Genomic DNA, 56,511 nt, shown 5'->3' on the forward strand with positions numbered 1-56,511 from the left:
GCGCGTGGCGTATCACCCAGGCGCGTTGTCATCCTCGTCAATCAGCCCCTTGACGATCAGATCCGCGGTTGAGCGCGAACATGCCATTGGCAGATCATATACCGTTGCGAGACGGGTCAGAGCCTTAACGTCGACGTCATGTGGCATGGGTGAGAGAGGGTCGACAAAGAAAATCAATGCATCCAGTTTCTCTTCGCAGATCATGGCGCCGATCTGTTGGTCGCCTCCGAGTGGTCCGCTTTTCAGGCAGGTCACATCCAGTTCTGGATAGGTTTGCTTGATGTGACTGCCGGTGGTCCCTGTCGAAAAGATTTGTACTCTGGACAGGCGGGCCAATTGCTGACCCACCCATTCAACGATTTCGTCCTTTCGCGCATCATGCGCTACAAGCGCGAAACGCGGCGCATCACCGGATGAACTGTTCAACGTAATCTTCTCCAAGACCGACTTCCGCAAAGTGTTTTCGGCACAGATCAATCTTGGTAAAGACATCTTCGTAGCCAGTGACCTTGCCCCACGGATCAACATAGCACATCACGCCATTGACCTGGAAATAGGTGACCATCTCTTCGACATCGTCGGGAACGACCAAAGTATGAGTCTCACCCGGCGGCTCAAAGACATATCCCCCCTCTTCCGCAACCCAATCATGTTCCAGATAATGCCAGCGCCCTTTCAGGACGAAGCCGTGGACTGGCTGTGGATGGCGGTGCCGCGAAAGAACACCAGCTTTGCGCACTTTGAGAAGGTTCATCCAATAACCTTGCGAGCGGTTCAGGCAGAGCGGTCGGAACCAGACGTTCTCTGCCTGCGGAACCCATAGCCTGTCGTCCTCACTCATGGCGTTCGGGATCACGATCTCGTCTTGCGCATCCTTGGGAAACGGCAACTGATATGGCATTCGGGCGGTGTCATCGTCATTCATTGATTTTCCTCACATAGCGAGATAGCCGCCATCGACCGGATAGATCGATCCGGTCACAAAGCTGGCGTTTTCACTCAAAAGCCATTGCACAAGCGCACCGACTTCTTCGGGTTTCCCCCAGCGTTTCATTGGCGTACGCGCCATGATCCCCGCTGTTCGTTCAGGGTCTTCCCGAAGGCCCTGGGTCATCTCTGTCTCGATCCAACCCGGCGCGATAGCATTGACCCGGATGCCGTCTTCGGCCCAGCGACCTGCCAGCGCCTTCGTCAACTGTGCCACGCCACCCTTGGAAGCAGAATAGGCCGGCACCAAAGGTCCACCAAAGGTGCTGAGCATAGAGGCTGTATTGACGATAGCCCCACGCGTTTCCGCCAATAATGGATGCGCGGCAAGACAGCAGCGCATAGTCCCGGTCAGATTCACATCGAGTACCTTGGCAAAGACATCGATGTCGTATTCATGGCCACGCAGAAGAATACCTGCGCAGTTCACCAAGGCATCTAGACCCGTGAGTTCGCCGAATACATCATTGATGGATATCTGGTCTGTGACATCCAAGAGCCGCACCTTTATCCCGTCCTGAGGCTCGAATGCATCCAATTCGGATTGGGAGGCGGATGCGGCAATGACGGACCAACCTGCGTCAACCAACGACCGTGCAACACCCGCACCAATCCCTCGCGTACCGCCCGTAACAAGGGCCTGTTTCATCCAAGTTCCTCCAATACACTGGTGAAGGAGCGCGCGCGCCTGCCAATATCATCCAATGTATAGTTCGGTTTGAACAGCGCGGAACCCAGCCCATATCCATCTGCACCCGCGGCATGATACGACGCCATCGTATTCGGCGTTATGCCCCCTACCGCAGCGACGACTGCGTCTGCAGGCAATACGGCGCGCATTGCTGCGATGGCAGCGGGTGGCACCATTTCCGCCGGAAAAAATTTCAGGACCGATGCTCCAATATCCAACGCCGTAAAGGCCTCGGATGGGGTCATGACGCCTGGACACCAATAGAGATCCCGCGCGACAGCCGCGCGCCCGACGTCCGGGTTCATATTGGGCGACACGATGATCCGCCCGCCTGCATCAGCAACTGCCGCGACCTGATCCACAGTCAACACTGTGCCAGCGCCGACGATGGTTTGAGCGCCATGTTTCACGGCGATCTGCCCTATCGATTCCAGCGGGTCCGGTGAGTTGAGTGGCACTTCGATTATCCGAAACCCGGCATCGTAGAGTACATCAGACACCGGGCGCGCATTTTCTGGTGCCAGCCCCCGCAAAATCGCAATCAGCGGGTTCTCGGCAAGAGCTGCGGTGAGGTCAATCATCCAACCAACCCCGCAGCGCGAGCAATCAGAAAATGCCCTTTCGCAACGATATCATCTGGCGCGCGACGGCTGTCGAAACCAGCAGTTCGAAGCGCTATTTCGTATCGGTCGGACAAGTCGCTGCGTCCAACAACAGTGATCGTGCCGACGTCTTTTACTTCGCCGGTTGCCGCAGCAACTTCGGTCCCGATCAACAAGCCCGACAAGTAGTCGGCCGTAGCAACCTTTGGGATTTTGCCCATAAGAGGAAGCGTCCGGACATGAAACAGGTTGTGCAGCAGGTTCGACTCACCACTGAGGCCTGCCTTGACGCCCATCACGAATGCGTCTTCGCTGAAGGCGTCCTCCTTCATCAAAGTGCCAAGGATCGTGTGTTCTTTCAGCGCCGAAAAGATCTCACCTGTCATGTAGGTCGAAAAATCCACGATCTTCCCGTCATCAACCTGAACCCATTTGCTGTGCGTTCCCGGCATCACGAACATGCCTTCGCTCAAGCCTAGCGAAGATGCCCCGATGATTTGGGTCTCCTCGCCGCGCATCACGTCGGGTCCTCCGGCATGTTCCGTCGAAGCACCTGTCACAAAATGAATACGCGCTCCGTTGGCCGCTTCGTGCGGGACCAACGCTCGCGCAAGACCGCCAGCACCCAGCGGCATTTCGGCATATTGCGTTTCTACCCAGCCATTGCGGCTGGTGATCATGCCAGATGCCAGGATCGGCAGGTCAGCCTTGGCGACCCAAGGGCCGATGAGACGATCAAGAACCGCCTCAAAGGTTTGTCCTGCAACCTGCATGATACCTTCAGGCGACGAGACTCCATCGATCACCTCGCCCTCCGCACCAATGAGAAATGCACGGAACGATGAAGTACCCCAATCTACGCCGATCAGCGCTGGTTCAGATGCGACCGAATTCATTCAGCAGATCCTCAACGGTTTTGCCTTGGGCCACCCATTTACGGGTTTCCTCCTCACGGTCAGCTTGCTCTTGAGCAAGGCGCACGGTTTCTTCGGCAATTTCCTGTGGAACCACAACGACGCCCATAAGATCAGCTACGATGAAATCTCCGGGGTTTACGACGACGCCCCCACAGGCAATGGGCACATTAATCGAAAGTTCTTCTTTACGTTCCGAGAACATCGTGTGCGTTCCGCGCGGCGTGATCGCGCGCGTCCAGATTGGCCAGTTGATGTCTTCCAACTCATCTGTGTCGCGCCCGGTGCCATCGACGATCATACCGCGAATGCCACGGTTCTTGGCCAGACCACCCATCAAACCGCCGCAGACCGACGTTTGACGATCTCCACCCGCGTCCACAACGATCACGTCCCCGGGTTGTCCCATTTCAAGCGCTCGCAATGGGTCGACCAGGTCGCCTTTTGAAAGCTGAACCGTCACGGCCTGGCCTGTCACCTTGGCGCGGAAGGCGGGTTTGATGGCGCTGTCCATCACGCCTGTTCGGTACTGCACATCCGCAAAAATGGCAGCGGCAGAGTACGCCTCCAACACCTTGTCGAATTTTTTGAGAAGTTCCGGGTTTCTTTCAAAATCATTGAAAACCCTGAGGTCCGTGCTGACGTCTGGCATTCTAGTCTCCTGTTATGCGGTAGATACGGCCAATGCGTCGGCATTGACGGTATAGTCGGGGTTTTGCCCTGTCAGGACCTTGGCCACCTGAGTGGCCGCGGTGACCCGCGCTGCGTGTATGGATTCCTCGGAATAGTAGGCCGCATGTGGTGTTACGAGGACGTTGGGCAGTGTGAACAACGGGTTGTCATCAGGCGCCCAGTTGGCGCGCTTTGCCGGCTCTTCTTCGGGGTCGTCGAGCCCTGCAGCGGCCAGATGGCCTTCGGTCAGCGCCCGGAACAGGGCTTTATTGTCGACCGTTGGTCCGCGTCCAGTGTTCACGAGTATCGCACCGGGTTTCATGACCGAAAATTCGGCATCCGACAAAAAGTGATGCGTGTTCGGCGTCATCGGCGCCTGCATCAGGATATAGTCGGACCTTGCCAGCAATTCAGGCTTGCTCACCAGCTCGACCCCAATCTTCGCGGCGACTTCTCTTGGCAAATACGGGTCGTAAGCGATGACCGTAACTCCGAAAGATTGCGCCCGCGCGACGATGGCTTGCCCGATTTTACCCAGCGAGACGACACCCATCGTCCGCCCGCGCAACCGATAGACCGGCTGCCCGCTTTGCCACTTCCAGACCCCTGCATGAGTGGCCCGATCATAGTCGGGCAACTTGCGCGCCAGGGTCAGCCAAAGGGCAATCGCGTGATCGGCGACTTCCTCAGTGCAATAGTTTTGCACGTTGGTAACGAGGATGCCTTTTTCCGTTGCCGTACCAACATCCACGATATCTACGCCTACGCCATAACGCGCGATGACCTCGCAGTTCCGCATCCGCGTAATCGTTTCTTTTCCGATCCGTGCATATTGGTTCATCATCGCTGCGCAATGCGGCGCGACATCGAACAGGTCTTCCTGGCGCTTGGCCTGAAGCGCAATCACCTCGGCTCCTGCGGCTTCCAGGATTTCCGTCTCAACGGCAACATCACCAAAGTCGTAATCGGTTATCACGACCTTGGGTTTGTCCGTTCTGGGGGGAAAGGCGGCGCGATCAGTCATAGGCACCCGCCGAATAGGTCAATTCGTACGAGTGGCTATAGAGCTCGAAAATGTTGCCAAACGGGTCTTCCATATAGACCATGCGATAAGGCTTTTCGCTTGGGTAATACTTGCGCACTTGGCTCATGCGCTGGCGCCCGCCCAGGTCTTCGATAACCTTGATGCGGCCTTCCAGATCCTCGTCCTGTACGCAGAAATGAAACAAGCCACGCCGCCAATATTCAAACGGTCGTTCTTCTTCGACGGTCTTCGGGAACTCAAACAATTCGATGCCAACACCGTCGCCCATTGACAAGTGCGCGATACGGAAGCTTCCCCAACCTTCCCCAAACACATCGTCGCACATCTGACCGATGGCGCTTTCGTCATGCAGGATTTCAGTTGGTTCCATCAGCACGTACAGGCCGAATGCCTTGGAATAAAACTCCACGGCTTTTTCCAGGTCGGGAACTGTGATGCCGATGTGAGAGAAAGTGAGAGCGGCCATAGCAGGCTCCTCCAGTTAGAAGTTAAAGAATATTGCGAACGATGCCGCCTTCGATCCGATGCGCAGAACCATTGGAGGCTGTGCTTGCAGAGATCGTGACGATCATGCGGGCGACTTCGTCTGGTTGGACAAAGCGTTGTATGAGCGATGTGGGCTCATCTGATTTGAAGTAATTGTCGACGATCGTGTCGAGCGGCTCACCCTTTTGATCGGCGAGGCCGTCAAAATAGGCTTCGACACCTTCGGTCCAGGTTGGACCAGGCAGGATCGAGTTAACCCGGACTTTTGTCCCCTTTGTCAATTCTGCCATGCCACGTGTCAGACCTAACATGGCAGTTTTAGTGACAGAATAATGCACCATCTGAGGTAGTGGTTTCACTGCCGCTTCGCTGGCCATGTTGATGATAGATCCCTTATCCTGGCCAAGCATGTCAGGCAGGAAAATCCGGCTCATCCGAACGGCGGACAGGACATTGATGTTGAAGTAATGCATCCAGTCGTCATCCGTGAGATCCTCGAACGGTTTGACCGAAAAGATGCCAACATTGTTCACCAGAACGTCCACCGCACCGCGCGCGCGGGCAAACTCTGCCAGAGTTTCCGCATCTGTGGTTTTGGTTAAGTCGGCCGCAATGCCTTCGACCTTGCCCAGAGATGACAGGTCGTCGACGCAGTCGGACACTTCCGCCTCGGTCAGGCCATGCACGATGACCCGCGCGCCTTCTTCCAGATAGACCCGGGCAGTGGCTTTGCCGATGCCGGAACCTGAACCAGTCACCAGGACCAGCTGATTTTTGAGCCCCAGATCCATCTCAGGCCTCCTTCTTAACGTTAGATGACTGCTGCGATGAAGGGCGGCCGAACATTCGACCCATCAAGCCCGAAATTTCCGCGCGCCACATGTCTATGCCAACGGCCAACAGAATGATCAGGCCCAACACGATGTTCTGAACCGAAGATGGCGCAGCGTTTAGGTTCAAACCATTCTGGACGATAACGATTGTCATCGCCCCCATCAGCGTGGCGAGGATGTTGCCGCGTCCGCCTGCAAGGCTGGCTCCGCCGACAACAGCAGCGGCAATGGCCTGCAGTTCTAGCGTCTGGCCATAGTTGGGCGAACCAGAGTTGAGGCGCGCTGACATCAGGATCGCACCAACCGCAGTCATAAAACCCGCGATGACAAATGTCGTCGTCTGAACTTTACGTACGTTAATACCCGTCAGAACGGCAGCGGCTGGGTTACCACCCACGGCATAGATCTCACGGCCGAGTTTCGTGAAGTTCATAGTGAACGCGGCAAGGACGTAGAAGAACACGAGGTAGAAGAAAGGCATCGGAACGCCGAACAGCTTGCCGTAAAAGATTGGCTCCAGCGCCGGATCCAGCGAGAAGATCGGAGACCCATTGTTGAAGGTCAGCGCAAGGCCCCTGAAGGCAATCAACGCCGCCAATGTTGTGATGAAAGACGGGATACGCCCGTAAGCTGTTATCAGCCCAATGAACAGACCAAGCAATCCGCCCATGAGAAGAATGAGTGGCAACGCCAGAACCAGTGGAATGCCAATAAATTTCAACATCTGCGCAAGGATCATGGTCAGCAAAGCCACCATAGACCCGGAACTCAGATCGATGCCCGCAGCGAAGATCACGATAGTAGACCCGATTGCGATCAAGGCCACGATACTTACCTGTAGGGACAGGTTTGAAAGGTTACCCGGGTTCAGGAAGCGTTCCGTCGTAAGTGCCACGATCAGTGCGACGATCACCATTGCTGCAAATGGTCCGATCAACTGGGTGTCAAAGATCCGCTTCATGCGAAAGCCTCCTTAGGCTTGGATTGAGGAGTGTCGGCGGACGCGCGCACAAGGTCGTCATGAGTAAGGTCGGATGCATCGACCGTGCGCACTATCGTTCCGTGCTGCACGACGGCAATCCGATCGCTCATCGCAAGCAACTCATCATGGTCTGAACTGATCAGAATGATCGATTTTCCCACCCGCGTGAGCCTGTTAATCAGCTTGTAAACAGCGATCTTAGCGCCGATATCGATCCCTTGCGTCGGTTCATCAAGGATCAGGATGTTAGAGGCTGAGAACAGCCAACGTGCAATCACGATCTTCTGCTGATTACCACCAGACAAGAAGTTGACCGTCTTTTCCTCGGCCTGGGTCGAGATTTCCAGATCGCGGATCAGGTCATGGGTGGCTTGCTCTTCCGCCTTGAGATTCAAGACACCGAACCGGCTTAGCCCGCCAAGGGACGCTGCGGTGACGTTCCCGCTTGCGCGGAAATTGAAGAACAACCCGTCAAACTTTCGGTTCTCTGGAACAAGAGCCAAACCCGCACGGATCGCATCAATTTCCCGGCGAAAGCGAACCGGTTTGCCGTTCAGTGATATCTGCCCGGCGGTTAGCTCGTCTGTCCCGAATAGGGCGCGGGCAATCTCTGTGCGGCCACTGCCCAATACGCCACCCAAGCCCAGAACTTCACCCCGGTGCAACGAAAACGATACATCTTTCACGCCCGAATTGGTGGCCAGACCCGCCGCCTCTAGCACGATATCCTTGGTCGCGTTCTGCTCCTTGGGATAATGCTCACCAATGTCCTCACCGACCATGGCGCTGACTATCTCAGAGACGTTGATCTTGGTCTCGCCACTTGCTCGCACAACGCAGCCGTTGCGCAAGATCGTCACTTCATCAACGATCCGTTCAACCTCATCCAGCCTGTGCGACACATAAAGAATAGCGGTGCCGCGCTCACGCATATTGCGCAGTAACTGGTGCAGGCGCTCAATTTCATCTTCACCCAATGCCGCCGTCGGCTCATCCAGGATGATCATGCGGGCGTCCATCGCGACGGCTTTCGCGATCTCGACCAGTTGTTGCTCGCCTACTGATAGCGAGCCGGTGATGGTTTCGGGTAAAACATCGACATCCATTTCCGCCAAGACCCGAGCGGCCTCGTCGTGGACCTTGGCCCAGTCGATCACACCAAAGCGGGACCGAGGCATATTGCCAAGGAAGATGTTTTCGCCAACCGACAAGGTGGGCACGATCGAGAATTCCTGAAAAACTGTTGCGACACCCAATTCACGTGCCGCTTGCGGGTCGCTGATCGTGACCGGCTTGCCATTGTGCAGGATTTGACCGCTATCGGGTTGCTGCACGCCGGACAGTGTCTTGATCATGGTCGACTTGCCACAGCCATTTTCTCCCAGTAGCCCATGAATGGAACCGGGCATAAGCCGGATGCAAACCTTGTCATTCGCCAAAACCCCGGGATAGGCCTTGGTGATATCGACAAACTCCCAAAGTGGCGTTGCGGGTGTCATTGCGATTGCCTCGATAAAAGCGAAACTCGGTTGAGTTGCACCCCGGCAGCACGCGCACGCGCCACCGGGAAGCGGGGAGAAAGCTCAGTACTCTTTGGACGGCTGCGGGAAGAGCTTTTCTGGCTCTTGCAGCACGCTGATCGCACCGTCTTTGTCTTCAATTGATGTGGGCGTTTCGATCCAGCCGCCGGGATAGGACCCGTTGAGTGCATCGATGGTTGCGTGCATGGCCGCCTTACCCATCAAGAAAGGTGAGGTGTTGACGGTTGCCGTGATGTTGCCAGCCGCGATTTCTTCAAGGCCGGACGTGTCGCCATCATTGCCCAAAAGGACGATGTCACTGCGGCCAAGCGCTTTCGCCGCAAAAGATGCCCCGATGATCATGTAGTCGTTCGCCGCAAAGATCATGTCGAGATCGGGGTTCGACTGCAGGATATCCATGCCAGCTGTGTTGCCGCCTTCAACGTTCCATTTACCGTCAATAGACACCACAACGTCGAAGTTTTCGTTGCCCTCGATACCGTCGAGGAAGCCGCCCACCCGCTCGGTCGAGTGATAGCCAGGCTGCCCTTCGATGATGCCTACTTTCAACGGTTGATCACCATAAGTCTCAATGGCCCAATCAGCGATAGCATGTGTACCGTTGCGCTGAGAGTACCCGACAACGCCATGAATTGGTGTCGGGAAGTTCGGGATGTCCGAGTTGATCATCAGAACTGCCATGCCCTTGTCGACGGCCTGCTTAAGCAGTGGTGCGGCTGCAAATTCATCGTGTGTACCAAAGATGATCGCATCCACATCCTGCGTCAGCACATCCTGGATCATACCCATTTGGCCGTTGATGTCCGCGCCGGACTGGGGCGCAAGCATAAAGACTTCGACCCCGGCCTCAGCAGCAACCGCTTTGATGCCTTCACCGATGGCGATGTAGTAGTTGAACTCGGTCGCGGGCGGCATATACGCGATCCGGAACGTTTCGTTCTTGGGTTCAATCGCATCGATTGGCGCCTGTGCCCCGTCCTCAAGTGGAACCGGTGCCGGGTAGTTTTCCGCCAGAGCGACCGTTGCCAGCGTGGCGAACCCCGCGGCAAGCGTCGTGGTCATGAGCGTTTTCAACATTGTTTTCTCCTCCAGAAATTCGTTGGTTATCCGTTGAATGGCGCGTCGATCACGCCACGAACGCCGGGTTTCACAGCAAAGAGGCCGCCGGATTCCGGTTCTTTTGTTAAAGCTGCTCCGTCACTCATCAGCCTTGAGGTCGTGATGAAGAGCGTATCGAGATCAGGGCCACCGAAAGCGCAACAGGTAGGCTTCCAGACCGGCACCTCGATCACGCGATCTATCGTGCCGTCGGGTGCGACGCGAATAACGCGATGGCCTTCCCATTCGGCGTTCCAAACACCGCCTTCGGCATCGACGCAGGACCCATCGGGCAAGCCAGGTTCATCCTTGAAAGAAACGTGCTGCCGACGGTTCGAAACGGCTCCACTGTCAGCATCGTAGTCGAACGCCACGATTTCGCGATCCGGGGTATCGGCAAAGAACATCGTGGCACCGTCCGGCGTGAAGCAAGTCGAATTGGCGCAAGACACCTCTTCTATGATCGTTTGTACGCTCAAATCCGTATCGACACAGATGACTGACGAATCGGCCTTACCTGAAACTTCGTTCATGCCTCCAACAATCAGTCGCCCCTGGCGATCGGTTCGCCCATCGTTCAGCCGTGTCTCCGGGTTGTTCGGCTCAAATCGCGTCACGAGGGTTTCCTCGCTCTTGGGTGAATCGAACAAGACAACTCGATCCGCATAAGCAACGATCAGACCGCCAGACGCGCGCGGCGCAAAGCAACACACGCGCTCCGGCATCTCATGAGATGCGGTTTCTGAGGTTGCAGGATCAAATGACCAAAGCGCACAGCCTTCAATGTCGGTCCACCAGACAAGACCATCGGCGGGATTCCAGAAAATCCCTTCCCCGTGCTGGTTCTTGCAATCGACGACCAACTCTACGTGCACTTTTGATCTCCTCAGCACTTTCTGATATCTGATATACCAGCTTGCCTAATCTGGTGTATCAGATATCTTACATCTGGCAACACCTTTTTTTGGAGATATCCTCAGATGGCGCTTGAGAGACCCAAGTCTTTGCGTGAACTCGCACTGGAACATTTGCGGAATAGTATTATCGATGGCTCCCTGAAAATGGGTCAGGTTTTGTCGGAGCGAAAAATCTCCGAAGAGCTGGGCGTATCGAAATCGCCAGTCCGCGAAGCACTCGCTCAATTACGTGACGAAGGGTTAGTCAGTATCGAGCCTCAAAAAGGTGCACGCGTGTTTTCGCTGTCTGAGCCGGAAGTGACTCAGATCTGCGATTTCAGACAGGCTATCGAAACTGCCGCCTTTGAACTTGCGTTGTTGCGGAACCCGGAAGGTCTTGCCGACGACATGCAGCGTGTCGTGAAGGACATGGAGAAGGAACGCAGGCGAGGTAATGAAAAGGGCTACCTTTCACTGGATACCGCATTTCATCAGTTGATTTTTGAACATGCCGGTAACGATTATCTGACGGCCAGCTATACACGCTACATCGGTAAGATTGCCGCATTGCGAACCCATTTGGCGAAGCTGCCACAGCATACTGAGCTCTCCTTCGACGAGCATTCGAAAATCGCTATTGCCGTTCGCGAAGGCGACATGGCCAAAATCAAATCTCTTCTCACAGCGCATATTGACCGCACCAGACAAGCCTACAAGAGCGCCGCCATCGTCCTCGAAGGAGCGACCGCATCCTAGCAGAAACGTAGCTTCGTTGTGACGGGGGCGGGCCAAAACGGCGCCGCCCCTTCCTTTTGGGCACCTCACGGTCTTTTCTTTTTCAGTTGACATCTGAGATATCAGATGCCAATCAAAAGGCAGGAGGAGACTTGTATGACGCCAATAATGAAGCCTGACTCACCGGGGCCACAGCCACTGATCCAGCTGGATCGGGTTGGCAAAAGCTTCGGGACGAACATTGTGTTGGACGGTGTCGACTTTGAATTGAGGCCCGGCGAAGTTCACGCGCTTTGTGGTGAAAACGGCGCCGGAAAATCCACCTGTCTCGGCCTGTTTTATGGGCTTCACCAACCTTCAGCTGGGCGTATCCTGTGCGACGGCAAGGAACAGCGGGTCGAAAGCCCGTCGCATGCGCAATCCCTGGGCATCGGCTGTGTTTTCCAAGAGCTCAGCCTCGCTGGCGCTCTCTCTGTTGCGGAAAACATCTACGCGGGCCGCGTACCCACCCGGTTCGGCGTAGTTGATTGGCCCGAACTGCGCCGCCGAGCGGAGGCGTTGCTGGCGGAATTCGGTCTGGATATCGACGTCTCAACACCCGTGGAAAACTTGCCGATCAGCTCCCGCCAGATTGTTGAAATCGCCAAGGCTCTGTCGTTGAATTCCCGCGTCCTTTTGCTGGATGAACCGACATCGGCATTGGCACCCGACGAAGTAGACGCATTATTCGAAGTCCTAAAGTCCCTGACAAAAAAAGGGATTGGCATCGTCTATGTCAGCCACCATATGGCCGAGATTTTCCAGATCTCGGATCGCATTACTGTTTTGCGAGATGGGCGCCACATCAGCACTTTACCGGTTTCGGAAACTTCTCAGGAACAAGTCGTTGCCGAGATGATCGGCGGCGCTCACCCCGGTGATGTCACGCGGTCAGGTAAGGTTAACGGCGAAGAGGTTTTGCATGTCCAAGAATTAACCCATCCAGGTGAATTCGAAGACATTTCTTTCTCCATTAAAGCCGGAGAGATTGTAGGGATGGCAGGGTTGATGGGCGCTCGCCGCAGCGAGATTGTTCGGTCGATTGTCGGGCTGATGCGTGGCGCGACCGGGGAGATCAGACTTCACGGCACGCCTGTTAACTTTGCGTCCTTGCGGCAAGCGATGCGTGCTGGGGTCGGGTTTGTTCCCGAAGAACGCAAGACTGAAGGCCTCTTTCTGGAACAATCACTCAGCGACAACCTGATCGCGGCCAGTCTTTCCGATCATGCGTCTGTTGGGTTCATGCTTTCGGGCTCGATCAAAGCAGCCAGCCAAACAGCCATTGACGCCTTCAGTGTCAAAACCAGCGGGATTAACGAACTTGTTGGTGATCTCTCAGGGGGCAATCAGCAAAAGATTATGTTGGCCAAGTGGCTCAAACGCGCGCCAGCTCTTCTGATCATTGAGGAGCCCACAAAAGGGGTCGATGTCGGAGCCAAATTCCAAATTCACACGGAACTTTTGCGTCGAGCAGCCGAGGGAATGGCCATCCTCGTCGTGTCATCCGATTTTCCCGAACTTGTCTCTCTCTCGACCCGCATCCTTGTCGTCCACGACGGTCGCCTCATGGGAGACATCGCAGCCGCTGAGGCAACCGAAACCACGCTTCTTCAAATGGCCGCCGGAAATTCCGTTCCAATTGTGGACGCACCCCAAACCAATCAATCAGGAGTCGCGACGTGACCATGACCGCTCAAGCCAACTTGCCCATGAAGCGTCCGCTGCTGCGCCGTGTCCTACAAGCCTTTGTCGACATTCGTGAACTGACGCTGATCGTTCTGATCGCCGCAATCATCATCGTAATGTCCAACGTTAATCCCTACTTCCTCAGCTTCTCAAACTTTCGAGCCGTGGCCGTGGGCATGGCCCCCACCGCGATCATCGTGATCGGTATGGCGATCCTACTTGCATCCGGTGGGTTCGATCTTTCCGTTGGATCGGTAATGGCTTTGTCTTCTACCGTCGTAGCCATGTTGCTTTTGACTGGCATGCCAATTCCGCTCGCTGTGGTATGCGGGTTAGTGCTGGGTGGAATTGTCGGTGTAGTGAACGGTTTGCTGGTGACCGGCCTCGGGATCAATCCGCTCATCGCGACCCTCGGCACGATGTCGATCGCGCGAGGCATCGCTCTTGTCCTGACCGAAGGTTTTTCTGTCTCAAGCCTGCCAGCATCATTTGCCTGGATCGGTAAGGCTGACATAGGCGGCTTTCCGGTCATCGTCTTGTTCACCATTCTGCTCGTCGTCCTGTTCGACCTGGCCGTCCGCCATACACGCTTTTTCCGTCAGGTCTACTTCATCGGCGCCAATGAAAAGGCCGCGATGTTGTCAGGCATCCATGTCACACGCGTGCGTATCATTCTGTACGCACTGACCGGTATTCTGGCTGCTTTGGCCGGAGTTTTGCTGGCCTCGCGCCTGATGAGCGGTACGCCCACAGCAGGCAACGGCATCGAACTTCAGGTTCTGGCCGCGGCAGTCATCGGTGGCGCATCCCTACGCGGCGGCGAAGGTACTATTCTTGGTGCTTTCCTCGGCGTCGTTTTCGTCGCGTTGATCAACAACACCATGACGATGCTGGCGGTATCGATCTACTGGCAGATGATCGTCATCGGCGGTGTGCTCGTTACAGCGGTCGCCTTGGACATGCTGATCCGAAGCAAACGGGGCTAATCCCGAAGCTTTCCAAAACTCAACAACAACCAAAGATCCAAAACAGGGAGACTACGATGACTGAATTGAACGTGAATCGGCGCAGGCTGCTGACAGCGGGCACCACCGCTGGATTGGCCGCAGCGTTCGGATTGCCCATGCTGTCCAAAGAAGCCATGGCGCAAGCGGCCGGCAAGGAGTATGTGTTCCTGTCCATCGTCACGCAGGTGCCGTTCTGGGTGGACTATCGAAATGCGATGGAAGACCTTGAGGAACTGATGGGCATCAAGGCCACATTCACCGGTCCGTTGGATTTCGACACGGCCGCACAAGCACGCCAATTGGATGAACTGATCGCTAGACGTCCCGCAGGCATCCTTATCTTCCCCGGTGATCCGGCCACTCTGGCCCCCGGTGTCGAGCGTGCGGTTGAGGCCGGTATTCCTGTCACATGTTGTATTGGCGATATTCCCGACAGCCCCCGGTCCACTTTCCTTGGTATCAACGGCGTTCAGGCAGGACGTGTCGGCGGCGAAATGCTCGCGCAAGCGATTGGCGGGAAAGGCAAGGTTATCCTCGGCACTTTCCCTGCCCCCTCCACATTGGAGCGGGTCGAAGGGTACAAACAGATCTTTGCCGAGAAATACCCTGATATCGAAGTGGTCGACGTTGTCAACGATAAGGCCGACCCGTCCTATGCGCCGACAGCCTATCTTCAGGCCATTCAGGCGAACCCGGATATTGTTGGCATTGGCGGCACGGACGGCGATAGCGGCAAAGGCGCTGCAATTGCCGTCAACGAGGCGGGACGCAAGGACATCAAGATCGTCGCGATGGACCGAAATGATGATATGCTTCCCTATATCGAAGACGGCACAATTCACGGCGCTGTGGCTCAGAAATCCTATCTGGAGATCTTTCTCGCCTTCCACATGATGCATTGGCAGAACACTGACGCGCTGAAGGTCTTGCCCGATTGGAAGGCGGCTGGCATCAATCCTTTGCCGGAGCGCGTTGAAACCGGGGTTATGCCGATCACTGCCGAAAACGTCGTCCAGTTCAAGCACACCTAAGGGATTGTCCCGGTGCATTCTATCGCGCCGGGAAACCGATAGGAGGGGGTACATGTCGGACAGATGGAGCGTTCTTCACCTGCAGCAAAACGATCTGCAGCTGACACTCCTGCCCGGCATCGGGGGCCGCTTATGGGATATAAACTTTCAAGGTCGCTCCCTCTTATTTCAAAACGCAGATCTCATCGGATTGGATGTCGATGACATACGGCTTGCTGATCTGCCCACACGCTCTCCACAATTTGGTTTTCCGCTCTGGGGCGGCGAGAAGACTTGGATCGCCCCAGATACTTCCTGGGTAAACGGCGCTCCGTTTCCCGTGTTGGACAGCGGCTCTTACCAGATCACTTCAAGAAGCAGCACGCATATCGACATGACCAGCGCAGTATGCCCGACCTCGCACTTGTCAGTATCGCGCCGCATCACACTAACCTGCGAGGAGAGCTGGGATATAGAACACATCGTGGTCAACCATGGGACCTCCTCGCGCCTGACCGGCATTTGGTCAGTCATGATGCTTAACACCCCCACCAAGGTCGGTGTCGAATTGGAAGACCCTGCATTTTATCCTGTTTTTGGCTCTTCCGAAGGGATGATAGCTACGCACGGCAAAGGCATTGTCGTGGATTTCAACAGACAGCAGGAATTCAAGGTCGGGCTACCGAACCCAAACGGACGTACAGTGGCGCGGTGCGGCGCTGATGGCCTTCTGCTGATGTGTTCAGTACCAGAACCTCAACAGGGCGATCAATTTGCACACGACTATCCGATTGAGGTCTTTAATTCGGGCGATTACGCCTATTGCGAAGCGGAGTGGCACTCCCCGGCACGCAATCTCGCACCGAATGAAACGCTGAATTTTCGGCAGACGTTCCGCGTCTTGGCGGAGGAAGATGCATCTCAAATGCCATTGGGACTCGCGAACAACAAGGAGTTCCTGTCATGCATGTCCTGATTACAGGCGCTGGTGGGCATCTCGGCCGCAAACTTTTTGACGCGCTAGAAAGCGACCCCGACTACACCGTTTCTGGCATCGACATTCGCCCCGTTGATCATCCCGACATTCACACCGCAGACCTGTCCGACGACAGCAGTTGGGTCAGTTTGCTTAAGGGCGTGGACGTTATCGTGCATCTAGCTGGTGACCGAGAGCCCTCCGCCACCTGGGCCTCCGCGATCAAACACAATATGGATGCAACGCTTTCTCTCTATCACCATGCGGCAGCCATGGGCGTCAGCCGAGTGGTTCTTGCCAGCTCCAACTGGGTTCACGGCGACAAAAGGTTCACGCATGAGGTGCTCAACAGCACGACACCACCAGGGCCAGTAAACGCCTACGGCATGTCAAAGCTATTCTGTGAACGGACAGGGGCATATTTCGCTGAGCATCACGGACTGTCGGTCATCTGCTTGCGCATCGGCTGGACACAATGGACTCACGACAACCAACCCGGCACACACATGGCGATGGGCCGGTGGGGTCAGGAAATGTGGTTGAGTGATCGGGACTTTCTAAGCGGAATGCGCGCCGCAATAGATGCCAAGGACATTTCCTTCGCAGCCCTGAACCTAATGTCTGATAACCCAGGCATGCGTTGGGATATCACCGAAACACGACAAGCGATTGGCTATTCTCCAGAGGATGGAAGCCCCGCGAAAACAACATTGGGCGTTGTCTTAAGATCGACGCTGAAACGGCTGTTTGCAGTCCGGCTCCCCAGCTATTTCACGACACGTTTTCCAGATTGGTAGAGTACAGGGCCCGGGTATTGTTGTCGCGTCGCGCAATCACACAAATCTCAGCGCCGTGTGAGCTGCCAACGCGAAGCGACCGGCCCATGCCTAGTTGGGTACAATAGGAAATTGGGTCAATGTTGTGACGGAAAGGTCAAACATCTCTGGCGTTTTATATGAAACCAGTGGCGGACCGAGGAGGATTCGAACCCCCGACCCCTTGATTCGTAGTTCAATGAATCCGGTATGTACTGACTATACTTGTGATTCCTTACCCTAACTCTTCAACAGCTTACAGGAAAATCCTGAAGACGAAGAGTGGAAACACACAACATGTAGCAGGCACACTTTCAGGCACACCCCTCTTCGTCTCCGATAGAACGACACCCTACAAAAAAACCAGTCCGCAAAAGAAAATGACCCTACCCAAAGCCCGGAACTGCCCAAATTGCGGCATAGAGTTCCAGCCCCGACGCCGCAATCAAAAGTACTGCCAACCCAACTGCCGTAAAGGAGCTTACCAACGGAAAGACCGGAAGAAGACCCCGGCAAATGCCAAGTCCAGCCCCACCAAGCGCAGAACGAACATGGAACTGTTTGAGTTCGCCAAGCGCCTAGCGGAAACAATGTACACAATGAAGCCCGCTGAGAGGCTGGGTTTTGTAAAGAGCCTTATCGATGAGGCTAGAAGTGGTAATCAAAAGATCAGAGAAGTCCTGACCAACCAGTTGCTTTTGTACGCTACAGTTGAGGATTGTCCGTGGCCGTACCACCGACGCTCAGGATCATTCCGGAACATCACTCAAGCAGTAAATGCCTACTGCAGAAAATTCTGGGGGGCAGGTGTGCTGGAAGTCATTCGAGACAATATACCAGAACCGGCGACGGGTGAGGTACCAATCGACGCAAGCGAAGTTTCAGTTAAGCCTGCTAACCATCGGGATCACCAAAACGTCGTCACCATATATTATAATAGCAACCCTATGCCCGGAGTGATCGAGACCAAGGAAGCACCGCTGGTACGTGTTCCAATCGAACTAGGAGACCTGAAGAGACACCTGAGAACTATCCCTGATTACATGCGAAGGCTGAATGAATTTTCACCCCCGTTGGCGGCTTAGGCAAGCCTTGGACGATGGCGGCAAAACTGGAGCGCTGAGGGGCCGTATGAGTTGCACGACATACCGTCTCTTCCGGTTCATGACAGTCTGATCGTTAGACAACGGGATCACGAGTTGGCATTAACGTTGCTGAAGGATGCGTATCAGGAACGATTTGGATTCATTCCCCAATTGAAGGCAGCTATAGAAAGCGGCATTGTTGTGGCAGCTACCCACAGTGCGTCCGGCCAATTGTTCACCATGTAACAAGCAACTCGCAGCCGGAAAAAGCTCGCACAAATGATCATAAGGGTATCCGCTGACAAATACCGCCTTTTTTACTTATCTCGGTCCAATTGTCCAGCAACAACGACTGCAGATCTTCATCTAATTGTTCGAACTTGATATAATAAATTTCATCATGAAATGATTTGAATTTTGAAATATCGCTCGGACACTTTGTCAATTTTCGAAGTTCATTTTCAGAGAATTCATTCGGATCGATACCCAAAGCGTTGAACCAATCAGATTCCCTTAAGTCAACATTTTCGAATGTCGCACCGTGAAATGTAGCGTAACGCAATCTCGTATCTTCGAAATTTAAGCTCGAAAGTTTAGAGTCCTCAAAGTATGAATTCACCAAAAACGAACCCGCAAAGTTTAAGGTGTAAAGTTGTAATTTTGAAAAATCCATCCCCGCCAAATCAATTCCCGATAAATCACTTTCGGAAAAATAATCTCTAAGCGGGTTGGATTTATATTTCTTAACTAGTTCAAGCACTTCGATATTAAGAGACCTCTTACTCTCCATATCGATGCTGACTTCCCGGCCAATGATGGGAATTTTTTTCGCAAGCCAATATAGTGCTTTTTCCCGTTCGGGTTGGTCAGAAATTGCCAGTATATCGTCGAGTACTGAAAGATGGGCCTTAGCTGACAAATACTGTTCGGATTCAATGTCGCTCGAGATGTTTTCAAGCACATGGTTAATTTGGTTATCCCTGATGGGCATCCAATAACTCGTCATTCCAAGCAGAGCGATGGCAACAAGTATTGCAATAAAATACTTGATCGGAAACCTAGCTAAATTGAACAGCAGAGAAACTGGCTTCTCATCTCTATCCGCCTCGCTAAATGGTATTTCAGAAGTTCTAAGGTATGGAATCCAATTAGTTTCTATGAAAACTGTATCGAAATAATCACTGTGACGTATGTCGTGGAACCGGTCTGTTACATGAACATCGCCGAATCCGAAGGTTCCTGTGGCACCGTACCCCCAAGTTAATGACTGCGCCAACACAGGCCAAACATCTTTCGTCCCGCATTCATTCAAAATTCCGATGCGGCTTTCTGCCGATCGGACTTGCTTTGAAACTCGAGCCCAATCGAAATTTGCCGGGACGACCGAACCACACATTATAAGGCGGTCAATCATGATGTCTGGGTTCTTTTTCAACACTTCGGTGATGGCGAACGTGCCAAAGCTGTGTGCAAATACTATTATCTTGCGATTTGGGTAGTTACTAATGACTGATCGAATTTGATTCTGAAGAACGTTGATTGGATTTGCACGAAGCAGTTTCATTGGAAGCAAAAAACGTATCACATCAAAGTAACCGTATTTGATTGGCAACACTTTGTAGTCTAACGCCTCAGTAATCATCGCTGCCACTCTAGACTGCCAGCGTGCAGCCGTCCGAATCCCATGAATCAAAATAACAACTGGTGTTTCGGGCGTCTCCGGCCCTTTTTCACTATACATATGCCAAGCTTCTCAAATTATATTTTTTCAATCAAGGCCTTAGAACGAGCAATATGATCAATACATAGTCACAATAACGATTGGCTGAGAAATTGGGCGCTGTCCTTTGAGTGTTCATGAATTCGTCGATCAATGGCGCGTTTGATCTGGTGACAGTGTTTCCTTCAAATCTTCGGTTCGTTTCTTAATGCCCCACCGATTGGAAAACTATCCACCTAAGCCAAGACGGTCAGCAAACAGCCGGGCTCTGCCGAGCTTACTTTCTTGTATTATTCGACATACCCGGTGGGCTGTATGACGTCATTCGAGTCCAGCTTCTTGCGAAGGAGGGCGTCAACTTGGTCTGCGCTTTGATTGTTTCTTTTAGCCTTTCCAGTTCCAAACCAAAATCGCCTGCTTCGTGTAACTTTTCAGCTGCTGATAATAGCGGTGGGCGGCATAAGGTCTGTAGGTGGCTACCTTATTGGGGGGGGTGCCATCCCCCTCTGCTAACAAGTCATCCCATACAATGTTCTATAAGAAGTATCTTAGGCATTACTAGGAAGCGTAAGCAGGACAACGAAGTTGCTACTAAGAACTCTCGTGGCGTTTGCAAAGTTAATTACTGCGCCTAACGGAGTTACGGCAGGCCACTGAATCGCCGTTTGCTACACTTGCAGTACCGATTGCCGGTAATGGCAGCTACGTGCAAATAAACTGACAAAGCCGTATCTCGCTTCCGACTTTGCTTCTTATGGGGCAGGCGTAACACGTCGTGATGCTGTTCAAAGCGGCCTTGTTCAAGTTGTCGCGCTCACTAGAGCATTATAGTGAACTGGTGCCACGGTCTCGATCATCTTTAGCAGGTGTTTAATGTTTGTCTGAGTCTCTCCAACCAATGCCGGGTCCAGTCCAGATAAAGTCGGATGCGACAGGTCATTGGTGTATTTGTACAATGAAGATTTAATCTGCTCGTCATAATTAAGATTCGTCAACTTCTTGAAAAATGATTTGCCTGTGGAATGTTGGTCCAAAAATGTTTCGAGTACTTTCCTCGCTATATTCGGAATTGGATAAGATTGAGCAATCGTTCCATCCGAAACAAATTCAGTTAATGATTTGAAGAGATAAATATACTCGTTGGGATGCTCCACCAGAATGCTGTCCAATGGCTTTAGCTCGCTTTCTCTTGCATCGGGGCTGGTTTGCGTACAATGCAGCATCCAGTAGGATTTATCCTTTTGGTTTCCGTAGGTAAGCCAACTAAGAAGTAGCTTTAAGAACTCGAAGTTATGCGTCAGTAGGAATACCTGTTTTGCATCCTTCACTGCGTTCTTCAGATATGAAAAAGCCTGATACACTGAGCTAGAGTCCAGACTTGAGATAGGATCATCAATTACGACAATTCCTTCTTTAATATCAAAATCTTGATCTTTCAATCCGACCGCAAAATACAGAAATGTGATGGCTGTTTTCTCACCTTCACTTAGCCTCTTTGCAGCGCGACCATAGCGCACAATTCGGTATCCCTCTCCTTCTGGCTCAAACTTCAAGTCATCGCGGCCAAGGAAAGAGGCCAGTTTCTTCGATAGGTCAGCAGCTGCTTGGTGCGAGTTTGATATTTTTGCTCGGTTAGTTTTGATCCGCTCTTCCAAATCGTTGATACCAAGCAAACTGTTTTTTGTATCGCCGTCATTGTAGATCTTGATCTTGTTTTCTAAATCTTTGCTTAGCTTTGATAGGTCTTCAACTTCCTGTTCGATGGTAGACAAAAAGTGCGTCTCGATCTTTGCAAAATTGTTGACCAACCTCGTCTGGTAGTCATTAGTCTCAGCATTGTGGCGTCTGATCAGGGAGTTAAGCGTTGATAGCGTTGCATCCCAGGTCGAGCTGTTCAGTACGGGAATTACTACATCGTAACTTTCGGTACGTCGGGTGAGCTTCTCCTGAAGCGCTTCCTCCATTGTTTTTAGATTCAACAAAACAACCTTTTGCTCTTCAGAAAGGTCCTTTGTGCCTTTGGAAAATTCATCACGAAGTTCAGGGTACAAGTTTTTTTCACTCAATCCTTGGATGCGCTCGACTTCGTCAGCAAGTGCGCGAACATCGGAAATTGTACTCTCAATCTCATCTTTGAGTTGGCTGTCCGATTTGTTGAAGTGGGCGGCCAAAGCTGCCTCACGCTCTTTAGGGACTTCTTGAAGACAGTACTCGCAGGTTCGATCTTCCTTTCGAGCGTGGAGGTCCCTCCCTCGCTCAATCCAAGCCGCCAATTCATGATTTGTCTGCAGTCGCTCTATTGCAGCGGAGGTGGCACTCTTGAGTCCGAGTTTTAGAACGCGGTTCCTCAGCATTTCAACCGCCTCAAATAGCGGTGGGCATCTTTGGCCGATCTGAATCTTGGGCGATGAAAATTCAGTCAGACTATCCATAGCAGGCTGCTTCATTGCGGCGGAAGCTGCGGCAAGTTCGTCCACGGACAGCTGCTTTCTACAGGTCAGGTCACCATAGGCTTTCTCAGCATTTCGTTTGTTGTATGTTCGTATGACTGCCCCATTAGCGGCTTCGGTAATTTTGGGGGCAACATCAGTAAACAGCTTACCTTTTTTCCTTCCAAGCCACGTTGCTTCATACTCTGCTTCTTCGAGTTTTTCGATAAGATCGTCACGCCGAGCCTCGTCAGCCCTAACAGTCTCAGCTAGTGTCTTATTCTCCTCACCAATCACGTAGATTGGATTGAGCGTGCCTTCGAGTTGCCCAATATTCGCATCCACATACTCAGCGTTGAACACTCTGATTTTTCGCGGATAGGCCGTTCCCTGCTGAAAATTGCCATCTGTCGGTCACGACCTTGTATTTGAGGTCGGGGAATCCTTCCGCTTTACCTTTGTTCAAGTCGGCAAAAAACCGAGAAAGCGTCGTCTTACCCGAGCCGTTGAGTCCATAGATCAAGTTAAACCGCTTGAAAGGTTCTATACCTGAGGGTTTTTTATAGTTGGAAAAGACACCAAGATTCTCAATCTTTTGGAAATGTTGGATCATCTAAAGGCCTAAATTTGTAAATTGTATCAATGGCTTCAACGGTGCTGTCGAACATGACCCAAGCCGAGCGGTCTGACAACCCAAAATTCTCGCTAAAATTGTACGCCGCCGCCCAAAAAATTGCAGAGGTTCTTTAAATGTTTGCAGCGAACTGGGTTCGCAGAGCTAAGTGCCAGCCGGTGTCCCTAGACTACCTCCTCGGGTACACATGGTGAAATTTTGCCTCCTGCTATTCTTAATGTGGGTGTGTCTCGAGATGGTTGATATTCAAACAACAATAACAACTCTCTAAACCCCCTGCTTTTTGAAGCCGTGTTTTCAAAGCCCCGCCCCCTTCGAAAATCTCTTAAAAACCTCGGGGCATCATGCTCGACGCCCAGCGCAGTAAGGCCCTCAACGCCAGCCGATAGACCATGCCCATGTGTCAGCCTCAGAGCGTGGCGGAAATGCCTGTCAATGGAGTCGAATTCGACTTTTGGCGGACACCCCGCCCCAACTTCTAAAACATCATTGGCAGACAAGGAGACCATCGCATGATGATTGGATATGCTCGCACCTCGACACTGGAACAGAAAGCATCCCTAGAGGCCCAGAGAGAGTCACTGAGGGGCGTTGGGTGCGAGAAGGTGTACGAGGAACAGATAAGCTCTGTGGCCCTCAGAGAGTCCCTCAACGCCGCTATGGAGTTCTGCCGAGAAGGTGACGTTCTGGTTGTGACCAAACTGGACAGACTAGCCCGGTCTGTGAAGCATCTCGGGGAGATTGTGGACGACCTAGAAGCAAGGAATGTCGGCCTTCGGGTGTTGAACTTAGGCTTGGACACCTCCAATGCCACGGGGAAGCTGATGCTCAATGTTCTTGGGTCTGTTGCCCAATTTGAACGGGAAATGATGCTGGAACGTCAACGGGAAGGCATCGCCAAGGCCAAGGCACAGGGCAAGTATAAAGGCCGGAAGCCGACGGCCCGTATGAAAAAGAATGCGGTGCTGGACCACTTGGCCCTAGGTCACAGCAAAAGGGAAACCGCAGCACTACTGGGGCTTTCCGAGCGGTCCGTTTATCGAATTGTCGGTGAATACCAAACTCAGGGTTTGTGTTCGGAGGATACCGGCCAATCAACAACTTAAGGGAGTGTTAGCTTGGTAGACGCACAGCCCTTACCTATTGCCTCACCTATGACGTGTTCAGGCTACAATCGAGCAGGATATGTTAGATACATACTAGGACTTACAAAACTTCTCTGCGATAACACTGCGAGAATAGATGGAAGAATTGAGATGCTCTCGGAAAAGCGAAAAGAGAAAAACAAAAGCAATCTGGGAAAGCGCCTTAAAGACGCAAGAACCGCCGCAGGGTTCACCCAGAAAGCAATGGCTGACGAACTTGGCATTGAATACTACACGATGGTCAGTCAAATGGAGTTGGGCTACATCAGCATCCCTGCGACGCTTTGGGGGCCGATTGCTGACGTTCTGAAGATGGACAAGTCGGAGTGGGTTTTGCTCTGCCTGAACGAGTACCAACCAGAACTCTATCGTGCATTGTTCGAAAATCGCAGTCGCCGTGAAGTCACCAAGTTCCTGACATTGCTGCGAAAAGGGCAACTAGAGAACACCCTGTCCGACTAACAATATACGTGGCCGAACAAATCGGCTTGACCATCATGTATGGAGTTACTAAACACTCCATCCGAAACTAGCGACGAGGATGAATGCCACCAGAATCAAACAAGATACAAGAGTATTGCCAACAGGAAGTATGGAGTTACTAAATACTTCTTCTGAAACAACCAGCAGGCATCACGCCGCAAATAGAAAGATCATCCGATGCAAATCTACAAAAGGCCCAATTCAACCTTCTATTACTACAGATTCATAGTGAACCATCGTGAGTATAGAGGCTCAACCAAACGTCGGGACAAAGCCGGGGCCAACCGCGTCATGATGGCCGAATACCATCGCATCATGGACATACGTCAGCATGGAGAGAAACCCGAGGTCACGCTTCGTGACGCGTTTCAACATTGTGTGGACAGCGTGAAAGACAAGGCCAAGGCAACCCATGACAGTTATCAGAACAGCATGAACAAGTTGCTGGGGCTGCGAGAGCGCTTCCAAGGCTTCTGGACTTTGGATCAAGGCAGGTTCATGTCCGACCTTTCTGATGACGATCTGGAAGATCACCTTCAAGCCCGATTGGACGAAGGATTTAGCCAGAACAGCATCAACATCGAAGTTCGGTTTATGAAGAGAGCATGGAACCTCTGCCGGAAGAAGCACAAGGTCAACCACGACATAACCTTCGTGTTGCCTAAAGGCTTCGTCAAATGTCGCTCCCTGTCAGAAGCAGAAGAACGAACGGTCATTGACTACTGCATTGCCAAACAGACCGAATTCCCCGACGCCTCGGCATGGTCGAAGGCCCACGACCTATTCATTTACCTGATTGACACAGGGGTTCGCCTTCGAGAGGCGACACTGGTCGATTGGGGAGCCATCGACATGCGGGAGCGCTATATCGACAACTACAACTTCAAAACCAAGAAAGAGGTCTTTGTTCCCATTTCTGACCGCCTGTTTGAGGTGTTGTCCTCGCTGCAAAACCAACCCCAGCCTTTCGTCAGCATGGACAGGGCCATCAAGAACCTAAGACGAGCCATCACCGAATGCTGCCCTTCAAGCCCCCGTGTTTTGGCTACCCAAGGCAAGGCAACGATCCACTCCTGCCGGGACACTTATGCTACGCGGATGCTGAACAACGGCATGAGGCTGGAAGAAGTCTCTCACCTTCTGGGTCATGCAACCATTGTCCAGACTCAGAAGTACGCCAAGTTCGCCAAGAAGGAAGTAGCTGATAAAGCACGGCAAATGCTCAACGCACGTAAAATCGCCTGATCAAAAAAGACATGGCACACTATCGGGAACAGTATGGAGTTACTATACAACCAATGGCACTCAAAGCACCACGTAAGTTACTGATTTTGTTGGATACCAATGGCGGACCGAGGAGGATTCGAACCCCCGACCCCTTGATTCGTAGTCAAGTACTCTATCCAGCTGAGCTATCGGTCCGCGTTGGTGAGGCGCTATGTAGACCTACCTCCGGGCACGTGCAAGTCGATTCTTGAAAAATGTTCTAAAAAGTCACGTCACCCTGCGGCAGGCGGATTTCAAAGGTTGTTCCCTCAGGTCCGGTCTCGGCCAGAACAAGGTCTCCACCATGTCCGCGCACCAGTTCTTGCGAGATTGCCAGACCAAGGCCCGACCCCCCTTTGCGCACCCCGCCCTGAAACGGCGTGAAAAGATTCTCGCGCGCTTTGGGCGGCAAGCCCGGGCCGTTATCCTTAATCTCGACGCACCAGTCATTCTCGTGAACACATCCTGCGATCGTGATCTTGCCCGGCTTGCCCGACGCCACCAACGCCTGACGGGCATTGCGCACAAGGTTCATCATCACGCGGAACATCTGTTCCGGGTCTGCGCGGGCGATCAGATCCTCCGGCACTTCGTTGACGATCTCGACGCAGGCATTGGCCACGGCCAGTCTTTCGCTGGCGGCTACATCCTCGGCCACGTCTCGCAGGGGCACCATGGTCAGGGTCGGCGCAGGTTCCTCGGCGCGGCCAAAGGCCAGCGTACTCTCGCACAGGGACACGGCCCGGGTGATCGAGTTCACCAACTTCGGGGCCATACGGCGCACCAGCGGGTCGTCACTGGCCTCGATCCGGTCAGTGAAAAGCTGTGCCGAAGTCAGGATGTTGCGCAGATCGTGGCTGACCTTGGCCACAGCTCCGCCCAGCTGTGCGAGACGTTCACGTTGCTTCAAAGCCTGCGTCAATTCGGTCTGCAGCTGTTGCAGGGCTTCTTCCGCCTCGCGCAGTTCGGTCACTTTGGAATTGGGAGAGATAATTCCCCGTGCGTCCTCGGGTGCACCCGCATAGCGCTGCATATAGCCCACAACTCCCTTGATGGGCTTCACCAGAACAACCCGAACGGCCAGAAACAGGAAAAACGCGGTGATGATCGAAATGACAAATGACAGGCCCAGGATACGCAGCCCATAATCCGTCATCGCCATGCGCAGGGGCTCGGTGTCTGTGGTGACCTCGATCAGCAACCCCGCCCCTTTGACAGGCTCACCGATCACGCGAATGACCTCATTTTCCGGCGTGAACAGACGCGTGACGGCATCTCTAATCAATATCCAAGGCCCCGCATCGCGCAGGTCGTAGGTTCTGGTGATCGGCTCGGGAATCGGGGAAGACAACATCAACTGCCGTACCTCATCCCGCCGCAGCACTACGTTATAGACCCCGGCATTGGCCAGCAGTTCGGCTTCAAGATCATCGGCCAGCATGTCATCGGCCAGCAGAGCCAATGACGCGATCTGGGCGCGCTCAAGCCGGTTCAGCAGGAAATCTTCGCGAAAACGCGCAATCGAGGGCACAAAGATCAGAACCTCGGCCAACATCACGAAGACCGTCGTCAGGATCAGAAATCGGCCCGACAGCGAGTTCACTAAGCTCTCCTTTTCCGGTCAGGGCATCCAGCGCTGGACGAACCGGACCACCCGTTTAACCATTTGATTCTCAAATAGCCTTGGCGAGAAATAGGCACCCGCCACCCTTTTGTTAAGCTCTCCGATCGTCGGATAAGGCGAAACCATTGCAGCGATCTGCCCCATCTTCAGGTTATTGGCCAAGACCAGCGACCACAAGTTGATCAATTCGCCCGCCTGATGCCCAACGATTGTGGTCCCGACTGGGCGGCCTTTTACGACCATGACCTTAATGAAGCCGTTCGTCTTGCGTTCCGAAATGGCGCGGTCGTTATGGTGATAGTCAAAGCGTACGATCTCGAGTTTGTCGCCGTGCTGGTCGCGCGCCTGCGCCTCGGTCAGGCCAATCTGCGCCAGTTCGGGATCGGTATAGGTGGCCCAAGGGATATGTGCTGTTTTCGCCTTTGACGGCAGTCCAAACAGGGCCGATCGGATGATAATCCCGGCGTGATATCCGGCCACATGGGTAAATTGCATCCCACCTGTAACGTCACCGATGGCGTAGACCTTCCGGTTCGTCGTCCGCAGCGTCTCATCCACCTTGATCCCGGTTCGGGTAGGTTCGATCCCCGCGGCCTTCAGGTTCAAACGGTCGGTATTGGCCTTGCGTCCGGCCGCCAGCAGCAGATGCGAGCCGGTATAGATGTCGCCATTCTCGGTCACGACCTCGACCAGGCCCTTATTGTTGCGAATTTGGGCAACCATTGCCTTTTCGTGAATCGCCACACCTTCGGCCCGCAGCGTGTCCAGCACAATCTCGGCCGCTTCGGGGTCGTCTTTGCCCAGCGCCTGCAGGCCCTCGATCACCGTCACCTCGCTGCCCAACCGGATATGGGCCTGCGCCATTTCCATGCCGATGGGGCCACCGCCAATAATCACCAGATGCTCCGGTTTTTCGCGCAGGTCGAAGATGGTTTCGTTGGTATAGTACGGCACCTGATCCAACCCGGGGATCGGTGGAAACAGAGGCGACGAGCCCGTCGCAATCACCACGCGTCGTGCAGTGATCAAGTTCTCACCCGCTTGCACCTGGGTCGGAGAGACAAAGCTGCCAAATTCCCGGATCACCCGGACTCCGAACCCTTCGAACCGCTCCTGACTGTCCATCGGCTCGATCTGGGCGATCACGTCATACACGTGGTCCTTGGCGGCGGCGTAGTCGACTTGAGGGACTACATCCGCCACGCCCAGCGCGGCGGAATGCGCCTGCCCATAAGCCGCTTTTCCACTGGCGATCAGCGCCTTGGAGGGAACGCAGCCGAAGTTCAGGCAATCGCCGCCCATCTTGTGGCCTTCCAGCAGAATGACATCCGCCCCCATCTGGCTGGCCCCGGCCGCCACGGACAGACCGCCCGACCCGGCCCCGATCACCAGGATATCCGTTTTCAGGTCTCGCATGAGTTCAGGCGCCCTTTTTGCCACGCAGGACTTTGATGACTATCGGCAGAGCAGCCAGCACACACAAGCCGATGATTGGGCCGATGACGAAGGGCTCCCACAGCAGCGAGACATCCGGTGTCTCGCCCCGGTCGAACACACCGCCCAACCCGACACCGATCCACGTGTAGACGATGCCGCCCGGAATGATGCCCAGCGCGGTGGTAATCAGAAAGTTGCGGAACTTCACCCCCACCAACGCAGGAACTAGATTGGCCACAAAGAACGGCACTACCGGCACAAGGCGCAGCAGAAACAGGACCGAGATTTCGTTCTCACGCAGGCCTTCTTTCAGCTTTTTGATCGTCCCTTCAGAGGATTCCAACCGTGCGGTCAGGGATTTGCCTAGGCCCCAACGCGCCGCCAGAAAAATGGTCGAAGCGCCGATAGTGGCGGCAAAGACGTTGAAGACGGTGCCCGCAAACAGGCCGAACAGGAACCCTCCGGTCATCGAGGCAACAGCGGCCCCCGGCAGCGAAAAGGCCACAATCACGATATAAACCGTGATGAATACGGCTGCCATCACCCAATAGTGCGAGTCGCGCAACGCCAGCAGTGCCTCGCGATTGTCGCGCAGTGTCTCGAAAGTAAGGTAGTCGCCCAAGGTGAAGAACCCCACCGCGGCAACAGTGAGAATCACCAGCAACGGGATATGGCGCGCAAGCCCGCTGCGCGGTGCCTGAGTTGTATCGCTCATGAGGCTGTCCGGTTTTGTTCGTTTCATTCTGTCCCCAACATGCGCCGCCCAAGGCCCGCGCAACAGGGACTTCACGCGGCCTTGATGTTTACGGCAGGGAATGTGAGTGTTTGGGGTCTAAAACCACGATTTTGAAACCTTTTGCCCGACCCGGTTACAGAATTGTTGCAAAAGGCGTCAAAACTCACACCTAGGGGTTTGACTTACCCCCCGCTTCCCAGTAGAGGACGGGCTTCGAACACTAGGGCCAGGCGAATCCGCGCCGCACCCCACCGCTATAGATTGGAGACGGAGCGATGAAACGCACCTATCAGCCTTCGAACCTGGTTCGCAAACGCCGCCACGGTTTCCGCGCGCGCATGGCCACCAAGGCCGGCCGCAAAATCCTGAACGCGCGCCGCGCACGTGGCCGCAAGTCGCTGAGCGCGTAAACCGCTCACCGATCAGGTTATGAACATGACGCCGCCGGAGGCCCCTGTGGATGGTAAGAACCAGCCCGGGGAAACGCCCCCGGCGGCGTCCGTTTGCGCACCTGAAACTTTGACCGTTCTCAAGAAACGGTCAGATTTCCTGAAAGCCGCCCGCGCGCGTCGGCAGGGCACCTCATCGATGATGGTACAGGCCCGCAGGCGCGCCCCGGACGAAGCGCCGGGGATTCGTGTCGGTTTCACCTGTTCCAAGAAAGTCGGCAATGCTGTGGCCCGTAACCGCGCCAAGCGGCGTCTACGCGAGGCCGCCCGCGCCGTGCTGCCTGCGCAAGGACAGGACGGATGGGACTACGTTTTGATCGGCCGCGCCGAGGTCACTGCAGAACGCCCGTTCGACGCCCTTCTCGATGACCTGCGATATGCCCTGCGCAAAGTGCACGGGCCGCGGGAATGAAATTGCTGGCGCATATCCTTGCCTTGCCTGTCCGGGCCTATCGGCTGGTGTTCAGCCCTTGGGTTGGGTTCAACTGCCGCTATCAGCCCACATGCTCGGCCTATGCCCTGGAGGCGCTGGAAAAACACGGGGCCATCAAAGGTGCATGGCTGGCGGCCCGGCGGATCGGGCGCTGCCATCCGTGGGGTGGTGACGGGTACGATCCGGTGCCCGAGTGCAAATGCGAAGATTCCGCGTGACCCCCGGTCAGACTTGACCCATCAAAATCCGCGCTAAACACTTGGATCCACACAGCCCGAGCTCCAGATGACATCCGACGCGCACCAAAAGCTGCCCACGCATGAGGTCCTGAATCAACCGCCAATGCGCGGGGATTGCGACCTTTGGGCCGCCGACCCGGTGCTGCGCAATGCGGTTGGCTTCGCTGCAGGCCGCACCGCGCCTCTGGAGGTATATGGCGAGCACTTGGGACGCGCTGAGACCCGCGAGTTGGGCCGCATCGCAAACCAGCATCCGCCAGAACCACTGTTGTTCGACTCAGGCGGCAGGCGTTTGGACGAAGTTCGCTTTCACCCCGCCTACCATCAAATGATGCAGATCAGCCAATCCTCCGGATACGCCGCCCTGCCATGGGACGGGCAGCCGGGTGGCCATACTACTCATGCCGCGATGATCTATATGGCCAGTCAGGTCGAACCGGGGCACTGCTGCCCGTTGACCATGACCTATGCGGCCTATCCGGTGCTGGACGTGAACACGGATATAGCCGCAATCTGGCAACCAAAGCTTACGGCACGTACATACGACCCGGCTACAAAACCAATCACGCAGAAAACCAGTGCCACGCTGGGCATGGCGATGACCGAGAAACAGGGCGGCTCGGACCTGCGCGCCAATACCACCACGGCCACGCGGGATGGCGATCACTGGCACTTGCGCGGGCACAAGTGGTTTTGCTCGGCCCCGATGTCGGACGGATTTCTGACGCTGGCGCAGACCCCGGGCGGACTGACCTGTTTCCTTCTCCCCCGTTGGCTGGAGGGTGCGCGCAACGCTATTCAGCTGATGCGACTGAAGGATAAGCTGGGCAACAGGTCCAATGCCTCGGCTGAAATTGAATACCACGACGCACTGGCCTATCAACTGGGCGACGAGGGCGCTGGTGTGCACACGATCATCGAAATGGTGCACCATACGCGGCTGGATACGGCCATGGCCCCCGCGGGTCTGATGCGTGCCGCTCTGGCCGAGGCGCATCACTGGGTTACCCATCGCAGTGCCTTTCAGCGTCGGTTGATCGACCAGCCGCTGATGCGTGCGGTTCTGGCGGATCTGGTGCTGGACTGGGAAGGCGCGCTGACACTGGGGATGCGCGTAGCACAGGCGTTCGACGGCCAGGCCCCCGAGGACAAGGCATTTGCCCGGATCAGTGTCGCTCTGGCCAAGTTCCTGAACAACAAGCTTTGCCCCGTGGTCGTGGCCGAAGCAATGGAAGTGTTGGGCGGTATGGGTTATGTCGAGGATACCCCCCTGCCCCTGCTTTATCGTGAGGCCCCCCTGAACGGCATCTGGGAGGGGTCGGGCAATGTGATCTGCCTCGACATCTTGCGCACTCTTACCCGCGAGCCGCTGGCCGTTGATGTGTTGCAAACGGAACTGGACGCCGCAACGGGTGCGGACCGCGCCTATGACGCAGCCCTGAAGGCACATCGCGACCGATGGCCCAACCTCCCCCCCGAGGCCGAGGCGCGCTGGTTTGCCGAACGCACGGCGCTGCTGCTCACTGCCTCACAACTTCTGCGCAATGCCCCCGGCGCGGTTGCCGATGGGTTCATAGGCACGCGTCTTTCGGGCGACAGCGGGCGCATCCCCGGGTCGGTGACCGGGCTGGACACAGGCGCGCTACTGGCCCGCCTCGGCTGACCGGTCCCCTTGCCCGGTTGCGTCAACTGCTGTAGGGGCTGCGCATGTTTGACGAAGCTGACGATATCCATCCGCTCTTTGCCGGCGCGCCCTCGACCACTGAGTTCAAGAAGCTGCGCAAACGAATCGTGCGCCAGACCCGCGAAGCCATTGAGCAATACGGGATGGTGGACCCGTCCGCTCATGACAAAGACGGCAAGCCGCCCCGCTGGCTGGTGTGCCTGTCGGGCGGCAAGGACAGCTATACCCTGCTGGCGGTCCTTTATGAGCTGAAATGGCGCGGGTTGCTACCGGTTGATCTTTTGGCCTGCAATCTGGATCAGGGTCAGCCCGGATTTCCGGCCACTGTCCTGCCCGAGTTTCTGGAACGCATGGGTGTACCCCACCGCATCGAATATCAGGACACCTATTCCGTTGTGATGGACAAGGTTCCGCAGGGCCGCACCTTTTGCGCGTTATGTTCCCGCCTGCGCCGGGGCAACCTATACCGGATCGCGCGCGAGGAAGGCTGCAGCGCCGTAGTTCTGGGCCATCACAGGGACGATATCCTTGAGACGTTCTTCATGAACCTGTTCCACGGCGGACGTCTGGCGACGATGCCACCGAAATTGGTGAACGAAGAAGGCGACCTATTCGTCTTCCGCCCGCTGGCCCACGTGGCCGAGGCCGATTGCGCGAAATTCGCCACCTCGATGAACTACCCCATTATCCCCTGCGACTTGTGCGGAAGTCAGGACGGGCTGCAGCGCCAACAGGTCAAGCAGATTCTGGATCAGTGGGAAAAGAACAGCCCCGGTCGGCGTCAGGTGATGTTTCGGGCCCTGACCAACGCGCGGCCCTCGCATTTGCTGGACCCGAAACTGTTCGATTTCCAGGCGCTCGCGCTAAACCCCGGCGAAAAAGACGAAAATTCGGGTGAAATTCCACTGTTGCGTTAACGTCTGACTCAGATTGGTTTTCTACGGTTGCCCAATACGTGCTATGCCTAAACGTAGGGGCCCAGAAAACCGATGTGGAAACGTTTCTCCGTTGAACGCGTTCTCGATGCTCTAACTTCCATTCTGAGCGGACCTGCCGCTTTGGCTTTTGTCCCGGCGATCAGCCTGGCGGCTTTCTGGATCGGCGGGGAACGGGCATTGGTGGTTGCCGCCCTATGCCTGCCGCTGGTTTTCCTGGGTGCCGCCACATTTGACGCCCGCTCCGACCAGCAGCGCCAGCGGCGCAACGCGCCCGGCGGCATGATGGCCATTGACGCCTTTGCCGCGGAAATGGAAAGTATTTTTAAAACATTCGCGCCCGGGGGGGCAGATTCAGCCTGCATCCTCGTTGCGCTGGACGACTTTTCAGATTTTCTGGATTTGCACGGCAACGCCGCGGCCGATCATCTGACCGACCAATTTAGCCGCCGCATCCTCTCGGTCATACGCACGCAGGATATCGTGACCCGCCTGGACCAGAACAAGACCGCAATTGGCCTGCAACCTTCGCGCCAGCTGGATCTTGAGGCCTGCATTCAGATGGCCGGACGCATTCAGGCCGTTGTTGAGGAGCCTTTCACACTCAACGGTACAGGAGTGTATGTGTCCTGCTCGATCGGATTCAGCCAGCTTTCCAGCGCCGCTGATGGCCAGTACGAAGACTGGATCGACGCCGCCTCGGCCGCTTTGGGCGAAGCGCAAAGAAACGGACCGTCAACCATTCGCGCCTTTTCCAGCGAAACGCAGCGTCGTTCGCGCATTCGTGCCAATCTGCGCAAAGAGTTCGAAACGGCGCTGGACAACGGTGAAATCCGCCCCTGGTACCAGCCTCAGATTTCGACCAACACGGGGCGCGTGACCGGGTTCGAGGCGCTGGCCCGCTGGGAACATCCTCAAAAAGGGGTGTTGAGCCCACAGGTGTTCCTACCCTTCGCCGAACAGGCCGAGTTGATGGAGAAACTTGGACAGGCGATGCGGCATCACGCCTTTGCTGCCATGCGCGATTGGGATCGTGCCGGGATAGTGGTGCCCCGGATCGGTGTGAATTTCTCATCCGACGAACTGCGCGACCCGGTCCTGATCGACCGACTGAAATGGGAACTGGACCAGAATGACCTGACGCCCGACCGCCTAGCGGTTGAGATTCTGGAAACCGTGTTCTCGCGGCGACCCGACGATGTGATCACCCGCAACGTGACGAGCATGTCCAAACTTGGATGTTGCATTGATCTGGATGATTTCGGCACTGGGCATGCCTCGATTGCATCGATCAAGCGCTTTAATGTCTCGCGGATCAAAATCGACCGGTCCTTTGTCGCCAAAGCGGATCGTGACGCCAGCCAGCAGCAGTTGGTAAGCGCCATCCTGACCATGTCCGAGCGCCTGAATGTCGAAACGCTGGCCGAAGGGGTTGAAACTCAGGGCGAACATGCCCTGATGGCCCAACTGGGATGCGATCATGTTCAGGGCTTCGGGATTGGCAAACCGATGCCGTTTGAAAAGACGCTGGACTGGGTTGCCGCACATCAGAACAAAGTCAACGGAGTGCCGAAAATCGGGCGCAGAACTGGCCCGTAATCGAAGATTTCCACCACAGAAACGCGATCCGTGACGAATTAACAAGCGATTCCGCTTGACCTTTGGGCCAGCACTCTGTTGAACCCACCGGGTGTGTTTCACTGCTTAAGGTGGCTGTCCCCGATGGACGATCAGAACAAGAATCTCATCCTTGCAACCGCGCTCAGCTTTCTCGTGATCCTTGTTTGGTTCGTGCTGTTCCCGCCGCCGGAACAAGAGCTCGCACCAGATCAGGCCGAGGTGACCGCTGTCGACGGCAGTGAGATTCAGACGCCCAACGCTGCGGGCACCAGCACCGTCGGTGAAGCGACAACTGCCGCCGAAGAAACCCTGCCCGAAGAACAGGCCCCACGGGTCGAGATCGACACCCCTCGCCTGAAGGGCAGTCTGTCGCTGTCGGGCGGTCGCATCGACGAGTTGTTTCTGAAGGACTACAAGGTCTCGATCAAAGAAGGCGCACCAATCGTCGAGCTTCTGTCTCCGGTCGGATCGGATTCGGCTTATTACGCCCTCTATGGCTGGGCTCCGGGTGCCGGAGTGGCCGGCGCCGACGTACCGGGCCCGAACACTCTTTGGACTGTGGAACAGGGTGAGACGCTGGGGGTCGACACACCGATCACCCTGAATTGGGACAACGGCAAAGGGCTGACCTTCCGCCGCACGATCTCGGTTGACGAGGACTATATGTTCACGGTCAACCAGTCCGTCGAAAACAACAGCCAGGCCGCGGTTGGAATGGCCCCCTATGGTATTCTGGCCCGCCACGGCATTGGTGAGGACGGCGACCTGCCCGACCTGAAGAACTTCTTCATCCTGCATGAAGGCGTGATTGGCATGGCCGATGGAACACTGGCCGAGATCGACTACGGCGATGTCCGCGATTTCGACATCGACCCCAACGAACGGGCGCAGGCCGAGGTTTATCAGGTCAAGGAAGACGGCTGGATCGGCTTTACCGACCACTATTGGATGACCACGCTGATCCCCGAACCCGGGACCGCGTTCAAGGCCGCCGCGAAATACGACGCGCGCCGCAAGATCTATCAGACCGAAACGGTTCTGCCGACGGTAACTGTTGCCCCCGGTGCGACCGAAGAGGTCACCACTCAGTTGTTCGCCGGTGCCAAGGAATGGGAAACCATCCGTGAATATCAAGCGGAAGGTGTCCAGAAGTTCATCGACAGCATCGACTGGGGCTGGTTCTTCTTCCTGACCAAGCCGATCTTCTGGCTGCTGCACAACATCAATGCCCTGATCGGCAACATGGGCTGGTCCATTATCGGCCTGACCCTGATCATCAAGGCCATCCTGTTCCCGCTAGCGTTCAAGTCCTATGTCTCGATGGCGAAGATGAAGGAACTCCAGCCGCAGATGGAGGCTTTGAAAGAGGCCGCTGGTGACGACCGTCAGAAGATGCAGCAGGGCATGATGGAGCTGTACAAGAAGGAAAAGGTGAACCCGGCTGCGGGCTGTCTGCCGATCCTGATGCAGATTCCGATCTTCTTCTCGCTGTACAAGGTGATCTTCGTCACCATCGAACTGCGTCAGGCCCCGTGGTTTGGCCCGTTCCAGGACCTGAGCGCGCCGGACCCGACCTCGATCATGAACCTGTTCGGCCTGCTGCCTTTTGCCGGTCCGCAGCCCGACAGCCTCATGGCGCTGATCTTCATCGGTATCCTGCCGCTGTTGCTGGGTATCTCGATGTGGCTTCAACAAAAGCTGAACCCGGCACCAACCGACCCGACGCAGGCGATGATCTTTGCCTGGATGCCGTGGGTGTTCATGTTTATGCTGGGCAGCTTTGCCAGCGGGCTGGTGGTTTACTGGATCGCGAACAACACGATTACGTTCACTCAGCAGTACCTGATCATGCGCAGCCAGGGTTACAAACCGGACGTGTTCGGCAACATTAAGTCTGGCTTCAAGCGCACGCCGAAAACGGATGACAAATGACAGCTGAAGTGATCCAGCTTTGGCGACATCCGATCAAAAGCCATGGTCGTGAAGCCGTCGAAACCGTATCTGTGATCCCCGGGCAGACTATGCCCGGGGATCGTGTTTGGGCGGTTGCGCATGAGGCGTCCAAGGCGGACGGCTCGGAATGGGTGCCGTGCGCCAATTTCAGCCGGGGCGCAAAAGCGCCGCAGTTGATGGCAATCTCAACGCTGTCCAACGGTGAAACCCTGACGTTGTCCCACCCGGACCGCCCGGACCTGACCTTTGCCCCGGACAGCGAGCAGCAGGCGTTTCTGGACTGGGTCAAACCTCTGATGCCTTCAGACCGGGCCGCCTCGGCGCGGATCATCCGGGTTCCGGGGCGCGGCATGACCGACAGCGATTTTCCCTCAATCAGCCTGTGCAACATGTCGTCTCACCGCGCAGTTGGACAAAAACTGGGGCAGGACCTTTCAATCCACCGCTGGCGCGGTAACATCTGGTTCGATGGAATGCCGCTGTGGGAGGAATTCGAATGGCTGGACCGCGAAGTTCGCATCGGCGGGGCGGTGTTCCGCGTCCGTGAACGCATCACGCGCTGTCTGGCAACAACGGCAAACCCGGAAACAGGCCTGCGCGATGCAGATACTCTGGACGCGTTGGAAACCTGGGGACACAAGAATTTTGGCGTCTATGCCGAGGTTCTCAAAGGTGGCGAAATCTCCGTTGGCGACAAGGTGGAACCGCTATGAGTACACTCCCCTTCCCCCTGGCGAAAGACCCGGACGAGTTCGCGTCGGAGCGTGGTCGTAAACTGTTTGCAGGCGAGTCCGAATTCGTCAAAGGTGTGGTTGCAATGAACGGCCTGCCCGCGCCCGACCGGCTGGAGGTCTGCTTTGCGGGCCGCTCAAACGTGGGGAAATCCAGCCTGATCAATGCGCTGACCGGCACCAAGGGGCTGGCACGCGCCTCGAATACGCCGGGCCGTACCCAAGAAATCAACTTCTTCACCCAAGGCCCCGAACTGTATCTGGTTGACCTGCCCGGTTATGGCTATGCCAACGCGCCGGTGAAGGTGGTGGAGAAGTGGCAACGGCTGTTGAAACAGTACCTGAGTGGTCGTCAGACCCTGCGCCGGGCCTTTGTCCTGATTGACTCGCGCCATGGAGTGAAACCGGTCGATGCCGAGATCATGAAGCTGTTGGATACCAGCGCCGTGACCTTTCAATGCGTGATGACCAAGGCCGACAAGGTCAAGGCCAAGGATCGCGAAAAGGTGTTGGAGCAGGTGCGTGGCGCGCTGTCTAAACACCCTGCGGCCTTTCCGGAAATCGTGCTGACCTCGTCTGAAAAAGGCGATGGCATTCCGACACTACGCTCGATCATCGCGCATCTGGAATGAGCCTGCCGGTTCGCCTCTTCGCCTTGTTGACCACGCTGGCGGTGTTGCTGACCGGCACGATCCCACAGGGTTGGATGCCAACCAAGGGCGATGACGGCAGAATGCTGCTGGTGCTGTGTACCGGCGAAGGGACAGTCGAACAATGGGTCGATCTGGGCCCGGACGATCCCATCCATGACAATGGTGACCAGCGCATCATGTGCCCTTTTGCGGGCCTGACTGCGGATGTAGATCTGCTCCCGGTCGGAGCAATCTTGCCTGTTGGCACCTTGATCCAGCCCCGCTGGCCACACCGCGACTTCACTCACCGCAGTGCCGGATTCCATTCCCGGTATGATGCAAGGGCCCCACCTGTCTTCTCCTGATTCATTTCAAATCATGAAAGCCTGCGCAGGCGCTGCGCGGGGCAATTTTCGAATCCGGAGAACACTATGGCACTGGATAGCCAAACCCTGGGGGAAACCCCGGCGCAGACCACTGCTGCGCAAAAATTCTATTTCGCCGCCTGGCGGTGGCATTTCTACGCGGGGATTTTCGTCATCCCCTTCCTGCTAATTCTGACCGTCACCGGCTTGATTATGATGTTCATTACGCAGTTTGACGGGCGAGACGGTGAAAAGATCGCGGTCGAGGTTCAGGGCGCGGCCCTGACCGCCTCACAACAGGCCGAGGTCGCTCTGACAGAGGTTCCGGGCACCGTCGTCGAATGGATCGGTCCGAAGGCGGCTGATCTGGCCACCGTCTTCCGTATCAAGACCGAAGCGGGTCAGCGTCTTGTGGCTGTCGACCCCTATGCCGGAGAGGTTCTGCAGGTCTGGGATCGCCGCGCAGGGTGGTACGATCTGGCGGACAACATCCACTCGACCCTGCTAATCGGCACGACAGGGGACCGCATTCTTGAGATCGCCGCAGGGCTGAGCCTGCTACTGGTCTTCACCGGCCTTTACATGTGGTGGCCGCGCGACAACGCCATTGCGGCCTTAGTGCCCAACCTGCGCGCGCGGGGCCGCGCCCTGTGGAAATCCCTGCACGTGGTGACCGGATTTTGGATGTCGCTGCTTCTGGTGTTTTTCCTGATCTCGGGCCTGTCTTGGGCGGGTGTCTGGGGCGGGATGATCGTCCAGCCTTGGAGCAGCTTTCCGGCTGAGAAATGGGACAACGTGCCCCTCTCGGACGAGACCCATGCCAGTATGAACCACGGCCACCAGAACGATGTCCCCTGGGCGCTGGAGCAGACACCGATGCCTGCCTCGGGTTCTGAAGCCGGGATCGACGGCGTTCCGCAGGGCACTTCGGTGAATATCGACGCGCTTGTGGCATTGGGAACCACTCTGGATATGACCGGGCGGTTCCGCGTGGCATATCCCGGTGGCGAAACCGGGGTCTGGACCTTGAACCGGGACAGCATGAGCAGTGACTCGACCGATCCGGTCAATGATCGGACCATCCATGTGGACCAGTACACTGGAAAAATCCTGGCTGACGTCCGGTATCAGGATTATTCGCTGATGGGTAAATCCATGGCCCTTGGCATACCATTCCACATGGGCCTGATAGGCATGTGGAACTTTATCCTGAATCTGGTGTTCTGCCTGTCGGTGATCTTTGTCTGCGTCTCGGGGGTGGTCATGTGGATTAAGCGCCGCCCGCAACGCGCAGGGCGTCTGGCCGCGCCACCGATGCCAGCGGAGTTGCCCTTGTGGAAAGGGGCCGTTCTGATTGGGCTGTTCACCGCGATGGCCTTCCCTCTGGTCGGTCTTACATTGTTGGCCGTGCTGCTTTTCGACCTGCTGGTGGTCAGCAATATCCCGGCGATGAAACGCGCCCTGAGTTGACGCAATTGGCCGAACCGATCCGTTCGGTGCGGTCATTTCCGCAATCCGGTCTCGGCACAACCTTCCAAAGGTCTAAACGTGATGCGCCCCATTCACCTCGATTTTCGCACTGGAAATACACGAACCTTCCTGAGAAAGCCCGAAGTAGATCGCGGCTGAAACTTCTTGTGACTGCCCCATTCGGCCCAACGGCAGTTTCTCCACCGTTTTATCGGTATCAGGGCTCAGAATTTGAGTTTCAACCTCACCGGGCGCGATGGCGTTCACACGTACACCCCGTGGACCGAAGTCACGTGCCATTTCCCGCGTCAGTGCGGCCAGTGCCGCTTTGGATGTAGCGTAGGCAACGCCTGTAGATGGATGAACGCGCGAACCTGCAATGGATGTCTCATTTACGAATTATCCATGGGCTGCGGCCAACTCATCTTTCAACCCACGCGCCAGAATACCAACTGAATTGATCGTGTCGGCCGGATCGCTCAGAACCAGTTGCACATGGTTTTCTTTTCCTTCCCACGAACAATCTTCGGGCACAGGAGCACGCGAGCATGTAACAACCCACCAGTCTTCAGCATGGAACCGTCGCACCTTCGCGAAACCTATGCCCCGGCTTGCACCCGTCAAAATAAGAGCTTTTCTCTCCATTCGACGCGTTTCCTGATTCAAAGCGTGTGGACATACTAGGAGCGCCGAGTGCACTCACAACAGCGATCTTGGCTTATGCGGCCAAAACGCCTAACACGTGGGGAAGAGGACCAATATATGAAGACACGAGATATGAACCGGGACTGGATTGCCACCGCCGCCACTTTGAACAGCGCCTTGCCGTACCTACAGCGCTATGACGGCGCGATAGTCGTCATCAAACTGGGCGGTCACGCCATGGGCAGCGATGAGGCAATGGAGAGCTTTGCCCGCGACGTGGTGCTGATGAGGCAGGTCGGCGTGAACCCGGTGATCGTGCATGGTGGCGGTCCTATGATCAACGCGATGCTCGACCAGTTGGATATCCAGTCCGAATTCGTGAACGGCAAGCGTGTGACAGACAAAGCCACCGTTGAAGTGGTTGAGATGGTCCTGTCCGGCCTTGTGAACAAGCGTATCGTACAGGCGATCAATGGTCAGGGCGGTACAGCCGTAGGGTTGTCCGGTAAGGATGCCAACCTCATGGTTTGCGATCAGGCCGATCCTGCGTTGGGATTTGTCGGCTCTCCGTCCAAAATGAACCCGAAAATCCTGCACGACCTGTTCGCGCATGACGTGATACCCGTGATCGCGCCCCTGGGTGCGGGCACGAATGGCGAAACCTTCAACATCAATGGTGACACTGCTGCCGGGGCCATCGCGTCTGCACTTAAGGCTGACCGGCTGCTGCTGCTGACCGACGTGTCAGGCGTCAAAAACGCCGCCGGAGACGTGGTGACCGAACTTAAAGCCGGCCAGATCCGCGAAATGACATTGGACGGCACCATTGCGGGCGGCATGATCCCCAAAACCGAAACCGCGTTGGATGCGCTACACAGCGGCGTTCGCGCGGTGGTCATTCTGGATGGCCGCGCGCCCAACGCTGTGCTGTTGGAGCTTTTCACCGAGCACGGTGCGGGCTCGCTGATCCGGCCAGACTGACAATCGTGGCGGAGGAGACATGACCAGACACCCCCTGACCTCCTCTGCAGACACCTATGACCGTGTCGAGCGGTTCGCTCAGAATGCCGGGCTGATCATCATGGGCGCGTTGCATCCGCGTCTGACCGAAACCAAACAACTGGACGGGGGCACTCTGATCCTGTTGGGCGCGGGACCGGAATTTTGGCCGACCCTGAAAGCCTCTCCTGAATGGACCGGAGACCACCCGGTCGACCGTTGGTCATCGCGCGTGGTCGGAGGAATGGCGCGCGATCTCGGGGCTGACGCATACTTCCCGTTTGGTGGCCCACCCTACACGCCCTTTATCGATTGGGCGCTGAAATCCGGCCGTACCTTCAGCAGCCCGGTGGGCGCGCTGGTGCATGATACGGTTGGAATGATGATCTCATACCGCGGCGCACTGCATTTCGCCGAAGAATTCACCATCCCCGAAGCCCCCGGTATCTCACCCTGCACCTCCTGCCCGGCCCCCTGCACCAAGACTTGCCCGGTGGGAGCGTTGAACAGCCAGAGCTTCTATGACGTCGATGCCTGCCACGGCCACCTCTCCACTGAGGCGGGGGAAACCTGCATGACCGGCGGCTGCCTTGCGCGGTTGTCCTGCCCGCTCAGCGCGGGTGCCGGGCGCGACCCAGAACAATCCGCCCACCACATGAGAGCATTTCACCCGTTATGACCCGCACCCTGATCTTGACTCGCCACGCGAAGTCTAGTTGGGACAGCCCGGCGCTGAATGATCATGAGCGCCCCCTGAACAAGCGCGGACGCAAATCAGCCCCGGCGATTGCTGGGTGGTTACGTGACAACGGTTGGCTGCCGGATGAGGTGCTGAGCTCAACCTCGGCCCGTACGCGCGAGACCTGGGACAGAATGGGGCTGCAGGCCGATAAGGTTTGCTTCCACCGCACACTCTATCATGCGGACCCAGAGGACATCCTGATTGATCTGTCAGGTGCCACGGAACCCACGGTGCTGATGCTGGGCCACAACCCCGGCATTGCTGCCTTTGCCGCCCGTATCGTCCGGCAAGCCCCGGATCACCCCCGGTTTCACGACTACCCGACCTGCGCCACAACCGTGATCCAGTTTGACATCGACGATTGGGCACGGGTCCGTTGGCGCAGCGGTTCCGTGCAGGGTTTTGTCATTCCGCGCGAGTTGCTGGAATAAAAAAGGCGGGGCAAAACCCCGCCTTTTCGTCGAATTTGCTAAGATCAGTGACCCAGAATCTGGCTGAGGAACAGCTTGGTCCGTTCGCTCTGCGGATTGTTGAAGAACTCTTCCGGTTCGTTCTGTTCCACGATCTGACCGGCATCCATGAAGATCACGCGGTTGGCGACCTGACGGGCAAAACCCATCTCGTGCGTCACACACAGCATGGTCATGCCTTCCTCGGCCAACTCGATCATGGTGTCGAGCACTTCTTTGATCATCTCGGGGTCCAGTGCCGATGTCGGTTCATCGAACAACATGATCCGCGGCATCATGCAAAGCGAGCGGGCAATCGCCACACGCTGCTGCTGACCACCAGATAGCTGACCGGGATACTTGTCGGCCTGCTCAGGGATTTTCACCTTTTCCAGAAAATGCATCGCGCGCTCTTCGGCCTCTTTCTTGGGCGTCTTGCGTACCCAGATCGGGGCCAGCGTGCAGTTTTCCAAAATGGTCAGGTGCGGGAACAGGTTGAAGTGCTGGAACACCATGCCAACCTCGGACCGGATCTTGTCGATGTTTTTCAGGTCATTCGACAGCTCGGTCCCATCCACAATGATCGTACCCTGCTGATGCTCCTCCAGCGCGTTCAGGCAGCGGATCAGGGTGGACTTGCCCGACCCCGATGGGCCCGCGATCACGATCCGCTCGCCCTGGTTGACGGTCAGATTGATGTCGCGCAGCACGTGAAAAGACCCGTACCACTTGTTCATGTTGGTGATTTCGATGGCGACCTCGTCGCTCACCTGCATCTTGGAGCGGTCGATTTCGCGTTCAATTGCAAGTTCAGACATGTGTTGAACTCCTTAACGATGGCCAGTCTGAAGCTTGCGCTCCAGGTACATGGAATAACGGGACATAGAGAAGCAGACGACGAAGAACAGAACGCCGATAAAGGCAAACAGTTCCCAGTAGACGCCGTTCCAGGCGGTATCGGCTCGGATGCCGTTGGTCAGGCCGATCACGTCGAACAGACCGATGATCGAGACCAGTGTGGTATCCTTGAAAATGCCGATAAAGGTCGACACGATGCCCGGGATCGAGATCTTCAGAGCCTGTGGCATGATGATCAACCGTTGCGCCTGCCAGTAGTTCAGGCCCAGACTGTCCGCGCCTTCGTACTGACCGCGCGGCAGGGCAGCCAGACCGCCCCTGATCACCTCGGCCATATAGGCGGCGGAGAAAAGGGTCATCATGATCATCACCCTCAGGATGATATCAAAATTGGTCCCCGGCGGCAGGAACAGGTTCAACAGCAGCGAGGCCACAAACAGCAGGGTGATCAGCGGCACGCCGCGGATGAACTCGATAAAGCCAACGCACAGATACTTAACGATCATCAGATCCGACTGACGGCCGAGTGCCAGAACGATACCGATGGGCAACGAGACACCGATGGCAACAACGCCCAACAGGATCGCCAGCATGAAGCCACCAAAGTCGCGGCTTTCCACCGGAGCGATGCCGATCGGAACGACGGAGTTGATCGCATCAGCAACTGCACCGGACGCAAACAACCACCAAAGAATTGGCAGCGCGGCTGCAAGGATCATTGCTGTCAGTGAACCCGCGACGGGCAGCACAAACTTGTATGCAAGATACCCAAAGGCAAGCCCGGCGGCGACCATCAGCGGTCCCCAGATGCTGCCGCCCCACATCAGCCAAGGCAGCAGGAACGGATAGGCCGCCGTCACTAAAAGAAGTTTGCGCGGTACTTTGGTAAACAGCACGGGCGCAATCGCGACAAGCAACAGGATGAAGGTCAGGTTCGGTCGGAAATAGGCCGGCCACGCGCCTGTTTCGGGCGGGTTTGACCATGTTGCATCCGGGTGCGCCGGATAAGGCGGATAGAACCCGTACAGCAATTGCAGCCACCGGTCCTTGATAACACCCCAGCAGGCATGACCATGAGTATCGCCCCATGTCGCCATCATGATTTCACGACATTCCGATAGGGAATTCGCATTCCAAACGGATTCGAACGTCCAACTCAGGATGTTCGAAAGCACGTAGTAGATGAAATACAGCGAGATGATGGTCAGGATGGTGTTCAGCCAGCTTGAGAACAGGTTGTGCCTGATCCAGCCCAGTACACCAACCTCGGATGCGGGTGGCGCCTTTTCCGGCAACATTTCCGTGCGGACAAATGAAACATCACTCATATTACCGCTCCACCAGTTTGACACGGTTGTTGTACCAGTTCATCACCGCCGAAATGCTCAGTGAGATGGTAAGATAGACCAGCATGAGCAGAAGAACGCATTCCAGCTCGCGTCCGGTCTGGTTCATGGTGATGCCGCCAAGGGTGCCAGTGATATCCATATATCCAACCGCAATCGCCAGTGACGAGTTCTTGGTCAGGTTCAGATAGTTCGAGATCATCGGCGGGATGATCACCCGCAGCGCCTGCGGCAGGATCACAAGGCGCATGGTTCGACCCGGGCGCAGACCCAGTGCAGATGCGGCCTCGGTCTGACCTTTAGAGATGGCCAGAATACCAGCGCGAACGATCTCGGCGATGAAAGCTGCAGTGTACAGTGACAGGGCCAGCCAGAGGGCAATCAGCGAGTTCCGCAGATGGGTGCCACCGGTGAAGTTGAAGCCTTTCAACTCGGGGTAGCCCAAGTGGAAGCCCAGCGCGCCCAACAGGATGGCCGACGGAACGATCAGCAGACCAAGTTGGATGTGCCAGATGGTCGGACGGTCACCAGTCTTTTCCTGCGTGGCATTGGCCCAGGCCGAGACCTTGCGCATGGCAAAGATACTGCCGCCGAATACGATCAGGAATGCAATCAGGTCCAGTGAAACATCAAACCGCAGGCTCGACGTGCCGAACAGGTGGATGTCGCCCAAACCGCGCGAGAACAGGAATTCGGGGATATAGACCCCGCGATTGGTCACGGCAACCGAGCCGAACAGATCCATCGTGGCTTCTGGATTTTCACCCCGGAAGGCGCGTGGCGATGGCAGGCTTTCGATCAGGATCGCCATGGCGAACACGATCCACAGCAGGACCGGAACGTTGCGGAACATTTCGACATAAACCGTCATGATCCGAGCGATCAGCCAGTTGTTCGACAGGCGCAGAACACCGACCATGACGCCGATGATCGTTGCCGTGATACAACCCAGAACTGCGACAACCAGCGTGTTCAGCAGGCCTATAAACGCCGCACGCAGATGGGTATCGCGCGAGTCGTATTCCAGCAGGCGTTGGTTGATGTCATAGCTCGACGGCTCGGCGAAAAAATCGAACCCGACTGTTCTGCCCAGCGTATCGAGGTTCTGAATGGTATTGTTGATAATCCAGGCTGCCAAAAGCATGAAACCGATCAATGCAATGACCTGAATGGTCGCAGATCGATACCGCGTATCGTAAAGGAGCATGGACAGCCGGAAGTGCTCCTTCGGCGGGTCAGTGAGTGTCGTCATGACCTATGTATTTCCCCGTGCATCCCGGTTTTTCAGTGGCAGAGTTGATCTCTGCTCAGAACGATCCGGGCGTGTTTCTTATGGATGGAAAAAGGGCGCGGGATGTCCCGCGCCCTTTTCCGTGGATTTAGCGGAAAGGCGGTGCGTACATCAGGCCGCCGTCGGTCCACTGTGCGTTCAAGCCGCGCGCCAGACCGATCGGAGTTTCCTCACCGATGTTCTTGGCAAAGACTTCGCCATAGTTACCACCGACTTTGATCGCGCGCTGTGCCCAGGTTGCGTCCAGACCCAGCATCTCACCCAGAGTGCCTTCGCTGCCCAGCAGACGGTTCACTTCGGGGTTGTCGGTGCCAGCGGCCATCTCGTCGATGTTGGCCGAGGTCACGCCCAGCTCTTCGGCTGCGATCAGCGCGTTCAGGGTCCAGCGGACCACATCGCCCCACTCGTGATCACCGTGACGGACCAGCGGGCCCAGCGGCTCTTTCGAGATGATTTCGGGCAGGATCACGTGATCGCCCGCGTTTTCAAAGGTGGCGCGGGTTGCAGCCAAGCCAGATGCGTCAGTGGTGTAGACGTCACAGGCACCAGCCAAGTACTGCTGCTGCGCTTCGGCGTTGGTTTCGATCGGAACCGGCTCGTAGCTCATGTTGTTGATGCGGAAGAAATCCGCCAGGTTCAACTCGGTGGTAGTACCGGTCTGGATGCAGACGGTGGCGCCGTCCAGTTCCTTGGCCGAGCTGACGCCCAGAGCCTTGGGAACCATGAAGCCTTGGCCGTCGTAGTAGTTGATGCCGACGAATTCGAACTTCAGGTCAACGTCGCGGCTGAAGGTCCAGGTGGTGTTACGGGCCAACATGTCGATCTCGCCCGACGCCAGCGCGGTAAAGCGGGTTTTACCGGTGGTCGGAATGAACTCAACAGCGGACGGATCGTCCAGAACGGCGGCTGCAACTGCACGACAAACCGCTACGTCAAAGCCCTGCCACTCACCGTTGGCATCCGGGCTGGCAAAGCCGGGTACACCGGTCGCCACGCCGCAGTTCAGCTTGCCGCGCGCTTTGACATCATCGATAGTCCCCGCTGCCGCCACACCAGCAGCCAGGCCGGCGATGGTTGCCACGCCCAAGAATACGGATTTTTTCATTTTTACCTCTTCCTGATTTTCCGTCCCGTTCAAAGGACGGTTCTGTCCGGCACCTCTGGCACCAGAAAGGTTTCCCAAAGGTGTCTCCCCTTTAGTGGCCACGAGTTTGGGCGCATTCATAAACAAACGTCAAGGGTTGGATCAGGGAAAACGATGGGTCAATTCAGAGAACACTTGCCCAACGTTCAAAAAAATGTGCCTGAGGGATCAAATCGAGAGGTCAAAGAACCGTTTGGCGTGCAAAAAGGCCATTTTCTTGGTCTCGGCAACCGTATGGGCTTCGTCATCATGGCCCCATTGCTCGATCTGCCACAACTCATCCAGCCTTGAAATCTGCCAGATTTCTTCCGCATCAGCCCGGTTTTGCGCTGCTGCAAATCCGAGGATGAGAGAGCCCGACAGGCTGACCAGATCGTGGAAGGCCGCCAGTTGAAAGTCATTTAGCGCATGCACACGCTGCCTGAGCGTTGTCAGAGCCTCCGCCGACTGGGGGTGGTGTAGCACACCGGCCACAGGCAACAGCCGCGCCGACAGCGTTTCGGCCGCCCACTCCAGCACCGGGTCCCATTGTTCGGCCTGACGCTGCTGCAACTCCTGCGGGTGAACCGCGCGGTAGCACAGCAGATCCGAATCGCCATAATCGGCCAACATATCTGCGACCTCGGCGTGTTGATGGTGGACCTTGTCGATGGCGGCATTTGCCGAGCGGGTGAAAGGCATCACTGACGGGTCGATCACTTTTTCCTGAGCGTCCCATTCCGCGGCGACCTCGTCGGCCATGGCACGAGTCGGCAGGACCAAAGCGGCCTTGGCCGGGGTTTTGACACGGCGACCGTCCAGCTCGATGGTATAGCCACGCTCGGTTTCGACCACCGCGCTCTCGGTCCAAAATCGCTTGGGTTTCCAGTCGCTCATGTTGTTAGGTCCAGATATCGTCCAGCGCGCGGGGCAATTGGCCAAAGGTTTCAATTATGCGGGTCGCACCTTCCAGAGCGGATCGGTCATGATAACCCCAAGTCACGCCAATGCCCGCCACTCCGGCGGCACGGGCCATGTCCATGTCGAACCGAGTGTCCCCGATCATGACCGTATTGGCCGCATCCACCCCAGTTTCGCTGCGTGCCGTGTCGATCATCGACGGGTGCGGCTTGGAGGGGTGATGATCCGCCACCTGGCGTGTAACAAAAAAGCGCTCTAACCCGTGAGCCTCGATCAATGCGTCCAAGCCGCGCTGAGATTTCCCGGTGGCTACGCCCAACAGAACCTCGGGCACCGCATGCAGGGCTTCGACGGTTTCGCGTGCCCTCGGATACAGCGGAGAGCTTGCCGCCCCCTGTTCCAGTCGCTGCGCGTGATAGGCTTCCTTATAGCCCTCGACCAGCCGTTGCTGCACGGTTTCGGGATGTTCGGACGCCAATTGCGCCATCGCGTTGGGCAGAGACAGACCCACGATGGACAGGATCAACTCGCGCTCGGGCACCGGCAGAGACTGGCCACCGAAACAGGCGGTCATCGCGGCAACGATACTGCCCTGACTGTCGACCAGGGTGCCATCCACGTCGAACAGTACCAGACGCAGTGGTGCGCTCATTGCAGTTCCTCGAACGGGTCGTCCGCGGCAAGATCCTCGGTCCAGCCGAACGTGTCCCAGCTGTGTTTCATGTGATCTGGCAGCGGCGCGGTGACGGTGATGGTCTTGCGCGTCACAGGATGCTGAAAGGTCGCTTGCCGGGCATGCAGATGCAGTTTCTTGCTGATGATCCCACCCAGTTGCGCGCCCCAGCCATCGCCCAGGTTCTCCTGCCCCGAACCACCGTATTTGCCGTCGCCGATGATCGGATGCCCGATCGCGGCCATGTGGGCGCGCAGCTGGTGGGTGCGGCCGGTGATCGGCTCCATCGCAACCCACGCGGCGCGACCAGCTACCCGGTAAAGCGTGGCATAAAGCGTATGCGCCCGTTTCGCGCCCGGCGTGTCATTGATTTCGTTTAGATGCACAGGGATCATCTTTTCGCCCTCACCATGCTTGCCATGGCCTGCGGCCTTGACCAGCCCGGTCTTAATCTCACCCAGATACGGCGTTGGCACCCCGGCCACCAGCGCCCAATAGATCTTGTGCGTGTCGCGGTGGCGGAACGCGGCAGTCAACCCCTTGGCCGCCTCGCGTGTGCGCGCCATCAGCAACACGCCAGACGTGTCCTTGTCCAGCCGATGCACAAGGCGGGGGTTCTCGTCATAACCAAACCGCAGCGCCTCGGACAGGCTGTCCACGTGGCGCGTCTGGCCGCTGCCACCCTGAACCGGCAGACCTTGAGGTTTGTTCAACGCCAGAACGTGATCATCGCGATAGATGACGCAGGACTGGATCATCTTGGCGTCCGCGTCCGAAATACGGTGTTTGATCTCAGCCGGCTTGTGATCGACGTCAGGTAAAGGCGGGACACGAACAACCTGACCGACCTCAAGCCGGGTCGAAGCTTTCACCCGGCTGCCTTCAACCCGCAACTCACCCTTGCGGCACATCTTTTCGATGCGGCCCTGACTGACATGCGGAAACAGACGGCGCAGCCACCGGTCGATCCGCTGATCGCCGTCACCTTCTGCCACGGTGATCATCTGTACGCCGCTCATGCCGATATCCCCTGCGTCGCGCGACGTGCCCGCGCGCTAAGCCTGTCTGTAAGTGCCTTAGAAAACATGCGCGTCTGTGGCCTGCTGCACCGCAAGAGTCAAGCCGACCTTACCCGTTCCGCTGGGCCCGCAGCTTGGCAAAGTAATCCAACCGCTTTTTCAACTCGCGCTCAAACCCGCGTTCGACCGGCTGATACAGTTCGGGCCGATCCATGCCATCGGGAAAGTAGTTCTGACCCGAAAACCCGTCCTCGGCATCATGGTCATAGGCATAGCCCGCGCCATAGCCTTGATCCTTCATCAGCGAGGTCGGCGCATTCAGGATGTGCTTGGGTGGCGGCTCACTTCCCGATTGCTTGGCTAACCGCATCGCCGCCTTATAACCCACATAGGCCCCGTTCGATTTCGGAGCCAGCGCCAGATAGACCAGCGCTTGCGCCAAAGCCAACTCGCCCTCGGGCGAACCCAGCCGTTCATAGGTCTGCCAGGATTGCAGACAGATCGCCTGCGCTTGCGGATCGGCCAGCCCGATATCTTCAACCGCCATCCGGGTGATCCGCCGCGCCAGATACCGAGGGTCCTCGCCCCCGGTCAGCATCCGCGCGAACCAATAGAGCGCCGCATCCGGGTCAGACCCACGTACCGATTTGTGCAGCGCCGAAATCAGGTTGTAATGCTCGTCGCCCGATTTGTCGTATTTCGCCGCGCGGCGCATCAACCGGGTCGACAGCGCATCCGGGTCCAGCGGCGCATCGACCTTCCACGCGGCGATCTGTTCGATCAGGTTCAACAGCGCGCGCCCGTCGCCATCGGCCATTTCCTGCAATGCCTCGCGGCCAGGACCGGTTAGCGGCAGTGCGTGGTCCAGCTCTTTCTCGGCCCGTTGGGTCAGTCGCTCCAGATCGATCAGGCTGAGCCGTTCCAGCACCAGTACCTGCGCCCGACTGAGCACAGCGGCGTTCAGTTCAAAAGACGGATTCTCGGTCGTGGCCCCGACCAGCAGGATCGTCCCGTCCTCCATATGCGGCAGGAACCCGTCTTGCTGAGCCTTGTTGAAACGGTGGATCTCGTCCACGAACAGCAAAGTGCCCTGCCCGTTCTGGCGGCGAATTTTGGCGGCTTCGAAAACTTTCTTGAGGTCCGGTACACCGGTGAAAATCGCGCTGATCTGAACGAAATGCAGCTCGGTTTCCTGCGCCAGCAACCGCGCGATGGTCGTCTTGCCCACGCCCGGAGGTCCCCAGAACACCAGACTGGACAGGCTGCCCGAGGCCAGCATGACCCCCAAAGGCGCATCCGGGCCCAAAACCTGCTCTTGCCCGATCACCTCAGCCAGCGCCCGTGGCCGCAACCGATCCGCCAGCGGGCGATGCGCGGGCGATGCGGGTTCAGTCGCCCCGGTGTCGAACAGGTCACTCACAGGTTACAGCCGGAACCGCAGGGAAACCGAACGGCCCCCGCGGGAAACATCGAAAATCAGCCTGCGCCCCGGATCGGTCAGCGCATCGACTACGTCTTGCGGGTGTTTTATCTGCGCACCGTTGATGCCGTTAACCACATCACCCACACGCAGCCCGGACCGCCCTCCATAGGGGCCGGCGTCTACCACAACGACGCCGGTTTGCGACAGCACAAGCCCCAGCCGCGAGATGATCGCCGGGTTGATGCGCGAGATCGTCAGCCCAGGCATGACCGTCTGGTCATCCAGTGTGGTTTCGTCAGCCGACGGGGTTTCGGGCGCCCTTACGAGCGCTATCTCAAAATCCGCGCTTTCCTTTCCGCGCAGCCGGGTTACAACTGACGTGCCACCGACACCCGCCACCGACATGCGGAACTTCATCTCGGCCGGAGAGTTTACCTCATCCCCGTCTACATGGGTCACGACGTCACCGACGCGCAGCCCCGCGTCTACCAGCGGGCTAAGGGGGTGAAGGTCAGAAATCACGACGCCCATCGGAATCACCAGACCCAGAGACTCGGCGATATCGGCGCTCATGTGCTGGCCTGCCATTCCAGCCCAGGGGCTGATGAAGCTGTCGTTGCCCTCCTGCGCCTGCCGCAGGAACTCAGCCACCAGATTGGCCGGAATCGCAAAACCAATGCCATTTGAGCCGCCCGAGCGGGTCAGGATGGCCGTGTTAATCCCGATCAGGTCCCCATTCACATCAATCAGCGCGCCGCCCGAATTGCCCGGGTTAATCGCCGCATCCGTCTGAATGAAGTAACCGCGTGCATTGCCCGTGGCCGCCCCGGTCCGTGCCAGCCCCGATATAATGCCTGACGACACAGTCTGCCCCACCCCAAACGGGTTGCCGATGGCCAGCGCCAGCTCCCCCACCGCAACCTGATCCGAGTCACGCAACTGCAAGAACGGCAAATCGTCAGCCTCTTGCAGCCGCAGAATGGCAATATCACTTTCCTTGTCGCCCAACACCACCTGCGCCGAGTATTCTCGCCGATCCGTTGTCACCACGCGGATTTCCGTGGCTGTACCGACCACGTGATAATTCGAGACAACGTAGCCATTCTGCGACAGGATCACCCCCGATCCCAACGAATTCTGAACCCGCGGGCGGGGCTCTCCGAACCCACGACCAAAGAAATCCTGAAAGAACGGGTCCGAGAAGAACGGGTTGGAACGACCCTGTCGAACAATCTTGGCATAGATGTTGACGACTGCAGGCGCAGCCTCATTGACCACCGGTGCAAACCCAAGGCTGATTTCGGCCTGGGAGGTGGGCACCTTTGTTTCTGCCTGGGCTGGAACCACGAATGAGGCCAACAGCAGCGAACACAGAATTTTCCGCATGATCTTCCCGTCGATGACTTGCCCATCGGATATGCGAGGCATGTGACAAGATTGCAAGCGTGATGCAGCCTCTTGCGCATTGACTTGGGCTGGGGGCAGTGAAAACGTTCGCCCGAATTAACCAACCGAAACGGACCAATTGTGCTTAGTAGAATACTTGTGGCGGGGCAAAAGCATCTGGGACCATCTTTTTTGTTCCTGACCGCGGCCCTTGCGCTGTCCGCACATACTGCGCAGGCTGCGGATACCAAACTGACCATGGGGACAGGGGGGAAAGGCGGATATTATTTTTCCGTCGGCAACCTGCTGTGCAAATCCTTTGCCCAAAATACAGCTGGCTACAAGTGCAACGCCAAAGCCACAGATGGCCCACGGGAGAATTTGCCAAAGCTGCGCCGTGGTAAATTCGACCTCGTGGTTGCGCGGTCAGATTGGGCCAAATACGCACTAGATGGGTCAGGGGTATTTGAGTCCAAAGGCCCAGATTCATCCCTGCGATCGGTTTTCTCGATCCACAGCACACCCCTTAACGTAATTGTTCGCAAAGGATCGGGTATTGGCAGATTGGATGACCTGAACGGTAAACGTGTTCGTCTTGACAGATCTGCAACCCGGCTTGTCCGGCAATTCCCTCAAGCGGGAACATGGGACGTTTCTGCCTATCAGACAATCAAGCCCGGTGAGTGGAACAAACAGCGCGCTGCACTTTGCTCGGGCGAAATTGACGCTCTTGCGAGGATGGTCGGTTATCCATCGGATTGGATAGAGAAAACCGCCAAAACCTGCCCAATACAGTTGTTGGATGTCTCAGGTCGGTCGTTTAACAAGCTGATCGCAAACTCTGACACGATCAACAAAGCAAAGATTCCTGCAAATACCTACGCTGGTGTGACCACGCCGACGGAAACATTGGGCTACAAAGCGACTTTACTCAGCAGCTCCGCCGTGTCGGACGATGACATCTATGCGTTTGTCAAATTCACTTTTGAAAGCTTGCCTCAACTGGCGCGCAAACATCCTGCACTGAATGGGTTGCAACCGACGGATATGATCCGAGGCAGCCTGCCAGCGCCCCTACACCCCGGGGCCGCTCGGTATTACCGCGAAAAAGGTTGGATCAAATAGATCACCAAAAGAAAAACCCCCGCGTCCGGGACGCGGGGGTCGAAATCAGAAAGCTGGACTCTCTTATTCTTCGTCGGCAGCCTCTTCAGCGGCAACGCGGGCTTTGTCGGCCGCGCCTTTGGCGTCGACGTCACGATCAACGAATTCGATGATCGCCATCGGTGCCATATCACCATAGCGGAAGCCAGCTTTCAGGATGCGAACGTAACCGCCCTGACGCTCGGCGTAGCGGGGGCCCAGAACTTCGAACAGCTTGGCGACGTCTTTGTCTTCTTTCAGCTGCGATGCGGCCTGACGGCGCGCGTGCAGGTCGCCGCGCTTGCCCAGAGTGACCAGTTTTTCGATGATCGGGCGCAGTTCTTTTGCCTTGGGCAGAGTCGTTTTGATTTGCTCATGCTCGATGAGCGAGCCAGCCATGTTCGCAAACAGCGCCTTGCGGTGCTCATGAGTACGGTTCAGGCGGCGGTAACCACGTGCGTGACGCATTTTTCAATTCCTTCTTTCGCGTTTTGCTTTGTCCGGCCGGCGATGCGTGTCACCGGCTCTCCTTGGGGCGGAAGTGCCCATGCGGTCCCCGGCAGCCCGGGCATTTGTGAAGACGCGCTTAGAACGCGTCTTCGAATTTCTTCGCCAGATCTTCGATGTTGTCGGGCGGCCAATCCTCGACATCCATGCCGAGGTGCAGACCCATGCCGGACAGCACTTCCTTGATCTCGTTCAGCGACTTGCGGCCAAAGTTCGGGGTGCGCAGCATCTCGGCTTCGGTCTTCTGGATCAGGTCGCCGATATAGACGATGTTGTCGTTCTTCAGGCAGTTTGCCGAACGGACCGACAGTTCCAGTTCGTCCACTTTCTTCAGCAGCAGCGGGTTGAACTCCAGACCATCGTCTTCATCCTGGCGGCCAGCCGATTCTGGCTCGTCGAAGTTGACGAAGATCGACAGCTGATCCTGCAGGATGCGTGCGGCAAAGGCCAGCGCGTCTTCCGGCGTGATCGAACCATCGGTTTCGATCTTCAGGGTCAGTTTGTCATAGTCCAGAACCTGACCTTCACGGGTCGGCTGAACGTCATAGGCAACCTTTTTGACCGGCGAATAGATCGCGTCGATCGGGATCAGGCCGATGGGCGCGTCTTCCGGCTTGTTCTTCTCAGCCGAGACATAGCCCTTACCGGTGTTGACGGTCAGTTCCATGAACAGATCGGCGCCATCATCCAGGTGGCAGATGACGTGGTCGCGGTTCAGAACCTCGATACCGGCGCTTTCGCTGATGTCACCGGCGGTGACAACCGCAGGGCCTTTAGCATTGATCGACAGGCGCTTGGGGCCTTCGACTTCCATGCGCAGGGCAACCTGCTTGAGGTTCAGGATGATGTCGGTGACGTCTTCACGTACGCCCGCAACCGAGGAGAACTCGTGCAGGACGTTGTCGATCTGGACGCTGGTGATGGCCGCACCTTGCAGTGAGCTCATCAGAACGCGGCGCAGCGCGTTGCCCAAGGTCAGACCAAAGCCACGCTCCAGCGGCTCGGCAACCAAAGTTGCCTGACGTGCGGGATCGTTGCCCGGCTTGCCTTCCAGCTGGGTCGGCTTGATCAATTCTGCCCAATTCTTATGGATCATGTAATCCCTCCATTCCTGTCCGCGCCCCATGACCAACAAGGTGCAGACGCCCGAGGTTCAAAATGACGTGCTGGGGCCGTGCAAAAACACAGCCCCAGCTCAATTCAAAATCGCTTAGACGCGGCGACGCTTCGGCGGGCGGCAGCCATTGTGAGCGATCGGAGTCACGTCGCGGATCGACGTGATGTTGAAGCCCACTGCAGCCAGCGCGCGCAGAGCCGATTCACGACCCGAACCGGGGCCCTGAACTTCGACTTCCAGCGTCTTGACGCCATGTTCCTGCGCCTTCTTGCCTGCGTCTTCTGCAGCCATCTGAGCGGCGTAGGGGGTCGATTTCCGCGACCCTTTGAAGCCCATTGTACCGGCAGACGACCACGAGATGGCGTTGCCCTGTACGTCCGAGATCAGGATCTTGGTGTTGTTGAAGGTCGAGTTCACATGGGCAACGCCCGATGCGATGTTCTTACGCTCTTTGCGCTTAACGCGAGTCTTGTCACGTGCCATCAGTCAGACCCTCCCTTATTTCTTCTTACCAGCTATGGCCTTTGCGGGGCCTTTGCGGGTACGAGCATTGGTGTGGGTACGCTGACCGCGAACCGGCAGGTTGCGGCGGTGACGCAGACCGCGGTAGCAGCCCAGATCCATCAGGCGCTTGACGTTCATCTGAACTTCACGACGCAGGTCACCTTCGACGGTGTAGTTGGCATCGATGTGTTCGCGGATGGCCAGAACTTCGGCGTCGGACAGTTCGTTGACGCGACGGTGCGCTTCAATGCCTACGGCTTCGCAGATCGCTTTGGCCGAG

At 56.3% G+C, this 56,511-nt stretch carries 57 protein-coding genes, 1 tRNA gene and 1 pseudogene (1 of these 59 cut by a window edge); 25 read left to right on the top strand and 34 right to left on the bottom strand.

What is annotated here, in order from left to right; genetic code table 11:
* Positions 1–12 precede the first annotated feature (12 nt).
* From ACR0IK_RS18815 to ACR0IK_RS18875, 13 genes are all read right to left on the bottom strand, one after another.
* Positions 13–426 carry a methylglyoxal synthase gene (locus ACR0IK_RS18815; RefSeq protein WP_480642739.1) on the bottom strand — a complete coding sequence of 138 codons (414 nt, stop codon included), beginning with the start codon at positions 424–426 and terminating at the stop codon, positions 13–15.
* Positions 407–925 (bottom strand): 2,4'-dihydroxyacetophenone dioxygenase family protein, encoded by a 519-nt coding sequence (locus ACR0IK_RS18820; RefSeq protein ID WP_170347546.1) that lies wholly within the window; start codon positions 923–925, stop codon positions 407–409. The genes ACR0IK_RS18815 and ACR0IK_RS18820 overlap by 20 nt, the downstream gene beginning before the upstream one ends.
* Before the next feature lie 9 nt (positions 926–934).
* Positions 935–1,636: an SDR family NAD(P)-dependent oxidoreductase gene (locus ACR0IK_RS18825; RefSeq protein ID WP_480642740.1), complete on the bottom strand. Its 702-nt coding sequence runs from the start codon at positions 1,634–1,636 to the stop codon at positions 935–937.
* A complete protein-coding gene (locus tag ACR0IK_RS18830) occupies positions 1,633–2,259 on the bottom strand; it encodes a 2-dehydro-3-deoxy-6-phosphogalactonate aldolase (protein WP_480642742.1) in 627 nt (208 codons plus the stop codon). The genes ACR0IK_RS18825 and ACR0IK_RS18830 overlap by 4 nt, the downstream gene beginning before the upstream one ends.
* Positions 2,256–3,176: a 2-dehydro-3-deoxygalactonokinase gene (locus tag ACR0IK_RS18835; RefSeq protein ID WP_480642743.1), complete on the bottom strand. Its 921-nt coding sequence runs from the start codon at positions 3,174–3,176 to the stop codon at positions 2,256–2,258. Before ACR0IK_RS18835 ends, ACR0IK_RS18830 begins: the two co-directional genes overlap by 4 nt.
* Positions 3,157–3,846: an RraA family protein gene (locus ACR0IK_RS18840; RefSeq protein ID WP_108861947.1), complete on the bottom strand. Its 690-nt coding sequence runs from the start codon at positions 3,844–3,846 to the stop codon at positions 3,157–3,159. Before ACR0IK_RS18840 ends, ACR0IK_RS18835 begins: the two co-directional genes overlap by 20 nt.
* 12 nt (positions 3,847–3,858) lie before the next feature.
* Complete coding sequence (locus ACR0IK_RS18845; protein WP_480642744.1) at positions 3,859–4,890, bottom strand: C-terminal binding protein; 1,032 nt, start codon at positions 4,888–4,890, stop codon at positions 3,859–3,861.
* Positions 4,883–5,377 (bottom strand): lactoylglutathione lyase family protein, encoded by a 495-nt coding sequence (locus ACR0IK_RS18850; RefSeq protein ID WP_480642745.1) that lies wholly within the window; start codon positions 5,375–5,377, stop codon positions 4,883–4,885. Before ACR0IK_RS18850 ends, ACR0IK_RS18845 begins: the two co-directional genes overlap by 8 nt.
* A gap of 22 nt (positions 5,378–5,399) precedes the next feature.
* On the bottom strand, positions 5,400–6,188 hold the full coding sequence (locus ACR0IK_RS18855; protein WP_480642746.1) for an SDR family NAD(P)-dependent oxidoreductase: 789 nt from the start codon (positions 6,186–6,188) through the stop codon (positions 5,400–5,402).
* A gap of 1 nt (position 6,189) precedes the next feature.
* Positions 6,190–7,191: an ABC transporter permease gene (locus tag ACR0IK_RS18860; protein ID WP_480642747.1), complete on the bottom strand. Its 1,002-nt coding sequence runs from the start codon at positions 7,189–7,191 to the stop codon at positions 6,190–6,192.
* Positions 7,188–8,711 carry a sugar ABC transporter ATP-binding protein gene (locus ACR0IK_RS18865; protein WP_480642748.1) on the bottom strand — a complete coding sequence of 508 codons (1,524 nt, stop codon included), beginning with the start codon at positions 8,709–8,711 and terminating at the stop codon, positions 7,188–7,190. Before ACR0IK_RS18865 ends, ACR0IK_RS18860 begins: the two co-directional genes overlap by 4 nt.
* 84 nt (positions 8,712–8,795) lie before the next feature.
* Complete coding sequence (locus ACR0IK_RS18870; RefSeq protein ID WP_480562651.1) at positions 8,796–9,830, bottom strand: sugar ABC transporter substrate-binding protein; 1,035 nt, start codon at positions 9,828–9,830, stop codon at positions 8,796–8,798.
* Positions 9,831–9,856: 26 nt separating this feature from the next.
* A complete protein-coding gene (locus ACR0IK_RS18875; protein WP_480642749.1) occupies positions 9,857–10,726 on the bottom strand; it encodes an SMP-30/gluconolactonase/LRE family protein in 870 nt (289 codons plus the stop codon).
* Between the two features lie 105 nt (positions 10,727–10,831).
* Here ACR0IK_RS18875 and ACR0IK_RS18880 point away from each other — a divergent pair, with 105 nt between their 5' ends.
* From ACR0IK_RS18880 to ACR0IK_RS18910, 7 genes are all read left to right on the top strand, one after another.
* A complete protein-coding gene (locus ACR0IK_RS18880; protein WP_480642750.1) occupies positions 10,832–11,503 on the top strand; it encodes a GntR family transcriptional regulator in 672 nt (223 codons plus the stop codon).
* 147 nt (positions 11,504–11,650) lie between these two features.
* On the top strand, positions 11,651–13,204 hold the full coding sequence (locus ACR0IK_RS18885) for a sugar ABC transporter ATP-binding protein (protein WP_480642802.1): 1,554 nt from the start codon (positions 11,651–11,653) through the stop codon (positions 13,202–13,204).
* Positions 13,205–13,206: 2 nt separating this feature from the next.
* Positions 13,207–14,193, top strand: coding sequence for an ABC transporter permease (locus tag ACR0IK_RS18890; RefSeq protein WP_174818509.1), 987 nt, complete (start codon positions 13,207–13,209; stop codon positions 14,191–14,193).
* 56 nt (positions 14,194–14,249) lie between these two features.
* Positions 14,250–15,245: a substrate-binding domain-containing protein gene (locus ACR0IK_RS18895; protein ID WP_010437236.1), complete on the top strand. Its 996-nt coding sequence runs from the start codon at positions 14,250–14,252 to the stop codon at positions 15,243–15,245.
* 52 nt (positions 15,246–15,297) lie between these two features.
* Positions 15,298–16,200: a hypothetical protein gene (locus ACR0IK_RS18900; protein ID WP_480642751.1), complete on the top strand. Its 903-nt coding sequence runs from the start codon at positions 15,298–15,300 to the stop codon at positions 16,198–16,200.
* A complete protein-coding gene (locus tag ACR0IK_RS18905) occupies positions 16,188–16,997 on the top strand; it encodes an NAD-dependent epimerase/dehydratase family protein (protein ID WP_480642752.1) in 810 nt (269 codons plus the stop codon). The genes ACR0IK_RS18900 and ACR0IK_RS18905 overlap by 13 nt, the downstream gene beginning before the upstream one ends.
* Before the next feature lie 569 nt (positions 16,998–17,566).
* The gene (locus tag ACR0IK_RS18910; RefSeq protein WP_480642753.1) at positions 17,567–18,100 is read left to right on the top strand and encodes a hypothetical protein; all 534 of its coding nucleotides are present in this window, start codon (positions 17,567–17,569) and stop codon (positions 18,098–18,100) included.
* A 283-nt stretch (positions 18,101–18,383) separates the two neighbouring features.
* Here ACR0IK_RS18910 and ACR0IK_RS18915 read toward each other — a convergent pair whose 3' ends face one another.
* The 3 genes from ACR0IK_RS18915 to ACR0IK_RS18925 all read right to left on the bottom strand — a co-directional run bounded on the left by ACR0IK_RS18915 (position 18,384) and on the right by ACR0IK_RS18925 (position 22,862).
* Complete coding sequence (locus ACR0IK_RS18915) at positions 18,384–19,841, bottom strand: pentapeptide repeat-containing protein (protein WP_480642754.1); 1,458 nt, start codon at positions 19,839–19,841, stop codon at positions 18,384–18,386.
* Positions 19,842–20,620: 779 nt separating this feature from the next.
* Positions 20,621–22,612: an AAA family ATPase gene (locus ACR0IK_RS18920; RefSeq protein ID WP_480642755.1), complete on the bottom strand. Its 1,992-nt coding sequence runs from the start codon at positions 22,610–22,612 to the stop codon at positions 20,621–20,623.
* Entirely contained in the window at positions 22,599–22,862 is a 264-nt protein-coding gene (locus tag ACR0IK_RS18925) for an AAA family ATPase (protein ID WP_480642757.1), read from the bottom strand. Before ACR0IK_RS18925 ends, ACR0IK_RS18920 begins: the two co-directional genes overlap by 14 nt.
* Before the next feature lie 533 nt (positions 22,863–23,395).
* Between ACR0IK_RS18925 and ACR0IK_RS18930 the strand changes: the two genes are divergently transcribed.
* The 3 genes from ACR0IK_RS18930 (at position 23,396) to ACR0IK_RS18940 (ending at position 25,756) form a co-directional block, all read left to right on the top strand.
* The gene (locus tag ACR0IK_RS18930) at positions 23,396–23,989 is read left to right on the top strand and encodes a recombinase family protein (protein WP_480642759.1); all 594 of its coding nucleotides are present in this window, start codon (positions 23,396–23,398) and stop codon (positions 23,987–23,989) included.
* Positions 23,990–24,232: 243 nt separating this feature from the next.
* Entirely contained in the window at positions 24,233–24,490 is a 258-nt protein-coding gene (locus ACR0IK_RS18935; RefSeq protein ID WP_170787592.1) for a hypothetical protein, read from the top strand.
* Between the two features lie 312 nt (positions 24,491–24,802).
* A complete protein-coding gene (locus ACR0IK_RS18940) occupies positions 24,803–25,756 on the top strand; it encodes a tyrosine-type recombinase/integrase (RefSeq protein ID WP_480642761.1) in 954 nt (317 codons plus the stop codon).
* A 100-nt stretch (positions 25,757–25,856) separates the two neighbouring features.
* Here ACR0IK_RS18940 and ACR0IK_RS18945 read toward each other — a convergent pair.
* The 4 genes from ACR0IK_RS18945 to ACR0IK_RS18960 all read right to left on the bottom strand — a co-directional run bounded on the left by ACR0IK_RS18945 (position 25,857) and on the right by ACR0IK_RS18960 (position 29,553).
* Positions 25,857–25,933: transfer RNA gene (locus ACR0IK_RS18945), tRNA-Arg, on the bottom strand.
* A gap of 64 nt (positions 25,934–25,997) precedes the next feature.
* The gene (locus ACR0IK_RS18950) at positions 25,998–27,380 is read right to left on the bottom strand and encodes an ATP-binding protein (protein WP_480642762.1); all 1,383 of its coding nucleotides are present in this window, start codon (positions 27,378–27,380) and stop codon (positions 25,998–26,000) included.
* Positions 27,381–27,398: 18 nt separating this feature from the next.
* On the bottom strand, positions 27,399–28,817 hold the full coding sequence (locus ACR0IK_RS18955; RefSeq protein ID WP_480642764.1) for a dihydrolipoyl dehydrogenase family protein: 1,419 nt from the start codon (positions 28,815–28,817) through the stop codon (positions 27,399–27,401).
* A gap of 4 nt (positions 28,818–28,821) precedes the next feature.
* Positions 28,822–29,553 carry a TVP38/TMEM64 family protein gene (locus ACR0IK_RS18960; protein WP_480595971.1) on the bottom strand — a complete coding sequence of 244 codons (732 nt, stop codon included), beginning with the start codon at positions 29,551–29,553 and terminating at the stop codon, positions 28,822–28,824.
* A gap of 296 nt (positions 29,554–29,849) precedes the next feature.
* On the opposite strand from ACR0IK_RS18960, the gene rpmH reads away from it, so the two are divergent.
* The 11 genes from rpmH (at position 29,850) to ACR0IK_RS19015 (ending at position 40,085) form a co-directional block, all read left to right on the top strand.
* Positions 29,850–29,984: a 50S ribosomal protein L34 gene (gene rpmH / locus ACR0IK_RS18965; protein WP_005980833.1), complete on the top strand. Its 135-nt coding sequence runs from the start codon at positions 29,850–29,852 to the stop codon at positions 29,982–29,984.
* A 25-nt stretch (positions 29,985–30,009) separates the two neighbouring features.
* On the top strand, positions 30,010–30,435 hold the full coding sequence (gene rnpA / locus ACR0IK_RS18970) for a ribonuclease P protein component (protein WP_480642766.1): 426 nt from the start codon (positions 30,010–30,012) through the stop codon (positions 30,433–30,435).
* Positions 30,432–30,674: a membrane protein insertion efficiency factor YidD gene (yidD, locus tag ACR0IK_RS18975; protein ID WP_480642768.1), complete on the top strand. Its 243-nt coding sequence runs from the start codon at positions 30,432–30,434 to the stop codon at positions 30,672–30,674. The genes rnpA and yidD overlap by 4 nt, the downstream gene beginning before the upstream one ends.
* A gap of 67 nt (positions 30,675–30,741) precedes the next feature.
* Complete coding sequence (locus tag ACR0IK_RS18980; RefSeq protein WP_480642770.1) at positions 30,742–32,358, top strand: acyl-CoA dehydrogenase family protein; 1,617 nt, start codon at positions 30,742–30,744, stop codon at positions 32,356–32,358.
* A 44-nt stretch (positions 32,359–32,402) separates the two neighbouring features.
* The gene (gene ttcA, locus ACR0IK_RS18985; RefSeq protein ID WP_480595963.1) at positions 32,403–33,296 is read left to right on the top strand and encodes a tRNA 2-thiocytidine(32) synthetase TtcA; all 894 of its coding nucleotides are present in this window, start codon (positions 32,403–32,405) and stop codon (positions 33,294–33,296) included.
* Positions 33,297–33,368: 72 nt separating this feature from the next.
* A complete protein-coding gene (locus ACR0IK_RS18990; protein WP_480642771.1) occupies positions 33,369–34,913 on the top strand; it encodes a putative bifunctional diguanylate cyclase/phosphodiesterase in 1,545 nt (514 codons plus the stop codon).
* A gap of 123 nt (positions 34,914–35,036) precedes the next feature.
* Positions 35,037–36,866, top strand: a complete 1,830-nt coding sequence (gene yidC, locus ACR0IK_RS18995) for a membrane protein insertase YidC (RefSeq protein WP_480642773.1) — start codon at positions 35,037–35,039, stop codon at positions 36,864–36,866.
* Entirely contained in the window at positions 36,863–37,600 is a 738-nt protein-coding gene (locus ACR0IK_RS19000; protein WP_480595957.1) for an MOSC domain-containing protein, read from the top strand. The genes yidC and ACR0IK_RS19000 overlap by 4 nt, the downstream gene beginning before the upstream one ends.
* Positions 37,597–38,250: a ribosome biogenesis GTP-binding protein YihA/YsxC gene (gene yihA, locus ACR0IK_RS19005; protein ID WP_480595955.1), complete on the top strand. Its 654-nt coding sequence runs from the start codon at positions 37,597–37,599 to the stop codon at positions 38,248–38,250. Before ACR0IK_RS19000 ends, yihA begins: the two co-directional genes overlap by 4 nt.
* Positions 38,247–38,615, top strand: coding sequence for a DUF2946 domain-containing protein (locus ACR0IK_RS19010; protein ID WP_480642775.1), 369 nt, complete (start codon positions 38,247–38,249; stop codon positions 38,613–38,615). The genes yihA and ACR0IK_RS19010 overlap by 4 nt, the downstream gene beginning before the upstream one ends.
* Before the next feature lie 66 nt (positions 38,616–38,681).
* Positions 38,682–40,085, top strand: a complete 1,404-nt coding sequence (locus tag ACR0IK_RS19015) for a PepSY-associated TM helix domain-containing protein (protein ID WP_480642776.1) — start codon at positions 38,682–38,684, stop codon at positions 40,083–40,085.
* A 72-nt stretch (positions 40,086–40,157) separates the two neighbouring features.
* Here ACR0IK_RS19015 and ACR0IK_RS19020 read toward each other — a convergent pair.
* A pseudogene (locus ACR0IK_RS19020) lies at positions 40,158–40,730 on the bottom strand (SDR family oxidoreductase).
* 117 nt (positions 40,731–40,847) lie between these two features.
* Here ACR0IK_RS19020 and argB point away from each other — a divergent pair.
* Genes argB through ACR0IK_RS19035 form a run of 3 tightly spaced genes read left to right on the top strand, consistent with a single transcriptional unit; the run spans position 40,848 to position 42,902 of the window.
* The gene (argB, locus tag ACR0IK_RS19025) at positions 40,848–41,711 is read left to right on the top strand and encodes an acetylglutamate kinase (RefSeq protein ID WP_480642777.1); all 864 of its coding nucleotides are present in this window, start codon (positions 40,848–40,850) and stop codon (positions 41,709–41,711) included.
* A 19-nt stretch (positions 41,712–41,730) separates the two neighbouring features.
* The gene (locus ACR0IK_RS19030; RefSeq protein WP_480642778.1) at positions 41,731–42,408 is read left to right on the top strand and encodes a ferredoxin; all 678 of its coding nucleotides are present in this window, start codon (positions 41,731–41,733) and stop codon (positions 42,406–42,408) included.
* Positions 42,405–42,902, top strand: coding sequence for a SixA phosphatase family protein (locus tag ACR0IK_RS19035; protein WP_480642779.1), 498 nt, complete (start codon positions 42,405–42,407; stop codon positions 42,900–42,902). The genes ACR0IK_RS19030 and ACR0IK_RS19035 overlap by 4 nt, the downstream gene beginning before the upstream one ends.
* Before the next feature lie 44 nt (positions 42,903–42,946).
* On the opposite strand, the gene ACR0IK_RS19040 is transcribed toward ACR0IK_RS19035, so the two are convergent.
* From ACR0IK_RS19040 to ACR0IK_RS19080, 9 genes are all read right to left on the bottom strand, one after another.
* On the bottom strand, positions 42,947–43,738 hold the full coding sequence (locus ACR0IK_RS19040; RefSeq protein WP_302477163.1) for an amino acid ABC transporter ATP-binding protein: 792 nt from the start codon (positions 43,736–43,738) through the stop codon (positions 42,947–42,949).
* Between the two features lie 12 nt (positions 43,739–43,750).
* Complete coding sequence (locus ACR0IK_RS19045; RefSeq protein WP_480642780.1) at positions 43,751–45,106, bottom strand: amino acid ABC transporter permease; 1,356 nt, start codon at positions 45,104–45,106, stop codon at positions 43,751–43,753.
* A gap of 1 nt (position 45,107) precedes the next feature.
* Complete coding sequence (locus ACR0IK_RS19050; RefSeq protein ID WP_480595941.1) at positions 45,108–46,376, bottom strand: amino acid ABC transporter permease; 1,269 nt, start codon at positions 46,374–46,376, stop codon at positions 45,108–45,110.
* 127 nt (positions 46,377–46,503) lie between these two features.
* Positions 46,504–47,520 (bottom strand): amino acid ABC transporter substrate-binding protein, encoded by a 1,017-nt coding sequence (locus tag ACR0IK_RS19055; RefSeq protein ID WP_480595939.1) that lies wholly within the window; start codon positions 47,518–47,520, stop codon positions 46,504–46,506.
* Between the two features lie 207 nt (positions 47,521–47,727).
* Complete coding sequence (locus tag ACR0IK_RS19060; protein WP_480642781.1) at positions 47,728–48,435, bottom strand: ATP12 family chaperone protein; 708 nt, start codon at positions 48,433–48,435, stop codon at positions 47,728–47,730.
* A gap of 4 nt (positions 48,436–48,439) precedes the next feature.
* The gene (locus tag ACR0IK_RS19065; protein ID WP_480642783.1) at positions 48,440–49,111 is read right to left on the bottom strand and encodes an HAD-IA family hydrolase; all 672 of its coding nucleotides are present in this window, start codon (positions 49,109–49,111) and stop codon (positions 48,440–48,442) included.
* Positions 49,108–50,151, bottom strand: coding sequence for an RluA family pseudouridine synthase (locus tag ACR0IK_RS19070; protein WP_480642785.1), 1,044 nt, complete (start codon positions 50,149–50,151; stop codon positions 49,108–49,110). The genes ACR0IK_RS19065 and ACR0IK_RS19070 overlap by 4 nt, the downstream gene beginning before the upstream one ends.
* 109 nt (positions 50,152–50,260) lie before the next feature.
* The gene (locus ACR0IK_RS19075) at positions 50,261–51,571 is read right to left on the bottom strand and encodes a replication-associated recombination protein A (RefSeq protein WP_480642786.1); all 1,311 of its coding nucleotides are present in this window, start codon (positions 51,569–51,571) and stop codon (positions 50,261–50,263) included.
* Between the two features lie 3 nt (positions 51,572–51,574).
* Entirely contained in the window at positions 51,575–52,963 is a 1,389-nt protein-coding gene (locus ACR0IK_RS19080) for a trypsin-like peptidase domain-containing protein (RefSeq protein ID WP_480642804.1), read from the bottom strand.
* 189 nt (positions 52,964–53,152) lie between these two features.
* Here ACR0IK_RS19080 and ACR0IK_RS19085 point away from each other — a divergent pair, with 189 nt between their 5' ends.
* Positions 53,153–54,085, top strand: a complete 933-nt coding sequence (locus tag ACR0IK_RS19085) for a TAXI family TRAP transporter solute-binding subunit (RefSeq protein ID WP_480642787.1) — start codon at positions 53,153–53,155, stop codon at positions 54,083–54,085.
* A 63-nt stretch (positions 54,086–54,148) separates the two neighbouring features.
* Here ACR0IK_RS19085 and rplQ read toward each other — a convergent pair whose 3' ends face one another.
* The 4 genes from rplQ to rpsM form a co-directional block, all read right to left on the bottom strand.
* Positions 54,149–54,571: a 50S ribosomal protein L17 gene (rplQ, locus tag ACR0IK_RS19090; protein WP_170613748.1), complete on the bottom strand. Its 423-nt coding sequence runs from the start codon at positions 54,569–54,571 to the stop codon at positions 54,149–54,151.
* 118 nt (positions 54,572–54,689) lie between these two features.
* Entirely contained in the window at positions 54,690–55,706 is a 1,017-nt protein-coding gene (locus ACR0IK_RS19095; RefSeq protein ID WP_058276312.1) for a DNA-directed RNA polymerase subunit alpha, read from the bottom strand.
* Between the two features lie 114 nt (positions 55,707–55,820).
* Positions 55,821–56,210, bottom strand: a complete 390-nt coding sequence (gene rpsK, locus ACR0IK_RS19100) for a 30S ribosomal protein S11 (RefSeq protein WP_008757289.1) — start codon at positions 56,208–56,210, stop codon at positions 55,821–55,823.
* 15 nt (positions 56,211–56,225) lie between these two features.
* On the bottom strand, positions 56,226–56,511 hold the 3' portion of the coding sequence (gene rpsM / locus ACR0IK_RS19105) for a 30S ribosomal protein S13 (protein WP_170576075.1). The gene runs 83 nt beyond the window's last position; only the last 286 of its 369 coding nucleotides appear in the window; the start codon falls outside the window, past its right edge; the stop codon is at positions 56,226–56,228.

It is taken from the genome of Ruegeria sp. BF7 (genome assembly GCF_056538605.1).

Coding starts and splice junctions, on each gene's coding strand:
- ACR0IK_RS18955 (WP_480642764.1), bottom strand. CDS start 28,817: ATGCGAGACCTGAAAACGGATATCCTGGTGATCGGGGCCGGGTCGGGC.
- ACR0IK_RS18830 (WP_480642742.1), bottom strand. CDS start 2,259: ATGATTGACCTCACCGCAGCTCTTGCCGAGAACCCGCTGATTGCGATT.
- ACR0IK_RS18925 (WP_480642757.1), bottom strand. CDS start 22,862: ATGATCCAACATTTCCAAAAGATTGAGAATCTTGGTGTCTTTTCCAAC.
- ACR0IK_RS19030 (WP_480642778.1), top strand. CDS start 41,731: ATGACCAGACACCCCCTGACCTCCTCTGCAGACACCTATGACCGTGTC.
- ACR0IK_RS18905 (WP_480642752.1), top strand. CDS start 16,188: ATGCATGTCCTGATTACAGGCGCTGGTGGGCATCTCGGCCGCAAACTT.
- rnpA (WP_480642766.1), top strand. CDS start 30,010: ATGACGCCGCCGGAGGCCCCTGTGGATGGTAAGAACCAGCCCGGGGAA.
- ACR0IK_RS19070 (WP_480642785.1), bottom strand. CDS start 50,151: ATGAGCGGCGTACAGATGATCACCGTGGCAGAAGGTGACGGCGATCAG.
- ACR0IK_RS18960 (WP_480595971.1), bottom strand. CDS start 29,553: ATGAGCGATACAACTCAGGCACCGCGCAGCGGGCTTGCGCGCCATATC.
- ACR0IK_RS18820 (WP_170347546.1), bottom strand. CDS start 925: ATGAATGACGATGACACCGCCCGAATGCCATATCAGTTGCCGTTTCCC.
- ACR0IK_RS18850 (WP_480642745.1), bottom strand. CDS start 5,377: ATGGCCGCTCTCACTTTCTCTCACATCGGCATCACAGTTCCCGACCTG.
- ACR0IK_RS18895 (WP_010437236.1), top strand. CDS start 14,250: ATGACTGAATTGAACGTGAATCGGCGCAGGCTGCTGACAGCGGGCACC.
- rpmH (WP_005980833.1), top strand. CDS start 29,850: ATGAAACGCACCTATCAGCCTTCGAACCTGGTTCGCAAACGCCGCCAC.
- ACR0IK_RS18870 (WP_480562651.1), bottom strand. CDS start 9,830: ATGTTGAAAACGCTCATGACCACGACGCTTGCCGCGGGGTTCGCCACG.
- ACR0IK_RS19000 (WP_480595957.1), top strand. CDS start 36,863: ATGACAGCTGAAGTGATCCAGCTTTGGCGACATCCGATCAAAAGCCAT.
- ACR0IK_RS18940 (WP_480642761.1), top strand. CDS start 24,803: ATGATGGCCGAATACCATCGCATCATGGACATACGTCAGCATGGAGAG.
- ACR0IK_RS18980 (WP_480642770.1), top strand. CDS start 30,742: ATGACATCCGACGCGCACCAAAAGCTGCCCACGCATGAGGTCCTGAAT.
- yihA (WP_480595955.1), top strand. CDS start 37,597: ATGAGTACACTCCCCTTCCCCCTGGCGAAAGACCCGGACGAGTTCGCG.
- ACR0IK_RS18840 (WP_108861947.1), bottom strand. CDS start 3,846: ATGCCAGACGTCAGCACGGACCTCAGGGTTTTCAATGATTTTGAAAGA.
- ACR0IK_RS19015 (WP_480642776.1), top strand. CDS start 38,682: ATGGCACTGGATAGCCAAACCCTGGGGGAAACCCCGGCGCAGACCACT.
- yidD (WP_480642768.1), top strand. CDS start 30,432: ATGAAATTGCTGGCGCATATCCTTGCCTTGCCTGTCCGGGCCTATCGG.
- ACR0IK_RS18885 (WP_480642802.1), top strand. CDS start 11,651: ATGAAGCCTGACTCACCGGGGCCACAGCCACTGATCCAGCTGGATCGG.
- ACR0IK_RS18880 (WP_480642750.1), top strand. CDS start 10,832: ATGGCGCTTGAGAGACCCAAGTCTTTGCGTGAACTCGCACTGGAACAT.
- ACR0IK_RS18915 (WP_480642754.1), bottom strand. CDS start 19,841: ATGTATAGTGAAAAAGGGCCGGAGACGCCCGAAACACCAGTTGTTATT.
- argB (WP_480642777.1), top strand. CDS start 40,848: ATGAAGACACGAGATATGAACCGGGACTGGATTGCCACCGCCGCCACT.
- yidC (WP_480642773.1), top strand. CDS start 35,037: ATGGACGATCAGAACAAGAATCTCATCCTTGCAACCGCGCTCAGCTTT.
- ACR0IK_RS18865 (WP_480642748.1), bottom strand. CDS start 8,711: ATGACACCCGCAACGCCACTTTGGGAGTTTGTCGATATCACCAAGGCC.
- ACR0IK_RS18910 (WP_480642753.1), top strand. CDS start 17,567: ATGGAACTGTTTGAGTTCGCCAAGCGCCTAGCGGAAACAATGTACACA.
- ACR0IK_RS19065 (WP_480642783.1), bottom strand. CDS start 49,111: ATGAGCGCACCACTGCGTCTGGTACTGTTCGACGTGGATGGCACCCTG.
- ACR0IK_RS18855 (WP_480642746.1), bottom strand. CDS start 6,188: ATGGATCTGGGGCTCAAAAATCAGCTGGTCCTGGTGACTGGTTCAGGT.
- ACR0IK_RS19095 (WP_058276312.1), bottom strand. CDS start 55,706: ATGATCCATAAGAATTGGGCAGAATTGATCAAGCCGACCCAGCTGGAA.
- ACR0IK_RS19035 (WP_480642779.1), top strand. CDS start 42,405: ATGACCCGCACCCTGATCTTGACTCGCCACGCGAAGTCTAGTTGGGAC.
- ACR0IK_RS18930 (WP_480642759.1), top strand. CDS start 23,396: ATGATGATTGGATATGCTCGCACCTCGACACTGGAACAGAAAGCATCC.
- rplQ (WP_170613748.1), bottom strand. CDS start 54,571: ATGCGTCACGCACGTGGTTACCGCCGCCTGAACCGTACTCATGAGCAC.
- ACR0IK_RS19045 (WP_480642780.1), bottom strand. CDS start 45,106: ATGAGTGATGTTTCATTTGTCCGCACGGAAATGTTGCCGGAAAAGGCG.
- ACR0IK_RS18990 (WP_480642771.1), top strand. CDS start 33,369: ATGTGGAAACGTTTCTCCGTTGAACGCGTTCTCGATGCTCTAACTTCC.
- ACR0IK_RS18890 (WP_174818509.1), top strand. CDS start 13,207: ATGACCGCTCAAGCCAACTTGCCCATGAAGCGTCCGCTGCTGCGCCGT.
- ACR0IK_RS19060 (WP_480642781.1), bottom strand. CDS start 48,435: ATGAGCGACTGGAAACCCAAGCGATTTTGGACCGAGAGCGCGGTGGTC.
- ACR0IK_RS18835 (WP_480642743.1), bottom strand. CDS start 3,176: ATGAATTCGGTCGCATCTGAACCAGCGCTGATCGGCGTAGATTGGGGT.
- ACR0IK_RS18845 (WP_480642744.1), bottom strand. CDS start 4,890: ATGACTGATCGCGCCGCCTTTCCCCCCAGAACGGACAAACCCAAGGTC.
- ACR0IK_RS18860 (WP_480642747.1), bottom strand. CDS start 7,191: ATGAAGCGGATCTTTGACACCCAGTTGATCGGACCATTTGCAGCAATG.
- ACR0IK_RS18900 (WP_480642751.1), top strand. CDS start 15,298: ATGTCGGACAGATGGAGCGTTCTTCACCTGCAGCAAAACGATCTGCAG.
- ACR0IK_RS19055 (WP_480595939.1), bottom strand. CDS start 47,520: ATGAAAAAATCCGTATTCTTGGGCGTGGCAACCATCGCCGGCCTGGCT.
- ACR0IK_RS18825 (WP_480642740.1), bottom strand. CDS start 1,636: ATGAAACAGGCCCTTGTTACGGGCGGTACGCGAGGGATTGGTGCGGGT.
- ttcA (WP_480595963.1), top strand. CDS start 32,403: ATGTTTGACGAAGCTGACGATATCCATCCGCTCTTTGCCGGCGCGCCC.
- rpsK (WP_008757289.1), bottom strand. CDS start 56,210: ATGGCACGTGACAAGACTCGCGTTAAGCGCAAAGAGCGTAAGAACATC.
- ACR0IK_RS19010 (WP_480642775.1), top strand. CDS start 38,247: ATGAGCCTGCCGGTTCGCCTCTTCGCCTTGTTGACCACGCTGGCGGTG.
- ACR0IK_RS19040 (WP_302477163.1), bottom strand. CDS start 43,738: ATGTCTGAACTTGCAATTGAACGCGAAATCGACCGCTCCAAGATGCAG.
- ACR0IK_RS18935 (WP_170787592.1), top strand. CDS start 24,233: ATGGCTGACGAACTTGGCATTGAATACTACACGATGGTCAGTCAAATG.
- ACR0IK_RS19050 (WP_480595941.1), bottom strand. CDS start 46,376: ATGACGACACTCACTGACCCGCCGAAGGAGCACTTCCGGCTGTCCATG.